This is a genomic window from Chloroflexota bacterium (genome assembly GCA_014360905.1).
GTDB lineage: Bacteria > Chloroflexota > Anaerolineae > UBA2200 > UBA2200 > JACIWX01.
Genome location: JACIWW010000012.1, coordinates 1 through 57671, shown reverse-complemented (window position 1 = coordinate 57671; position 57671 = coordinate 1). Strand labels below are relative to the sequence as shown.

General features: G+C 57.5%; 41 protein-coding genes and 1 riboswitch (1 of these 42 running past the window's edge). Of the genes, 13 read left to right on the top strand and 28 right to left on the bottom strand.

Annotated features, from left to right (window positions below):
• The 6 genes from cas3 to H5T67_06805 all read right to left on the bottom strand — a co-directional run.
• Positions 1-1722, bottom strand: the 5' portion of a protein-coding gene (gene cas3 / locus H5T67_06830; protein MBC7245034.1) for a type I-D CRISPR-associated helicase Cas3'. It extends 300 nt beyond the left edge of the window; only the first 1722 of its 2022 coding nucleotides appear in the window; its start codon is at positions 1720-1722; the stop codon falls past the left edge of the window.
• Positions 1710-2429 carry a type I-D CRISPR-associated protein Cas5/Csc1 gene (cas5d, locus tag H5T67_06825; GenBank protein MBC7245033.1) on the bottom strand — a complete coding sequence of 240 codons (720 nt, stop codon included), beginning with the start codon at positions 2427-2429 and terminating at the stop codon, positions 1710-1712. The genes cas3 and cas5d overlap by 13 nt, the downstream gene beginning before the upstream one ends.
• 13 nt (positions 2430-2442) lie before the next feature.
• Positions 2443-3381, bottom strand: a complete 939-nt coding sequence (gene cas7d / locus H5T67_06820; protein MBC7245032.1) for a type I-D CRISPR-associated protein Cas7/Csc2 — start codon at positions 3379-3381, stop codon at positions 2443-2445.
• Entirely contained in the window at positions 3381-4031 is a 651-nt protein-coding gene (locus H5T67_06815; protein ID MBC7245031.1) for a beta-galactosidase, read from the bottom strand. The genes cas7d and H5T67_06815 overlap by 1 nt, the downstream gene beginning before the upstream one ends.
• 54 nt (positions 4032-4085) lie before the next feature.
• Complete coding sequence (locus tag H5T67_06810) at positions 4086-6767, bottom strand: hypothetical protein (GenBank protein ID MBC7245030.1); 2682 nt, start codon at positions 6765-6767, stop codon at positions 4086-4088.
• Between the two features lie 187 nt (positions 6768-6954).
• Positions 6955-7962, bottom strand: coding sequence for a WYL domain-containing protein (locus tag H5T67_06805; GenBank protein MBC7245029.1), 1008 nt, complete (start codon positions 7960-7962; stop codon positions 6955-6957).
• A gap of 1160 nt (positions 7963-9122) precedes the next feature.
• On the opposite strand from H5T67_06805, the gene H5T67_06800 reads away from it, so the two are divergent.
• Both H5T67_06800 and H5T67_06795 read left to right on the top strand, forming a co-directional pair.
• Positions 9123-10037, top strand: a complete 915-nt coding sequence (locus tag H5T67_06800; protein ID MBC7245028.1) for a lysophospholipase — start codon at positions 9123-9125, stop codon at positions 10035-10037.
• 37 nt (positions 10038-10074) lie between these two features.
• Positions 10075-13287 (top strand): hypothetical protein, encoded by a 3213-nt coding sequence (locus H5T67_06795; GenBank protein ID MBC7245027.1) that lies wholly within the window; start codon positions 10075-10077, stop codon positions 13285-13287.
• Positions 13288-13319: 32 nt separating this feature from the next.
• On the opposite strand, the gene H5T67_06790 is transcribed toward H5T67_06795, so the two are convergent.
• Both H5T67_06790 and H5T67_06785 read right to left on the bottom strand, forming a co-directional pair.
• Positions 13320-14306: a uroporphyrinogen decarboxylase gene (locus H5T67_06790; GenBank protein MBC7245026.1), complete on the bottom strand. Its 987-nt coding sequence runs from the start codon at positions 14304-14306 to the stop codon at positions 13320-13322.
• Positions 14307-14415: 109 nt separating this feature from the next.
• Positions 14416-14982: a flavodoxin family protein gene (locus tag H5T67_06785; GenBank protein MBC7245025.1), complete on the bottom strand. Its 567-nt coding sequence runs from the start codon at positions 14980-14982 to the stop codon at positions 14416-14418.
• 297 nt (positions 14983-15279) lie between these two features.
• Between H5T67_06785 and H5T67_06780 the strand changes: the two genes are divergently transcribed.
• From H5T67_06780 to phoU, 6 genes are read left to right on the top strand one after another with little or no spacing between them, the layout of a single operon-like run.
• Entirely contained in the window at positions 15280-16242 is a 963-nt protein-coding gene (locus H5T67_06780; GenBank protein MBC7245024.1) for a PstS family phosphate ABC transporter substrate-binding protein, read from the top strand.
• A gap of 9 nt (positions 16243-16251) precedes the next feature.
• On the top strand, positions 16252-17145 hold the full coding sequence (gene pstC, locus H5T67_06775) for a phosphate ABC transporter permease subunit PstC (protein ID MBC7245023.1): 894 nt from the start codon (positions 16252-16254) through the stop codon (positions 17143-17145).
• On the top strand, positions 17142-17987 hold the full coding sequence (gene pstA / locus H5T67_06770) for a phosphate ABC transporter permease PstA (protein ID MBC7245022.1): 846 nt from the start codon (positions 17142-17144) through the stop codon (positions 17985-17987). Before pstC ends, pstA begins: the two co-directional genes overlap by 4 nt.
• A gap of 43 nt (positions 17988-18030) precedes the next feature.
• The gene (locus H5T67_06765; protein MBC7245021.1) at positions 18031-18798 is read left to right on the top strand and encodes a phosphate ABC transporter ATP-binding protein; all 768 of its coding nucleotides are present in this window, start codon (positions 18031-18033) and stop codon (positions 18796-18798) included.
• Between the two features lie 2 nt (positions 18799-18800).
• The gene (locus H5T67_06760) at positions 18801-19568 is read left to right on the top strand and encodes a phosphate ABC transporter ATP-binding protein (protein ID MBC7245020.1); all 768 of its coding nucleotides are present in this window, start codon (positions 18801-18803) and stop codon (positions 19566-19568) included.
• A gap of 32 nt (positions 19569-19600) precedes the next feature.
• Positions 19601-20293 (top strand): phosphate signaling complex protein PhoU, encoded by a 693-nt coding sequence (phoU, locus tag H5T67_06755; protein MBC7245019.1) that lies wholly within the window; start codon positions 19601-19603, stop codon positions 20291-20293.
• Between the two features lie 239 nt (positions 20294-20532).
• Here phoU and H5T67_06750 read toward each other — a convergent pair whose 3' ends face one another.
• The 18 genes from H5T67_06750 to H5T67_06665 all read right to left on the bottom strand — a co-directional run bounded on the left by H5T67_06750 (position 20533) and on the right by H5T67_06665 (position 43015).
• The gene (locus tag H5T67_06750) at positions 20533-21306 is read right to left on the bottom strand and encodes an alpha/beta fold hydrolase (protein MBC7245018.1); all 774 of its coding nucleotides are present in this window, start codon (positions 21304-21306) and stop codon (positions 20533-20535) included.
• Positions 21307-21357: 51 nt separating this feature from the next.
• On the bottom strand, positions 21358-22248 hold the full coding sequence (locus tag H5T67_06745; protein MBC7245017.1) for a hypothetical protein: 891 nt from the start codon (positions 22246-22248) through the stop codon (positions 21358-21360).
• 65 nt (positions 22249-22313) lie between these two features.
• The gene (gene tatB / locus H5T67_06740) at positions 22314-22721 is read right to left on the bottom strand and encodes a twin-arginine translocase subunit TatB (GenBank protein ID MBC7245016.1); all 408 of its coding nucleotides are present in this window, start codon (positions 22719-22721) and stop codon (positions 22314-22316) included.
• Entirely contained in the window at positions 22718-22891 is a 174-nt protein-coding gene (gene tatA, locus H5T67_06735) for a twin-arginine translocase TatA/TatE family subunit (GenBank protein ID MBC7245015.1), read from the bottom strand. The genes tatB and tatA overlap by 4 nt, the downstream gene beginning before the upstream one ends.
• A 143-nt stretch (positions 22892-23034) precedes the next feature.
• Positions 23035-25029, bottom strand: a complete 1995-nt coding sequence (locus H5T67_06730; protein MBC7245014.1) for a 4Fe-4S dicluster domain-containing protein — start codon at positions 25027-25029, stop codon at positions 23035-23037.
• Between the two features lie 12 nt (positions 25030-25041).
• Positions 25042-26895 (bottom strand): NADH-quinone oxidoreductase subunit NuoF, encoded by a 1854-nt coding sequence (locus tag H5T67_06725; protein MBC7245013.1) that lies wholly within the window; start codon positions 26893-26895, stop codon positions 25042-25044.
• Positions 26888-27367, bottom strand: a complete 480-nt coding sequence (locus tag H5T67_06720) for an NAD(P)H-dependent oxidoreductase subunit E (GenBank protein ID MBC7245012.1) — start codon at positions 27365-27367, stop codon at positions 26888-26890. Before H5T67_06720 ends, H5T67_06725 begins: the two co-directional genes overlap by 8 nt.
• A 76-nt stretch (positions 27368-27443) precedes the next feature.
• Positions 27444-28892: a reductive dehalogenase gene (locus H5T67_06715; GenBank protein MBC7245011.1), complete on the bottom strand. Its 1449-nt coding sequence runs from the start codon at positions 28890-28892 to the stop codon at positions 27444-27446.
• A 107-nt stretch (positions 28893-28999) separates the two neighbouring features.
• Positions 29000-29503 (bottom strand): hypothetical protein, encoded by a 504-nt coding sequence (locus tag H5T67_06710; protein MBC7245010.1) that lies wholly within the window; start codon positions 29501-29503, stop codon positions 29000-29002.
• A gap of 17 nt (positions 29504-29520) precedes the next feature.
• On the bottom strand, positions 29521-30441 hold the full coding sequence (locus H5T67_06705; protein MBC7245009.1) for a ThiF family adenylyltransferase: 921 nt from the start codon (positions 30439-30441) through the stop codon (positions 29521-29523).
• A gap of 290 nt (positions 30442-30731) precedes the next feature.
• Entirely contained in the window at positions 30732-32771 is a 2040-nt protein-coding gene (locus tag H5T67_06700) for a hypothetical protein (protein ID MBC7245008.1), read from the bottom strand.
• On the bottom strand, positions 32771-33634 hold the full coding sequence (locus tag H5T67_06695) for a hypothetical protein (protein ID MBC7245007.1): 864 nt from the start codon (positions 33632-33634) through the stop codon (positions 32771-32773). The genes H5T67_06700 and H5T67_06695 overlap by 1 nt, the downstream gene beginning before the upstream one ends.
• A gap of 165 nt (positions 33635-33799) precedes the next feature.
• Positions 33800-33910: riboswitch (molybdenum cofactor riboswitch) on the bottom strand.
• A 371-nt stretch (positions 33911-34281) separates the two neighbouring features.
• Positions 34282-36531: a helicase-associated domain-containing protein gene (locus tag H5T67_06690; GenBank protein MBC7245006.1), complete on the bottom strand. Its 2250-nt coding sequence runs from the start codon at positions 36529-36531 to the stop codon at positions 34282-34284.
• Between the two features lie 9 nt (positions 36532-36540).
• Positions 36541-38838, bottom strand: coding sequence for a hypothetical protein (locus H5T67_06685; protein MBC7245005.1), 2298 nt, complete (start codon positions 38836-38838; stop codon positions 36541-36543).
• 34 nt (positions 38839-38872) lie between these two features.
• Positions 38873-40657, bottom strand: a complete 1785-nt coding sequence (locus tag H5T67_06680; protein MBC7245004.1) for a DEAD/DEAH box helicase — start codon at positions 40655-40657, stop codon at positions 38873-38875.
• A 282-nt stretch (positions 40658-40939) separates the two neighbouring features.
• On the bottom strand, positions 40940-41743 hold the full coding sequence (locus H5T67_06675; GenBank protein MBC7245003.1) for an ABC transporter permease subunit: 804 nt from the start codon (positions 41741-41743) through the stop codon (positions 40940-40942).
• Positions 41733-42641 (bottom strand): ABC transporter ATP-binding protein, encoded by a 909-nt coding sequence (locus H5T67_06670; GenBank protein ID MBC7245002.1) that lies wholly within the window; start codon positions 42639-42641, stop codon positions 41733-41735. The genes H5T67_06675 and H5T67_06670 overlap by 11 nt, the downstream gene beginning before the upstream one ends.
• Positions 42638-43015 carry a PAS domain-containing protein gene (locus H5T67_06665; protein MBC7245001.1) on the bottom strand — a complete coding sequence of 126 codons (378 nt, stop codon included), beginning with the start codon at positions 43013-43015 and terminating at the stop codon, positions 42638-42640. Before H5T67_06665 ends, H5T67_06670 begins: the two co-directional genes overlap by 4 nt.
• Positions 43016-43470: 455 nt before the next feature.
• Here H5T67_06665 and H5T67_06660 point away from each other — a divergent pair, with 455 nt between their 5' ends.
• A complete protein-coding gene (locus H5T67_06660; GenBank protein MBC7245000.1) occupies positions 43471-44685 on the top strand; it encodes an MFS transporter in 1215 nt (404 codons plus the stop codon).
• A gap of 224 nt (positions 44686-44909) precedes the next feature.
• Here the strand turns inward: H5T67_06660 and H5T67_06655 are convergent, their stop codons facing one another.
• Positions 44910-45299 carry a hypothetical protein gene (locus tag H5T67_06655; GenBank protein MBC7244999.1) on the bottom strand — a complete coding sequence of 130 codons (390 nt, stop codon included), beginning with the start codon at positions 45297-45299 and terminating at the stop codon, positions 44910-44912.
• Between the two features lie 938 nt (positions 45300-46237).
• On the opposite strand from H5T67_06655, the gene H5T67_06650 reads away from it, so the two are divergent.
• Positions 46238-51460 carry a DNRLRE domain-containing protein gene (locus H5T67_06650; GenBank protein ID MBC7244998.1) on the top strand — a complete coding sequence of 1741 codons (5223 nt, stop codon included), beginning with the start codon at positions 46238-46240 and terminating at the stop codon, positions 51458-51460.
• A 92-nt stretch (positions 51461-51552) separates the two neighbouring features.
• Here the strand turns inward: H5T67_06650 and H5T67_06645 are convergent, their stop codons facing one another.
• Positions 51553-52008, bottom strand: a complete 456-nt coding sequence (locus H5T67_06645) for an Hsp20/alpha crystallin family protein (GenBank protein ID MBC7244997.1) — start codon at positions 52006-52008, stop codon at positions 51553-51555.
• Between the two features lie 922 nt (positions 52009-52930).
• On the opposite strand from H5T67_06645, the gene H5T67_06640 reads away from it, so the two are divergent.
• The 3 genes from H5T67_06640 to H5T67_06630 all read left to right on the top strand — a co-directional run bounded on the left by H5T67_06640 (position 52931) and on the right by H5T67_06630 (position 57655).
• The gene (locus H5T67_06640; protein MBC7244996.1) at positions 52931-53629 is read left to right on the top strand and encodes a zinc metallopeptidase; all 699 of its coding nucleotides are present in this window, start codon (positions 52931-52933) and stop codon (positions 53627-53629) included.
• 508 nt (positions 53630-54137) lie between these two features.
• Complete coding sequence (locus tag H5T67_06635; protein ID MBC7244995.1) at positions 54138-54668, top strand: hypothetical protein; 531 nt, start codon at positions 54138-54140, stop codon at positions 54666-54668.
• Positions 54669-54838: 170 nt separating this feature from the next.
• A complete protein-coding gene (locus H5T67_06630) occupies positions 54839-57655 on the top strand; it encodes a CHAT domain-containing protein (protein ID MBC7244994.1) in 2817 nt (938 codons plus the stop codon).
• Positions 57656-57671: the final 16 nt, after the last annotated feature.

Genomic DNA, 57671 nt, shown 5'->3' with positions numbered 1-57671 from the left:
CCGCCCATATCCCTTCACCGTCAGCATTCCCATTCCACCATCTGGATGTGGGATCTTTTCGTTAAAGCGTAAGCCATCGGCTCGACGTAACAGAGTTGCTATATCTGCTGTATATTTGGCTCTGTCCCAGTTACCCCCACGCCGTTGCAGCTCAGCGAAATCTAATACCCATTCGCTGGGCAACGATGTGCGGAATGTATTGAGGTCACGGTAAACTTGCAACCAACGCTTTTCCTGATCCCCTTGATGCGTCTTCCGTATGTAGGACTTGGCTCTTTTGAAGATTTTTTCGGATGCCCCGATAATAGTCGCATAATTGGCACAGATCTGTTCCATGTGCGCTTCCACGATAGCTACTTGCCCAGGGCTGGCTCGGAAGTCATCACGTACCTTGCTGACGATGTTTTCTGCCAAAGTGAAAGCTGTCAGCAACCCCGAGAATGTCGTGACAAACCATGCCCTGGGTTCGGGGCTAGGATACCAATCATAGACACGTGCCTCCAGGGCGCCACGCTCAACCTGAGGTGGTAGATTTTCAATGCCGGCCAGAACGTTGGCCCTGCAAAGCACATAAGCCGCGCCAGGAGTGTGCCGACCCACTCGGCCAAAACGTTGCATAAAAGAAGCAGCTTCACTTGCCTCAAAGATCAGGTAGTCACACTTAAAGTCAATCCCTACTTCAATGGCTGAGGTGCCAATAGCCAGGAGCTTCCCACTCGTGTCGCGTACCTCTCGTGTCGACAACCCTCGGATAATGGCCAAGGCATCCCGTTCAAAGCCTTCTTCAACTAACCTGTCTTCTAAGCGGATCGCATTCACCACCGAATCAAGCACAATGACGGCCGGAATATAGTCGGTGGCGTTGTTGCTTTGCCTTAGGCTTACGATCTCTTCTCGTAGTTCATTGATGATGGACACCGCCGTCTCCACTACATCAGTCCCCACGAGCTTAGGGATGACTTCAACAGTTTCTACGGCTATGCGCTCACCCACTACGGGATAAGTGCAAGTTGAGGTTTCATCTATGCGGAAGGGGTTAAGAAGTTTCTCCAGATACTCGTCTACCTCTCGTGCAGGGGTGGCGCTGAGCAGCACGACCTTGCGGAATGTCCCCAAGTTGCGGCCGAGGTGCACCATAAATAGGGCATGAGCCAACTCGACACCGGAGTAGAGGTGAAACTCATCAATGATTAAGGCATCATACGCCTGGAGAGCTGCCAAAGGCTCGGCATGGTAACGCAAGGCAAAGATGAGAAACAGGATGTCTGGGTTGGTAAGTATGATCTTGGGCTTGTCTGCCTCTAGCAATTCCCTGAGCGCTTGCCATTTGGCGCTAAAGTGCTTTTTCTTGCGCCAGGCCTCCAACATAGCAGCGTCGATGTGGACAAGGATAATGTCGGCTGCAGCATACTGCGCAGGTGGGGTATCTGGGATTTGAATGCAAACGCTGAGGCCTTCCCGCTTTGCGATTTTGGCAATGTTCCATACCTGGTCGCGGATCAGTTCATTGGTCGGGTAAACGCAGATAGCCCGTTGGCGATGTTTGAGCACGGGCAGGAGTGCACCAATGGTCTTGCCCGTGCCCGTCTTCGTGACCAGCAGAAAAGAGTCATGCTTTTCCCAAGCATCCAACATTACTGCTTGGTGAGGATAGAGAGTGTGTTGAGTCTCTGGATGCTTCACCAGAGACAGAGTTAGCGGTTTGGTCTTTACCCTCGGCATCGGTCCAACACCCTCTTAGGCACATGTACTCGGTGAAAGCCAGCGAAGACGAACCAATCGTCACGAATGGCTGCTGTACGCAGGATCAAGTGGGGTGGGATACGTACTGGATCGTATACCTCAGCGTTCCCACTGATATCCAGCGGGTTCACAGGATGGGTAGGTCGTATTGGCTCGTCCTTGAAAAGTGCCAGCGGGTTATGTATCTCCTCCCAGTGAATGCGCATGGCTGCCCCCTTCTTACCCAGCCGGGTCACGCCCTTAGGCCTGCTTCCATCAAAGGTGAATAGGTAACAACTGAATCCCAGGTTGCTTTTCAGGGCATCACCACCAGCAAACACCGGGTCAATGTAGTGACGCCAGCCCAAGTCGGGACTGTTGATCCCCCGTGGCGCATCATCTGTACGCAGCGACCGAGCGTTAACAGCGTTGTAGGTGATGCGTGTACGACTCCATTGTGTTGCTACAGCTGGGGTCGCGTACAAGGGAATGTGAGCCAAGTTCTCTTCGTACTGGGGCGCCGTCTCGGTGGAGATACCATAAGAGAAATCCCCCAGAGAGTAGGTCAGGGCGTAATTGTGGATGATGGGCCATGCTACCGATAGCTTGCTGATCTCGTACGAGGAAAACCACAGGTAGTCGTGATTGTATAACCGGCAGACAAAGAGCCGGATGCCATGCTCCTGCAAGCGGATGGCTTCAAGCATAGTCGTGGCCTCCTTAGCGAGCCAGTTGCTCGCTGCGATACTTTTCGATATCCTTATAGGCTTCCTCGATAAATGGACGATCTAGCTCAGTGCTGGCGCAGGCTGTGACCAGGGCGTCAACCTCTTCCAGCGTCAGAACCACTACCTTGTCAGGATTACCCGCTAGCGGCACGTACTTTTGCGCGATAATCTCGAGCACTTTGGCTGGAGAGAGGTTTTCCATCTCATCGAACAGTTCAAGGGTCAGCTCAAGTGAGGTGATGACTTCCTCCCAGCCAGCCACCATGCCCCAGATGCTGTTGCGTACGTCTCCACCGATACGGCTTTCCGCCCCATAGCTCTTGCAGGCCAGAAGGGTCTTGATCGTCAGGATCAGCTCCCGTTGGGTTACGCTCTTCAGGGTCACAACTGAGGGGAATAGAGTGGCTGGCAGAACAGCGTGGCGGTCACCGAGTGCCTGTCCAGTGGTGAGGTTGCGATCATTGATAGCGTTGAAGGTGAGTCGGGTGGCAATGTCCTCGAAGGGCATCAGCGAGAAAGCAGTAGAGTATTCAATGCGGTGTTTAATGTTCGCGCGTTCCTCCTGCCCTGGGACGACGCTGGTCCCGCCGAAAAGCCCACAGCGAGGGCACCGCATGCAGAGGTTATCCTTGAGATAGCATTCCTGCTCGGGCAAGCCCACAGCCCTACGTGCTGTGCGCAAGAGATGCTCCAATTCCCGCGACTCAGCTGCTTTTTGCTTTGTGGCCAGAAAAGCCACTCTGCGGACTGGTTCGCTGCTGTTTTTGGCTGAGAGAGGTGTGTGCACAACGTTAAGCTCTCGTGTCTCCTCGGTGCGCAGAACTGTGTAATCAAGGATCTCGCGCATCACGATGAGTTGCACTGTCTCAGCACCGATGAGCGGGCGTGGCCGCTCAACCAGGTATGGTTGTACTTTCGCGAAAGCATCCATTAGAGTTCCTCCTCCTCTTCTTCGACGAGTTCGTAGCCTTTCAGTTTGGCGATTTTTTCAGCAAACTCGGCAATGTCCTTCTTCTTCTGATCCTTGGCTTCCTCAAACAGCCGACGGCTGGGGTAGGGGATTCTCTCAAAATCCTGCCCTATGTTCTCCAGTTTCTCCCCCCACGCCTTTGCCAGTTCCTCAGCAGAGTTGTAGCGCTTCCGCAGGAATTGGACAAATTCTCGACGCACGTCCTCCAGCCATTCCAGCCCTTTGGCCCGGCGGATGAAGTACAGACCGTAGTCAATACGATCCAGGATCTTGTCCTGGGCGGTGGGCGGGACTTCGTGCAGCAGAGTCATTAACTTGCTGACGCCATCCTTTAGAGCCTCCCTGGCTTCCTGACTGATGAACCCTTTGGCCCTCGGGTTGGAGAGGTGGATATTGAGGGCATAGCCAGTTAGGGCTTCGGCGTCCCATTTGCCGGTCTTGGCCTCCTGCAAGAGCTTACCCACTGGCCCCATGAGGCTGTGTTTGCTGCGTGCCGCCCTTACCGGATAGCTGTCTAGGTAGCGCTCGAAGTCGTTCCGGATAGCTTCAATCCGGGGTGCCACACTTTCCAAGTCAAATCGTTCGACCCGCACAAAAATCGGTGTTCTCATGAATAGACCTCCTCTCGTCTAATTGAATCGGTGTCAATATTGGCTGGAATTTCACTAATGCACCATAGGCATCACCTCCCCAAAGGCTTTAAGGTAAGCAATATCTTGGTAGCTAAATTTTCTTTGATCCTTCTCCCTCTGTTGTTCGATCCGTCTCAGAATGTGACCTAGGGTTGGTGCTGTCAGTACCTCGAAAAGGCCAGAGCGCTCAGAGTACTGCCCAGCACTAGCCAGAATGCTAGCCAGCCCAATGGCTCGAAGCCAGCGCTCGGCCTGGTGAATGGGGACCCAGTTGGTACCGATGAGTGCTCTTGCCGCCGCCACCGGGGGCACATAGGCCACGCCTTCCCCACCTTGGAAGTCAATCTCTTCACTGTCTCGGACGATGGCCACTGAAGCATCCAAGGCCAGGCCCAACAAGAGGGCTACAAAGACCCGCCGCAACGCCGCGTTAGTCTCGGAGTCATCACCCAGGACAATGGAATAGGTCATCGGCAGCATAATCATATGTGGTGTTTGGCAAACCAGTTTCATCTGCGGGCGGAGCCCATAAACCTCGGCCCGAATCTGGCGGACCGTGGGATCGTCAACCCGATTAGCAATGACCTCGTCAATAGCCTCTTCCCATGTGGCGAACTCGGTACCCCATTCCAGGTTAGCTCCTTCCAAATCCTCACCGTACGCTTCCTTGATGGCCTTGCTTAGTTCACGCCAGTTCTTGCGGCGGTCTTGCTCTCCTGTGCGATACGAAAGCAGATCGACAAGTTGCTCGGGTGTCAGGCGATAGATGTCACGATCCAGAATGTTGCTGGCGATAATAGGCGTGAATGCTAGCCAAATTCGCTGATCGGGGTCTGTAGTTTCGCCTGTCATGATAGCATAGGCTTTATCGTAGAGGGCTTGAGCCTTGCGAACCAGTAGTTCACCTGCTCCCGGTCCGATGTTCATGCGGGGAAAGATCACGATTAACTCCTTGGCTCTTTCTCCCAAGAGAAGCTGGCGTAGGATGCGCTCGTACTTGCAAGTATCGCAGATCATTACGTAGCCAAAGGGTCCGTGAGAGATGGCGCGGTTGGTGTGGGACTCGGGCTTGTTGATGAAATCTGCCTTCGCTTTGGTGCCCGATTCAAAGGGTGAGTTACAGATAGGACAGAGGAATTGGGCGTTTTTGAGTTCCTTGCCAGCAACGGGCTTGGAGGCAGCATAGAATTCCAATTGATGACGCGCCAGCTCAGCCAGATCTACTTTCTCCACCGGATGCACCAAGTCTTGGACAAAACCTGCCGCCATCTCCCCTGCCAGCGTGGCCCGGGTAGGTGGCTGTTCTATTGCAGCATAGACTTGATTAGCGATGTTCGTAAGGGTATCGATCAACAACTCAGTGCGCTCCTTCGGCTCGAGTTCTTCTACCTTGGTCACTGATAATTCAAATCGCCGGCCTGGAAGCTTCCAAAAAAGATCTACTGTCTTGGCCATATCCTGTGCAGGCATGAGAGTCGAGGTGCTGAGCAGTGCGGCCCATGAACCTGGCCCGAACACCGCTTCGTACTCCTTTCGGGCAATCTCTGCACCTTCATTGCCGACTATCTCCTTTTCCATCATCGCCTTGAAGAACTTGAAGACCATCATTTCCGGATAGGCAGCACTGATCCTTTCCGTTTGCAATGCAAGCTCGGACGGGCTTAGTGCTGTGGCGATCTCATCCCAAAGCGATGAGCCTTTGGCCTGCTTAATCGTTAGTTTGCTAAGTTCATAGCCCTCTTCGGATAAACGTTTGAAGGTCAAGTATGTGGTGACAGTACTTTTTCGCGCATTCTCTTCCTTCTTTGCAAAAGCAACACGCCCGATTTTCTTCGCTGCGTTTTCTAAATATTGCCGTACCTCGCGATAGTCGAATAGCTCGGGCTTGGGCATGATGCTAGCAACGGGGCTGCCGACCATGAATTCTATTACCTCACGCCCTGTAGCTTCTTCGAGGATATTTGACAATTTATACTTGATATTGCTGGCAGAAGGCTCCAGCACGCGTTGTGCAGCCGAGCAAACGTACAAACTGGCATTGCTGAAGTGCAATAGAGGTCGCCAGCCAGCTTCTACGAAGCTTTCCAAAGCAGCCCGATGTAACATCGTCGTGGAGACGCCCCGAATAACCACTTGGTGGTATGCTGGCTCAAGGTGCTTTCGCAGGGGGCTTCGCTCCAGAGCATTCATAGCCTCGAACACCCCTTTGGCCGAGCAGATATTGTCAATATGGTACACGATGTTCGCCAGGGTATACCACCGATTTGTGCCCTGTAATATAGCCTGGACAACATTGGCATCACCCCGCGCACCGCTCATATGCAGGTTCACGCAGTTCTCGATAACCGCTATCACTTGTTCATTGAGCCCCTCAAAGCCAAGTGCTTGGGCAAGATCGGGCACAACCTTTTTGGTCAAGGCAGGGTCAATGTCTGGCACAAAACCTCGCCGCCCCAAAATATATTCTTGCCACTCAGGTCGCTCCTTTCCTACATCATGGGCGACAAGCGACATGATGAGCACCCTTTCTTCTTCCTCGGATAAGTTGAAATGGTTAGGTAACCTGAGGATCGGCAGAATTTGAAGCAAAGCATCTAGTTCTACCAATGCATGTTCAAACAAGCTCTGCTCGAAGTAGCGGCTTTTAGCTGTCAGCTGCTTCCAACCACGATTCAACATCCATTCAATTGCTTTATAGATAACGTTATATTCCATGACTTGCACCCCCATATTTGGATCGGATAGTAGTGATACACGCATGGATTCAGCGTTTATCCAGCCATTTTTGTCACCTCTGGCTTATCTCCTATGCGATCTCCAGCCACAAACTCCCTCACAACAGTGCCTGAATCGCTGTTCACACGTTGAGCCACAGCTCTACTGGCTTGTATCACCGTGTTGGTCAAGCGCCAACTTGGTTCATCTCCGCCGCTCTCTGATGCTCCTCTGCCACGCGCTCCCGCAGCCAGGCCGGCTCCAGAACTTGCACTCGACTGCCGTAGTAGAGCAGCCAGTTGATCATCTCCGGTGTCACGCCGACGTGGAAGGTTACCTGCACGCAGCCGTCGGGCAGCACCTCACATTCCTGGCTTTTGTGCCACGATTCCTCTGCCACCCATCGCCCAGCTTGTGGCTCAAACTGGAGCACCACCCGCTCCGGCTCCCCCGCCGCCCCACGCATCAGTCCCCACGTATCACCCAGATAAGCATCCACGTCAAAATCCCGGGGCACAGTGTAGGTCGTATCCAGTATCTCGGCCTCCTGCACACGGTCCACCTTGAACTGGAGCACCTCCCCACGACAATGGTCGTAGGCAATGAGGTGCCAGGAACGGCCATAAGCCATGATGTGATATGGCTCCACCACTCGTTCGCTCACTTCGCCTGCACGGGAGCCGGTGGCATAAATCATCCTAACCCGTCTCCGTTCGGCCAAGGCTCTGTGCAATAGGGAAAGCATGATCTGACGGTGTGCTTTGATCGCTTGGCGAGGCAGTTTCTCCGTGGCTTCACGCACCAAGCGCCCGAATTCCGGCGGAAAGATGGACTCTAGCCTAGCGATTGCTGCCGCCAGTTCCGCTGAATTGATGCCGGGGATAGCCTGCGCTGCCCGTGCTGCCGCCAGCAGTGCCAAAGCCTCGGGCAAAGAATAGGTTGTAGTTGGCAGATGGGGAAGCCGTTCGAAGTAATAGGTGCCGTTCTCGTGCACCAGAGACAAGCCCAAGCGGTAACGAATGAGTTCTAAATCCTTCTGGATCATCCGCTCGGAGACTTCATGGCGTTCGGCCAGGGCCCGTCGGCTCCAGCGATGCGGTGCTACAGCAATCTGCTGGATGATCTCCAGGACGCGCGCCGTACGACGGATTGTGTTGTCACGTCCTTGACCCGGCAGCCATTGCTCATAGTCCATGCTGCCCCTCCTTTGCTCAATGCTTTCACTACCTCAAGTATAGCATGACCGTGAGAACCAAGCGGTTCCCGCGCTAGGCGCATTTGGTCCAAACGTCGGGAAATAAGAGGTTCCTAGAATCTCGTGTGATCGGGGAGCAAAGCCCAGAGTGCGGGAGTCATATCGGGCGTGCAGGGTCCGCCATTGCTCGCACAACCTGTGCATACATAGCGGGTTGCGCAAAAAGGGAACATGGTTCAAAGCCTTGGCCATGAGCAAGTGCGCACCAATGTTGTATTTAGGCAAGCAACTTCGGCCTCTTGGTTTCACGGCTGTTCTTCGCTTTCAGCAAGCGCTGGGCCAGGTGAATTGGATAGAGGTCCTAAGGCAACTTCCAGATCACCATATCCTATCCGTACTTCCCTAGTTCAGGGGTTAGCTGTCAGCAACCAACATCATTTTACCATGAACCAGTAAAATTGGCAACTATTTACATTACATCTGAGGTTGTTGGAGCATTTTCGGACCCGCTACCAAGCCTTGAATAGGTAGGGCGGCTTTTCTAGCCGCCTTCTTCTGCTCGGCGTGGACAACAGTCCACGCCAAGAGACGGCGACCTGTTGTCCGCCTGGAGCAGGGATGCCGTCAACGAATGGCTGCGCCAAAACGAATGAACGAATCACTACCCATTCGTTTATTCGTTCCCCTATTCGTTGATGGCTGCCACTCAACTGCTCGTGACGGCCTGTGGTCCGCCTGCGGCGGCTCGCGATGACAGAGTGCCCGGACGATGGCGGCATGGGAGCCGCCTCTGCAAAGGCGCAGCAGGCTGGGCTCCCATGCCCAGCATTCCTTGGTCGGGGAGTGAATTCCCCGGCTGAACGTGAGCAAGCCCCTGAAAGGGGCTTGTCATTTTTAGCCAGGGATTTCAATCCCTGGCACCAATAAGCGCTGAAGCGCTCACTACAAACTCACCCAGGGGGAGCCGCCTCTGCAAAGGCGCAGCAGGCTGGGCTCCCATGCCCAGCATTCCTTGGTCGGGGAGTGAATTCCTCGGCTGAACGTGAGCAAGCCCCTGAAAGGGGCTTGTCATTTTTAGCCAGGGATTTCACTCCCTGGCACCAATAAGCGCTGAAGCGCTCACTACGAACTCCACGCCAGGCGATAAAACCTCACGCAACATGCCTCACTCCCCCACTTGCCCTCTGGTTCATTTGACAGTATCATATAACTGCACGACAATCTCACACCAATGGAGGTGCCAAGTGCCAAGCTCTGAACGCACATTCCAGACTTCTGATGGCTTGCAGCTCTTTGCCCGGGATTGGCTTCCAGAGGACACGCCTCGTGCTGTGGTCTGCCTGGTGCATGGCCTGGGAGAACACAGTAGTCGCTACCATCACGTCGCGGCGGCGCTGAACCGTGCTGGCTACGTCTTGCTGGGCTTTGACCTGCGCGGACACGGAAAATCGCAGGGACAGCGCGGGCACGCTCCCTCCTGGGATGCTCTGCTAGATGACATCGGCCAATTCCTACAGGAAGCGAAGCAGCGTTTCCCAGACCATCCGCTCTTCCTGTACGGCCACAGCATGGGCGGCATCCTGGTGCTGAGCTATGCCCTGCGCCGCAAGCCACAACTCTCTGGCACCATCGTCACTTCACCCTTGCTGCGCACAGCCTTCCAGCCGCCCGCATGGAAGCTCTGGCTGGGCAAGACGCTGTACAGCCTGTTGCCCGCCTTCTCTCTGAGCAATGAACTGGACCCACGGGGACTTGCCCACGACCAAAAGGTGGTGGACGCCTATATCCAGGACCCACTCGTGCACAACCGCGTCTCGGCACGCTTGGCTATGGATATGCTCACGGCCGGCGAATGGGCCCTGGAGCACGCAGCGGAATTCCCACTGCCGCTCCTGCTCATGCACGGTGCAGACGACCCTATCTGTTCCGCGCAGGCCAGCCGTGAATTTGCCGCACGTGTCCCGGGCGATTGCACTTTCAGACTGTGGGATGGCCTGTACCACGAGATGCACAACGAACCCGAACAGCAACAGGTCTTTGACATGATGGTGGAGTGGCTGGGAAAGCACGTATAGAAAAACGTAATGTGTAAAAACGGAAGCGGAGGGGAACATGCGTCGCATATGCCTAATTGCAGGTCTGTGCCTGGCCCTGTTATTGACCACTGGCTGCCAACTCATCTTCAGGACGCCCACGCCCACTTCTACCCCCACGGTGCTGGCTAGCCCTACTGCGACGCCTGCTGCCGCTACTGCAACGCCCTATCCATTCGCCACGTACACGCCTTCGCCTTCCCCGTCTCCTACCCCGGAAGCGACCGGTAGCACTGATTTGGGTGTGCCGGCTGGAGATACCTACGACATCCGCGCCACTGCTGTGGATAATGCGCGTGGGCTGCTCTACGTGCTGGCGTCGGGTGGTGATGCCAGCATCGGCCAGGGCGTCTTGACGATGGTGGACCTGAATCGTGCTCAGGTGCGTACCTCTGTGCCAATGCCCGCTGCCTTCATCGAGATTCCGCAGGTAGCGCTGTCCAGCGATGGCACGCGCCTGTACATCGTAGACCGGGGCAGCAACGCAGGCAATAGACTGCTCGTAGTGAGCACGGGCGCTGGCACTGAGCCACTAGGCACCATTCTAGGCAGAGTGGATGATGTGAGTATGATGGCTCTCGATGCAAGTGCAGAGCGGCTGTACGTTGCTGGCGAAGGGGTATTGCGTCGCCTACATGCCCGGACCTTGGCCGAGGAAGCACAGGTCACCCTCCCAGAATCTGGCCCGGGCTTCTCCATTGCCTGGTTGACCGTGAACCACCACGCTGGCCTGCTCTATGCCACCGGGCCGGGCAGTGAAGCCATCGCGGTCTATCATCTGGAGGACCTGCGCCACGAAGCCGGCATCGCCCCTGGTGGGCGCATCGTAACCATCCTCTCTGCCCCGCATCGCGATCAAACCTATGTGCTGACCGAGCCATCCCAGCCTACCATCCCCAAGCGCGTGGTCCTCATACAGGGCACACGCCTGTCCACAAGTTACTGGGAACCTGACCCAGGCTGGGAGATCGGACAAATCGTGCTGGATCGCGATAGCGGCAATCTCCTGCTCCTGGAGGACAGCAAAGCGGAGGAACCTCAATCCAGGATACGTACAGTGGACACAGGGTCCGGGCAAGTGGTGAGAAGCGTGAACACTCCCTATATGAATTGGACCTATGTTGGATACCCCCGCTTAGTTTTCGCTCACCGGGGTGTGCTCTATAGTTGGCGCCAAAGCGGAGTGGCCAGCGAAATGCTGACTGCCATTCGCATGCAAACCGGCGAAGCCGCTGCGCCCATTCATCTGGGCATCCGTCTGGTGAGTGCAGCACTGGATGACACTTCGGGTCGTCTGTTCGTGCTCGATTCCAGCGGCGCTGTGCACGTCTTGGATGCATCCATGCTGAATTTGCTCAGCACATGGTCCAACATTCTGATCCCTGGTTTCGACGCCATGCTCCGCGCCCCCATGGCTGTGGCCAATGGCCGGCTCTATGTGGCGGATTTCGCACAGGATGTCACGCTGGTGCTGGATGCTGCCACCGGCGCGCTCGTGGCATCCATCCCCAAAGCGGGACAGATCGCCGCGGATTTGCCGCGCAACCGCATCTTCATCACCCAGCAAGGCGTTTATGTCGTGGACAGCACCACGTATCAGATAAGTGGAGCGATCCAGGATACGGTGCGCACGGATCCCTTGCTTGTGGTACCTGGGGCCATCGAAGCCCACTACGACCAGGTACATGACTTGTTGTTCGTCATCATGAGCAACAATTCCCCAGGCTCCAGCGCCAGCACCTGGCTGCAGATTTACGATGGAGCGACCCTGCAGAGGATAGAACGCCCCATCAAAGCATACCAGCAATTCGTGCGCGGACTGGCTGTGCATGAGAGACCCGATCGCATCTGGGTGGCAAGCGCTTTTCCGAGCACCGATCTAGCCGCCTACACGAGCAATGGCGACCTGGTGGCACATTTGCAGGGGCTGGGCGGCCCACTGTTCCTCGATGCAGAAAGGGGCTTGCTGTACGTAGTGGATTGGGGTGGGCTGGTCACGGTAGATGCCAGCGCGGCCAACGTGATTGGCTACCAGTCGCTGAACCTTGCCTATGCCCCGTTCGCGCTTTTCAGCGCGGCACGGCACCGTCTGTACACAGCCGCTGCGAATAGCTCTGACGTGCTGACCTTCATTCCCGGGCAACTCTCTGTGCCCGAAATGGAGGAGGTGGATGTGCTGCCTCTCCATCCAGTGCAGCAACTGGCCATCAGCGCCGATGGGACGGTTCTGGCAGTGAGCCAGGCGGATTCCGGCAGCGTGCTTGGCCTGCTGCGGCGGGATGGCAGGGGTTGGCTATTGGTGAAAGGGGCATTACCTACTCCAGGCAAGCCTGCTATCCTGGCGGCGCCAGGTGATAGCAGTATGTTCTTTGCCTTCTCCAGTGAATTCTGGCAACCTTACGGACTGTTCCGTTCGCAAGATGGGGGCCGAAGTTGGCAACCTGCTATGACTGGGCTAACCGACTTGCACGTGCGGGGCATGGCCTTATCCCCCAATTTCCGCCAGGATGGGACTGCGCTGCTCCTCGCCGGCGACAGCGGCATCTTCCACACTCAGGATGCTGGACAGAGCTGGACACGTCTCTCGCCCATTGTGGCCACGCACATCGCCATGGCACTCACCGGCGTCGGGAAGCCTACATTCATTGCCCTGGCCGAGGACAAGCAATATGCCAGGCAAACGCTTCTCTATGCCCCATCGGAGCGAACAGGCAATATCCTGCGCATCGGCGTGCTTCCCATTCCTACCTACCTCATCAAGGGGCTAGCTTTATCGCCACGCTTTGGCCAAGACACAACCGCGTTCATTGCCGCGGAACAGTACGGCTTGCTGCGCTCTACCGATGGCGGACGGAGTTGGAGACAGGTTGGCCCAGCGTTGAACTACACTATCTTGGCCTGTCATTTCCTCTTCCCGCCAGGCACCGCCGAGCAGCAGATGGTTTACGTGCTGGTGGTGCAAGGGCTGTATGGAGGAAGCGAAGCCAGAGTGCTGCTCCGCTCTACCGATAACGGGCAGAACTGGCAAGAGGCCACCAATTTGGATGAGCGCATCTGCATCTTGGCTTTGGCTCCAGATGGGCAGATGTGGGCGGGGGACATTTACGGGCGTGTCGCGCCGTTGGATCCCACCCATCTCATGTGGCAACCTGCACCTGTGCAGACGCCCATAGCCACGCTGCCCCCACCGCCTACTCCCGCACCCACGCCTAGCCTGTTCCCGACGCCATAGGATGAGGAGTGACGAGCAATCAGTGAGGGGCGTCAGATCCCCACGGCCTCGCGTGCGGCGCGGATGTTGCCCACCGGCGTGGTGAGGAGCATGACACAGCCTGTGCCCACGATGAGGCGCTGCCCACCGGTCTCCTCGATGGCAGTGTGGATTTCCGCACGCACCTGCTCTGGCGTGCCGCGCAGCATGGTATCTATGCGGTGCAATCCGCCAATGAGAGCGCGGCGAAAACGCGTCTTGGCCTCGGACAGCGAGGGTGGTGTCTCGCGGTCGTGCCAATTGATAGCCTGCACCGGATAGTCAGCCACTACGTCGAACATGACATGCTCGCCGTGCAGGTGTACGACGTTGAACCACATCCCTTCCGTTGCCCCCAGGATGCGCAGGTCATAGGGACGGCCAAACTCGCGGTATTCCGCCTCGGTGAGCAGATCGTGAGTGGCATGTTGCAACGCGAGGAAGATGCCCGAGACGCCAGTATCGCGCACCTCCTCGATGAAGCGAATGGTGCTCTCGGTGATGGTTTCCAACCCTGCCTTGAGTGCATCGGGGTATTGGCGCATGTGCGCCAGCAGCAGATCGCCTGCCAGGTTCTTGGCCTGGGCCAGGGGATTGAAAATGGTCCAGATGAAGGGCACGTCCCGTCCCAGCCCCTGACCGATGAGTTGCAGGGCACGGTGCATCTCGTGCAGCATGCCCCGAGCGGGATCGAGCAGAGGCAAGCGCGTCCAGTCTTCCGGATGCTGGATCACCCGCCGTCCCCATTCGCGCGTGCCCTCCTCATTGCCCAGCCAGCGCGACTCTGCGCCCCAATCGGCAAGGCAATAGTTGCTGGCGGGCATGCATTTGACGAAATCGAAATCGTACATGCGTTGAAAATCGAGTGTGGCGCGCGCCAGGTTGGCAGCGCGTTGGTCATCGCCAGGCCAATGCCGCCACAGCGCGATCGCCGGCCGATCCACCGGATAGCCAGCCACCGTCGCTTCCAACCGTTCGCGTTTGGTCATCTTATGTTTCATCGTTTTTTCTCCTCGCGAAATCTCTTTTGGGCAAATGCGAGATTCGCCCCTACATGCTGTAATGAATCCCGTTTGGACTATCCCGTAGAGGCAAACCTTGTGTTTGCCCTTATCGGCTTACTGCCTCTTTCCCTGCGCGGTAGGCTGCAGCCAGCACGTCTGGATATTGGCGTACCTCGCCCGGATCGTTCACGCCTGGCGCCAACACGGTGGCAAAAAGCTCCGCCTCGACATAATCCAATGCGTCTGTCATCATGCCCACCACATGGCGGGCCGTTTTCACCTCGCTATCGCCAAAAGGAACAACCAGAACGATGCGCCGCCCCTGGAACATCGCCTTGTCCTCGTCGCGGAAGACCTTGGCATACCAGCGGTCAACGAACGTCTTGAACTGCGCGCTCGGCCCCCACCAGTACACGGGCGTGCCTAGCACCCACACGTCGCTGTCGGACATCTTGCGCAGCAAGCCCTCCATGTCATCCGCGTGGATGCATACGCCGCTATCTTCACAGGCATCACAGCCCTCGCATGGCGCAATGTCCAATGTGCTGAGGATAATCTTTTCCGTTGACGCACCCGCTTCCTCTGCACCACGCAATGCTTCATCCACCAGGGTCTCGGTATTCCCGCCCCGCCTGGGGCTGCCCACAATGCCCAGCACTCGTTTCTGTTTCATCGCAACAAACCCTCCTTTTCTTGGCATGGAGTTACGCACAAGGGCACTCTTTGTATTCACCTGCCAATTGGGTTAATAGTACTGCTAGCGGAGCGATCAGTCAAAAGATGTGACTTTGCCGGCGGACATAGCTGCCAAGTTGCTCCCGCAGAGTGCCTATGCCAAGCTCTATTTCCCCAAGAGCCTGGCTAGTTTCTCCGCCGCGGTGCTGAGATGGTTGTAGAGAGCCTTGTGCCAAAAGAAGAGCAGGCAGCTTTTTGACGCGCACGGAACTACTGGGTACAATTGTCAGTCGAGATGATTGATGCGAGTGGTTCGAGGGAACACGAACTGGGTCAGGGCAATGGCGCAATGAGGGCTGGCAAGTCCCTCTTCGACGTTGCAATGCGCAGCATGGTGTTGCTGGGCTTTTTGGCATTGATGTGGGGGTGCCGTTCCAAGCCATCTCCCGGACAAACCCCGGCAAACATGCCCGTCCAGACTATCGAGAACAAGGGCTCGGACACGATGGTGAACCTGGCTCTGGCCTGGGCCGAAGCATACATGCAATTGCATCCCGAAGTGCGCATCTCCGTCACCGGCGGCGGATCGGGCACGGGCATTGCCGCCATGATCAATGGCATGGTGGACATTGCCAATGCATCACGGGAGATGAAACCCGAGGAGATTGCAGCAGCAAAAGCCAACGGCATCAACCCCGTTGAGTTCACCGTAGCACGCGACGCCATCGCCGTGGTGGTGCACCCCTCCAATCCGGTGCAACAGCTCACGTTACAGCAAATCTCCGACATCTACACGGGGAAGATCACGAACTGGCGCCAGGTCGGTGGCGAAAACCGCCCCATCGTCCTGCTCTCACGCGAGTCGAATTCCGGGACCTACGTGTATTTTCTGGAGAATGTCATCCGCCTGGGAAAGAAGGAAAGCACCTTGCTCTTCTCCCCTGAGACGCTATTGATGCCTTCCTCGGAAGGGATTAGCTGCGAAGTGCGCCAGAATCCCAATGCCATCGGCTACGATGGCTTGGGCTATGTCACGCCAGATCAAAAGGTGATTGCAGTGGCTGAGGACGACGGTGGCCCGTATGTATTGCCCTCGGTAGAGACGGTCAACGACGGCACGTACCCCATCGCACGTCCCTTGTACATGTACACGGCAGGAGAGCCACGCGGACAGATCAAGGCGTATTTGGAATGGATCCTGAGCGATGGGCAGGCGCTGGTCAGTCAATTGGGGTTTGTGCCGTTGAAGATGAGGTGAGACCACAGTATGCATGATAGACGCTCGCGGTGGGCTGAATTCGCCATAGAAGCTCTGGTACAAGTGCTGGGCATCTCGACGATTGGGCTGGTCGTGCTCATTTTCGCCTTTTTGCTGCGCGAGGGCTTGCCCGTCTTTGCCCAGGTGCCGCTGGCAAATTTCCTCGACGTGCGTTGGTACCCCACCTTTGGCATGTTCGGCGTGCTGCCATTGCTTTTGGGCTCAGCGTTCGTCACGATCACTGCCATTGCCATTGCCCTGCCGCTGGGAGTGGCAACGGCTGTATTTGTGCGCGAGGTAGCGCCGAACTGGACACGCGAGATTCTGAAACCGCTCATCGAGGTGCTGGCGGGCATCCCTTCGGTCGTGCTGGGCTTCTTTGGCATGACGTTCGTGGCCCCGCATGTGCGCGAAATCCTGGGGGCACCGACGGGGCTGACCGCTTTCACCGGCGCCCTCATTCTGGCCTACATGGCACTACCCACGATCATCAGCGTGGCAGAAGATGCCCTCGATGCCGTACCCAAGAGTTACCGCGATGCTGGGCTGGCCATCGGTGCCACGCAATGGCAGACTATCTGGCGCGTGGTGGTGCCAGCCGCTCGGTCGGGCATCGTCACGGCAGTGATGCTGGGCATGGGACGTGCTATCGGCGAGACGATGGCGGTGATGATGGTCACGGGCAATGCCGCGCGCATGCCGCTGAGCCTCGATTCCTTCTTCCGCCCGGTGCGCACCATGACCGCCACGATCGCAGCGGAGATGGGCGAGGTGGCGAAAGGGAGCGTGCACTACCGGGCGCTCTTCGCTATTGGCATCATCCTCTTCGTGGTGACCTTTTTCATCAATTTGACTGCCGCTAGAGCCATTTTCACCAAGCGACGACGAGGAGGGCTGCGATGAATCGCCACCAAGTTCAACGCATGGGCTTTGCCCTGCTCGGTCTGGCAGCTATCGTCGTGGTGCTGCCCATTCTGCTGGTCATCGGTAATATCGTCCTGCGCGGACTCGTAGCCATCAACTGGGAATTCCTCACCTCTATGCCTCGGGATGGGATGAAGGCGGGGGGCATTTTCCCCGCACTCGTTGGCACGGTGTTATTGACCCTGGGCACGGCAGTGGTGTGCATCCCAATGGGCGTCGGCGGGGCCATTTACCTGTCCGAGTACGCGCAGGATACCTGGCTTACCCGCGCGATTCGCCTGGCAATCGTCAATCTTGCCGGCATCCCTTCCATTGTGTATGGGCTTTTCGGACTGGGGCTGTTCGTGCTGTTCTTACAGTTCGGCACATCCATCCTGGCCGGCTCGTTGACGTTGGCCATCATGACCCTACCGGTGATCATCAGCACGTCGGAGGAGGCGCTGCGTGCCGTGCCCATGGAGTTCCGCACGGTGAGCTTTAGCCTGGGCGGAACGCGCTGGCAAGGCATTCGTCACATCGTCCTGCCCCAAGCACTGCCCGGCATCATCACCGGCATCATCCTGGGCTTGCTGCGCGCGGCGGGCGAGACGGCACCTATCCTCTTCACAGTGGCTGCCTTCTACCTGCCTCGCCTGCCTCGCTCGCCCTTCGATCAGACCATGGCTTTGCCCTATCACTTGTACGTCATCAGCACCCAGGTTCCTGGCATGCCTGCCCACATCCAATACGGCACAGCGCTCGTCCTGTTGGCAGTGGTGCTTTCGATGAACGTTGTGGCGACGCTTATCCGCAGTTATTTCCGGCGGAGGAGGCAGTGGTAGGATACGGGAGAAGGAAAACGGAAAACGGGAAACGTAAGGGGTAATGGAAGCGAGTTTCAATCCCAAAATTCGCGTTGAGAACGTAAGTTATGCCTATAGCGGCGTGCCGGCGCTGAAGGATATCACCCTGGACGTGCCGGCTTGCGCTATCACGGTCTTCCTGGGTCCAGCCGGGGGTGGCAAGACGACTCTGCTGCGCCTGATCAACCGCCTGAACGACCTAGTGGAAGGCACGCAGATGACGGGCAGGATTCTGCTCGATGGGCAGGACATCTATGCCCCAGGCACGGATGTCCCCGAGTTACGGCGGCGCGTAGGGATGGTCTTTGCTCTGCCGCTGCCTCTGCCCGGCACGGTGCGCGAAAATGTGTTGTATGGCCCCAAGTTGGCTGGCATTAAGGATCGCAACCGTTTGGAGGAAATCCTGGTGCGTAGCCTCAACCAGGCCGCGCTGTGGGATGAGGTCAAAGACCGCCTGGATGACGCGGCTAACCACCTCTCGGGTGGGCAGCAACAGCGGTTGTGCATTGCGCGCAGCCTAGCTCTGCAGCCAGAGGTTTTGCTCCTGGATGAGCCCACTTCGGGGTTAGACCCCATCTCAACGGCCAAAGTGGAGGAATCGCTTAACCAACTGAAGCGCGATTATACCATCGTGCTGGTTCCGCACAGTGTGCAACAAGCAGCGCGGGTTGCGGACTATGCCGCCTTCTTCCTGATGGGCGAACTGATCGAGCATCAGCCTGGGAAGGCGCTGTTCACAACTCCGCGGGATAAGAGGACTGAGGATTACATTACGGGGCGGTTTGGATAAGCATGAGCAAGATCGCAGTAGAAGGACTAGACTTCTACTACGGCAGTTTTCAAGCGCTGTCGAACGTGGATGTCGTCATACAGGAACGGCATATCACCGCACTGATTGGGCCATCGGGCTGCGGCAAATCCACCTTCTTGCGTTGTCTCAACCGCATGAACGATACGATTCCCGGTGTGCGGCTGACGGGACGGGTACTACTGGATGGCAAGGACATCTATGCTCCTGGCACGGATGTAGTGGCGTTACGGCAACGGGTGGGGATGGTGTTTCAGCGTCCCAACCCATTCCCCCAGTCCGTCTTCGACAACGTTGCCTTCGGACCGCGCGTGCTGGGATTGGACAAGGGTAACAATCTGCGCGACATCGTCGAGGAGAGCCTGCGCAGAGCTGACCTTTGGGACGAGGTCAAGGACAACCTGAACCAAGATGCCCTCTCTCTGTCGTTGGGACAGCAGCAACGCCTGTGCATCGCGCGCGTGATTGCGGTCAAGCCCGAGGTGATTCTGATGGACGAGCCCTGTTCGGCGCTGGACCCCATTGCTACTTTGCGCATCGAGGAACTGATGCGCGTCTTGAAGCAGCAATACACCATCGTCATCGTCACGCACAACATGCAGCAAGCAGCACGCGTTTCGGACTATACCGGCTTCTTCTGGATGAACGAGCGCCGCTCGGGCATGCTGGTGGAATATGGCTTGACCACGCAGATTTTCACCAATCCACGGGACCAGCGCACGGAGGACTATATCACGGGACGTTTTGGATGAAGAAAGCCGCGATTTAGAAAGAGAGGAACACTATGGTAAGAGAGACATTCGAGCGCCATCTGCAAAGGGTGCAGGATGAGTTGCTGGTCATGGGCAGCATGGTAGAGGAGGCTCTGGTCAGGGCGGTGGACATCCTGAAGCGACAGGATTTGGAAGCAGCCAAGCAGTTGATCGCACAAGATCGTGCCATCAACGAGAAGCGCTTTGCCATCGAGTCAGATGCCCTCATGTTGATTGCGACGCAGCAGCCTATGGCTGGCGATCTGCGCGTTTTGGCCGCGGTGTTGGAGATCACGACCGAGTTGGAGCGCATGGGGGATTATGCCAAGGGCATTGCCAAAATTGCCTTGATGATTGGGAAAAAGCCACTGATCAAGCCCTTGATTGACTTGCCGCGCATGGCAGAGAAAGCACGCTCCATGCTCCATCGGGCGTTGGAAGCCTTTGTGCAGCGCGATGTGGAACTCGCACGTGCCATTCCTGAAGAAGACGCAGAGGTGGACGCGCTGTACAATCAGGTTTATCGCGAGCTGATTACGCTCATCCTCGCTGACCCACGCATCCTCGATCAAGCCACGTATCTGCTGTGGGTTGGGCACAACCTAGAGCGAACTGCAGACCGTGTGACCAACATCTGCGAGCGTGTGGTCTTTACCGTCACGGGCAAGATGGAAGAGATGGACGGGGAAGGACGCGAGGAGGTGGGGGTAGAAGGATTAGCGTGAGCAGAGAGGCTTGTAGTGAGCGCCTTAGCGCTCACAAGTGCCAGGGATTGAAATCCCTGGCTATGCTTAATGCCTGCTCCGGGCGGACAACAGTCCGCCGTCTCTTGGCGGGTTTGTAGTGAGCGCTTCAGCGCTCGGATTGCCTCACCCCCTGCCCCCTCTCCTACGCTGTAGGAGAGGGGCTTTTTGCATGGGCTGTTGCCCACGCCCAGCAGAAGAAAGTGACTAGAAAAGCTGCCCTATGCGCTGATGCGCTGGCGTGCCGTGATCCACTCGTACACTTTCTGGAAGACGAACTGGCGTTCGCTGTCCACGACCAGGCCGTGCCCGGAGTTGTGCAGCACGAGCAGTTCCTTATCCTCCGAGCCAATGCGCTGGTACGTCAGCGGTCCGCTCTGTGAAGAGATGGACATATCCCTGGTGGAGTAGATGACCAGCGTAGGAACACGGATGTGCCCCAGTTCCGCGCGCACCACTTTCTGCAGACGGTATAACTGGTAACTGGCGGGGATGGGAATAATGTCGTACGACCAGAAGCGCTTGTAGGCTTCAGGGTCGGTCAAATCCGAATGTTTGGGGTCGTTGTCCTTGGGCATTTCTTTGATGAAAAAGCGCAGGAGTGGCACGAATTGCAGCCGCCAGTCCCGCACCTGCAGCGCCGGGGCAAGCAGGATGAGACCGCTCAGTTTGTGTTGCACAGCCAGATGCATGGCCAGGAGCGAACCCAAGGAAAACCCAGCTACGAACACTTGCTGACAATGCTGTTGCAAATGGTCATAATCCGCCTCGACCGAAGCATACCAGTCCTCCCAGGTGGTGCGGGCTAGGTCCTCGTGGGTCGTGCCATGCCCAGCCAGGAGCGGGCCAGAGACGGTCAGGCCCTGTTGGGCCAGGTACTCGCCCATGGGACGCATCTCGGGCGGCGAACCGGTGAAGCCGTGGATGAGCAGGCAACCCACTGAGCCACCGGGGAAATAGAAGGGATTGGGATCGAGCCAAGGGAATTGGGGCATGATGATCGTCCTCCGTCAAATGATTTGACCAATCTGTTCATAGCAAACGCTTCATGGCGTAAAGGGCGCGCTGCTCGCATGCACGAAGCACTGCAGTAGATCGCGCAGTTGTCGTACCTCTATCGGCAACAAGGCAGTCCAGGGGAACATGAAATAACGATCGGTAGTGCTTTCGATTTCCTCGCGCACGGCACGACCGGCGGGAGTTACGCTCAACTCTGCTGCGGAGACATGCACAAAGTCACGCGCCTGCAAGCGCGCCACAACACGGGCATAGTCCTGCCGAGAATAGCCACGCTGCTCGCTGAGCATAGCACTCAGCCCATCCAGATCTGTTGCCTCGCCACGCCACACAAGGGTTAGCACTTCGATGGAGGGGCCATCGAAGCCATGCTCACGCCAAGCAGCAATATGAGCATCGTCGCGAAACCAGAGCAAATCCGTCAAGGATTGGTCAATGTGCATCATCGGTGCTGCATCGGCAGAGGGCGCCAAGCGCTGATTGCCCAGCAAGTGAATTTTATGCGGTGGAGGAGGCGCAGCAAGGGCTGCCTGCACGATGCGCGACAGTAGATGCGCCAGTTGACGCAGGTCTCGCCAAGGGAGAGGAGCCTGGGCAGCGAGTTGTGCCCGTTTTCGCTCAACCCACGTTTCGATTAACTCTACTGCTCTGTCGGTCAGGAGACATTCCTGCTCGTTCAACGCCTGCAGGAAGCCCTTTTCTAGCAAAGCAGTCAGACGCGCCTTACATAATTGCGGTGCAGTATAGGGCAACCATTCTGCCAATAGATCCACAGAAGGTGGGGGCTCGCACAAGTAAGAGCTTACCAGCATGTCCCACTCGGCGGGCAGCAGTCCCGCGTTGTGAAGCATTTCTGCCGTGTCGCTCGGACGGGGCAGAGCAGAAAGAGCGCTCTGCACCAACGCGAACCATTCTTCCATGGCTGTTTTCACCTATGGCGCATTCGTTCTAAGGCGCTCCCTGCGAATAGTGGAAGCCTCGTTCTTCAGCCGAGCAATTCATCGGGTGATTTGTCCTCACCCTGCTCCGACGATGCGGGGGACTCTTCCGGTAGGCTTGTTTCTGCTGCGGACTCCTCTAGGGAAGGTACGGTAGTCTCTGCTGCCTCCCTGCCCTGTTGTGGTGGAGCAGGCGTCTCTTTCGTCGGAGTCGTTCCCTCTAAAGCCGCCTTTGCAGATTCCGCGACTTCTTTCTGGGCTTCTTCCAGCGCGGCCTCGGTGCTCTCTATTTCCTTGCGCAGCTCCGTAGTCAGTTCCTCGGAAGCCTTCCTGAACTCCGCGATGGCCCTGCCAATGTCCCTTGCTATCTGTGGCAAACGGCGTGGACCAAAGATAAGCAAAGCCAAGATCAGAATGAAGAGCAATTCCATGGGACCGATATTAAAAAGATTCACTGCTTATTCCCTCTTGCTTCCTTCTTATCATCCTCTGGCTTCGTTGCCTCGCGGAACTCGCGGATTGCTCTACCCAGGGCAGCGCCGAGTTCTGTCAGCCTGCCCACACCAAAGATTAAGATCACAATCACGAGTATGATCAGCAGTTCTGGTACGCCAAGACGAGGCATCATCCCTCCTTTTCTCAGCCTCACCACCTCATGACATGGGGAATGAGTTGGCTGCGTTACTACTTTATTATACCACCAAATTGCTTTGCTGACAATAGAAAGCAACCTCCCGTAGGTTTCTGACCAGCGGGAGGTTGTACGTATTAGGTACGCGGGACAGTGCCTACAGCCTGCACGCGGATTGCTGATTCGCCTTCTACCGGGCAGACGAACTCGCAAGTGCCGCAGCCAATGCATAGGTCTGGGTTGACGATGGGGTACTTGCCCTTGCGGCCTTCGACTGCGCCCTGTACCAATGCCCCCTCCACGGGACACCTCGTAACACAGAGCAGACAGCGGATGCACTTGTCGAAATCCACCACGGCTGTGCCAATCTTGGCTTTGCGTTTCTCTTCCAGTGGCAGTTTGGGAATGGCTTGGGTCGGGCAGACTTGTCCGCAAGCATTGCAGTCATAGTCACAGTTGCCGATGCGCGGGATAAGCAACGGCGACCAGATGGATTCCAGCCCAGCCTCAAACAAGGCTAGATGCAGAGCATTGTTCGGACAGACCTTGACACACTGGCCACAGCGAATACACTTGGTCAGGAACTCTTCCTCCTTCGCTCCCGGTGGTCGGAGTTGGTAGGGGTTCTTGCTCTTGAGCATATCGGTCTTGAGCAGTGCTGCTCCACCTAAACCAACCACCAGCGAGGCCAGCACCTGCCGGCGTGAGGGATCATAACTGTAGCCGAAACCAGGCTTCGGCTGCGGGCCAAACTTGGTAGCGCCAGACGGACAGACGCCAAGGCAGTCTAGGCACATCAGGCATTCTCCAGGATCGCTGCTCAGATCCTCATAGGCAATGGTATCCATAGGGCAGACTGGGATGCAGCGTCCCCATTCCAGACAGATCTTCTTGTCTATGTAGCGCTTGATCCAGGAGAATTTGGACAGGAAGGCTACCCACGCGCCCAGAGGGCAAAGGTAGCGACACCAGAAACGCTTGGCGAACAAGTTCAGGGCAAGCACGATCACCAAAGGCACTGCCAGCAATGGATGCACCACAGGGCGCAAAGGAATCTCCGCTACGCGCGCAGCAGCCAGTCCCTTGGGAACAGCCACGGGTGCTTGCTTCTGCAGAATGGCCGGAAAGACCGCTCCAGCCAATGGACGGACAAAAATTGTGATGGGATCTAACCACATCAGAGCCAGGCTGCCCAGCAATGCCGCGGCGATGAAGGCAAAGAGCAGGAAATATTTGACCTGGCGCAGTTTGTCAGGGATGCGCGGGTTTTTGTTGGGACCATACAGGTTCAGCACCGTCCCCAGAGGGCAGATCCAACCGCACCAGACCCTGCCGAGCAAAAGCGTGACAACGATGGTGACCAGGCCGGGGATCATATTGGCAATCAAGCGCTTGGAGCCCAGCATGGAGACAAGCGCCATCAGTGGATCGAAGCGGCTGAAGAGGTTGATTGGCAGCGACTCTACTCCCTTTCTGGTGGTGTTCCACACGAGGTACAGGAACAGCGCCAACAGTCCCAACTGCACCACTTGGCGCAGCCGTACCCACAGCCCGCCCACGCCCTTGACCACGATGCCGGGCACATGGGCAATGGCGCCGGTCGGACAATAGGGGATACACTTGCCACAGGTGGCACATTCTGGAGAGGGCTGACCAAAAGGCGTGCTCACTTGGCGCTTTTGGCTGCGATCCACAAGGCCAATCACGTTCTTCTGCGCAACTTCGTCGCACGCACGCACACAGAGCCCACAGAGGATGCAATCTTCCTCCGGATGATCCGTGGGAAAGCTGGCCTTCTCGATGCCATACTGCTTCGCCAGAAGCTGTAATGGCCGCACGTTGGGAGCGCGCGAGAGCAAGAGGTCAATCATCATCTTGCGCGTACGGACAGCTTCGGGGGAATTGGTCTTGACCTCCATCCCCTCTTCCACCGGGTAATCACAGGAAGTGCTGACCACAGAGCGTCCTTTGCGGTTGACCTCAACGACACAAACGCGGCAAGCGCCATACGGCTTGAGGTCGGGATGGCTGCAAAGGGTGGGGATTTCGATGCCCACCTTGCGCGCCGCTTCTAGTATGGTTGTTCCTTCTTCAACCTGTACTTTTTGTCCATCAATAGTGAGTTCTACCATGTGTTGTCTCCTCTATTCTACCTTGATCGCATCGAATCTGCAGACTTCGCGGCAGATGCCACAACGGATGCACTTGCTTGGGTCAATGTGATGGACCTGTTTCTTTTCACCAGTGATGGCGCCTTGCGGGCAATTGCGTAGGCAAACGCCACAGCCGGTGCAGTTCTCGGCGATGATGGAATAGGTGATCAGGTCCTTGCAGACCGCCGCTGGGCAGCGCTTGTCGCGGATATGGGCCTCGTATTCCTCCCGGAAATAGCGGATGGTGCTCAGAACCGGGTTCGGAGCCATGCGGCCTAACGCACAGAGTGAGCCATTGATCATCGTGGTGCCAATTTCTTGCAACCGTTCAATGTCTCCTTCCTGACCCTTTCCATGCACGATGCGTTCCAGGATTTCGTACATGCGTCGGCTTCCTTCGCGGCAGGCAGTACACTTGCCACAGGATTCCTCCATGGTAAAGTGCAGGAAGTAGCGCGCTACGTCCACCATGCAAGTGTCCTCATCCATGACGATGAGGCCACCGGAACCCATGATGGAACCGGCTTCGGTCAGCGCTTCATAGTCCACGGGCAGGTCGAGCAAGCGCTCCGGGATGCAACCGCCTGATGGCCCGCCAGTCTGTACAGCTTTACATCTCTTGCCGCTGGAAATGCCACCGCCAATGTCGTACACGAGATGGCGCAGAGTCGCGCCCATGGGCACCTCCACCAGGCCGGTGTTGTTGACCTTGCCCACTAGCGAAAAGACCATCGTCCCTTTGCTCGTCTCCGTGCCCATTTGAGCGAACCAATCCGCGCCATTGTTGATGATGTGGGGTACCGAAGCCCACGTCTTGACGTTGTTCAGCACGGTGGGGCGCTCCCATAGCCCTTTTTCGGTGGCATGAATGCGCTTCGCGCGCGGCTCGCCAGCATAGCCTTCGATGGAGCGCATCAGAGCACTGGACTCGCCACAAACGAAGGCGCCTGCCCCGCGATGCACCTTGAAGGTGAAATCGAAACCTGAGCCAAGGATATTCTTCCCCAGCAGCCCGTACTCTTCAGCCTGCTCTGCGGCACGGGTGATGTGTTCGACCGCCAGAGGGTATTCATGACGGATATAGATAAAGCCTTCGTGAGCGCCAACAGCGTACGCGCCGATGATGATGCCCTCCAGGATGCTGTGCGGGTTGCCTTCGACCAAGCTACGGTCTTGATAGGCACCTGGGTCGCCCTCGTCGGCATTGCAGATGACATACTTGATATCTCCATCAGCGCGGCGGCATTCTTCCCACTTGCGACCCGTGGGAAAGCCAGCGCCACCGCGGCCACGCAGACCAGAGCGCTTGATTTCCTCAATCACCTGCTCTGGGCTCATCTCGAAAAGAGCTTTGCACAACGCCTGATACCCACCGATGGCAATATAGTCCTGAATCCTGGTAGGGATAATCAGGCCATTGTACTTCATCAAAATGCGGTGTTGTTCGCGGTAGAAAGGGACATCCGGTTCATAGACGATTGGCTCTCCGGTCACCAGATCTTTGTACAGCTTGCGCTCGAGGGGGTTTCCTTTGATGAGCGTCTCAGAGACGATGTCGGGGACATCATCCGCCGTCACGCTCTGGTAAAAGATATGCTGGGGGTAGACGACGACCAAAGGCCCTCGTTCACAGAAGCCATGGCAGCCAGTCATCTTGAGATCTACCTTGTCCTGTAAGCCTTGCTTTTTCAGTTCACGCCCCAGAGCGGCAGTGACTTCTTTCGCACCCAAGGCGCTACAGCCTGTTCCTCCGCATACGGTAATACAGGGTTTGCTTGGATCCCAGCTCGCAAGTATGGACTGGCGCCACGCTTCGAACTCGGCTCGTGATGTTAGCCTAGGCATTGGTAGCAACCTCCTCTCCCGAGTATTTAGCGAGCACGCGCTCCACCTTGCTGGCAGCCATCTTGCCATAGTACTGGCCATCCACAACCATCACGGGGCCCAGGGCGCAGCAGCCCAGGCAATTGACGGTGTCAAAGGAGAAGCGCCTGTCCTTGGTCGTTTCCCCCGGCTTTATGCCGAGCAAGCGCCCCACCTGGTCTGCGACAGCAACGCCGCCACGTACGTGGCAGGCAGTACCCAAGCAGACCGTGATGGAATGCTTGCCGCGCGGCTCCAGGCTGAAAGCTCTGTAGAACCTGGCGACTTGATACACCTGTATCAGAGGTAACTTCATCTTCTGCGCTAGATGCTCCAAAGCTTCACGAGGCAAATAGTTGTACTCGCCCTGGATGTCCTGCAGCATAGCAGTCAGAGCACGCTGTTCCGCTCCATGCTTCTCGATGATGGCATCCACTTTGTTCACATCGAACATGCTCTTTGTTCCTCCTTGTCAATGTAAATAGTCGTGTTCAAGATATTGACTTGTAGCAAAGCAGTTGGGGTACAGACTAGAGCCAGGGACGATTCTGCTGGCCCCATGGGCATGCTGCGACGCAGTTCGAGCAATCTGTGCCGCCATTGGCACGCCAGAACAGGTAGCAGTTGCCCACGTTCACCGTCCAGCGCAAAATGCCTGGCCGGTTGGAGATGGAAGTCCGCTCCAGCGAACGCTCGCCAAAGGGGATGGCCTTCGCGGGGCAGGCATGGGCACAGAAAAGACACATCTCGCAAAAGCGCTGCATGCCAAAGTCAATGGGTTTGTCTGTTGCCAGCGGCAAGTTTGTCAGCACCTTGCAGAGGCGTTGCCGTGGTCCGAATTCGGGCGTGAGTAGCAAGCCTAGCCGGCCGATTTCGCCCAAGCCGGCATCAATGGCTAGTGGAATATTCTGCATCGTGTCATTTCCAGAGGGCACCGCTTCGTAACCCAAAGCACGGATGTACTTGGCTAGCTTGGCCGTTACTTCCGCCATCTTCGAATAAATCAGCGCCGTTGCCGCACTGGCTTCAAAGCCAGGGGACTGATTGATGCAGGCAAAGTCCATCTCCAGCCCCATCACAATGGCATATTTGTACGGGATTTCCAGTTCTCCATATTCGCCGGTTTCGCGGTCATAGTAATGCGAGTATACCCATAGCGGGTTGATTGCGCAAATCCCCACCAGGTCGGCGCCGTAAAAGCGTGCCACGGTCTTGATATGCTCCGACATCTCTGCTTTGTCGGTCACGGGTAGGCGTTCCGCACTCACTGGGTCGTCCCACCCATACAGCCCGCCATATCCGTGCACATGGCCACTGTAGCCGCGGTAATTGGGCGCCAGGCTGCCGGCGACGTCGTCCGCATAAATGGCACCAGCGACTAGCGCTCTGCCCTTGATCATTTCCTCCACTGTCTCGCGCCTTGGCCGCAACGTTACTTTGCTAATCTGTTCCTGGTAATCCTTATCCCACATCACACGCGAGAAGACGGTATTGCGCTGGTCAAAGCGCGCCACCTGGTCAGTCAGGAAACGGGCATAGGTGGGTTGGTCCACGCGCCGGGCTCCGGGAATCTTGCGTGCATGCTTCGCCAGGATGTGCTTGACGAGCTCCTCCTGCGTGGAGAAGCGCTCTGTACAAGAAGGGCAAGCCCACATGGCTGGTTCCCACATCACCGGCGTGGGAGTTGGCTTGGGCCAGGTAATGGTCGGCGTAGGCGTCATGGGCGGTAGGGGTGTTGGCACCCATTCGGGGGTTGGCACCTCGGCGTCTTCACCGGCGATCTGACTAGGTATGAATGTGGCTGTAGGTGTAGGGACAGGAGTAGGGGCCGCTGTAGGCGTTGGAGAAGGTGCGCAAGCAGCCAGTGCTTCGGCTGCTCCCAAAGACAAGCCCAAAAGCGTAGCGTAGCGGATAAAGCTACGTCGGCTGAGCCGGCCCTGCCGCCATTCAGCCAACAATTGGTTGATCTCATGAAGCATAATCTATCCTGTTATCTCCGATATGTCGTTTTGAGTTGCACCACAGCGCTCCCATTGGCTTTGCGCCGACCACACTCCGCCCAGGGCTGGTAGCCTCAAACCCATCTTCACTTCCGGCGCGGTTGCATGATACTGTGCAGCAAGCTGGCTAGCAAGGCTACTATACCACCCGCTCTTGTCAGGTACAGCCCTGTGCGCAGCCGAGTGCTCACTTCCACTTTGGCAAAACCACCATAGTCACCAATGCCATGGCCCTGGATGGGCACATTGAACCCCTCCGCGACCTCAGCAATTCTGCCCAGGAAGCGCGAGACCCCCAGCAGGATAGCAATGCCTCCGAGGGCAATCAGGATCCGTCCAGGCCAGCCGCGCAATACACTGCCCAATGCAACCAGAACCACGGCGCCAATCAATACCCTGGTCAGAAGGAGCATCTGCGGACTGCGTTTGTAGCCCAAGAGTTCACGGAGCGGGCCCACGATCTGATAAACATAAATATCGCTTTCATTGCCAAACAAGGTCAGGCTCCACCAAGGGCGGGTAATGCCCATGACCATGAGAACCACTGCCACGAGAGCCAGAAGATTGGGGAAGGAGAGCCATCGTTTCATCCGTCACTCCTTGCGATCTAGTCAATCAGACGTGTGAAAAAGCGTACAAATGCTTTCGAGCGCGCCAAGCGGATCATCTGTTCCCTCAGCGCCTTGTGCCGCGATAGCCGCGAAGCCAATTTGCGCCTCAGCCCGAACTTTCGGATACGCGCTCGCGACGGCGTAATATACCAATAATAGGGAGAAATAACAGGTTTCCATTTACCACTAACCAGTTTGATGATTTCCAGCGCCGCCAATGTCCCGGTAATCCAGACAATGGGACAAATCTGGGCATGCGGGAGCTTGCCCTCCACCCATTGCGCGAACCAGTCCTCCCTCCACTGACCTTCTGTAACATAATACAAGAGAAGCCACCGCGCGTCCGGGCGCGTAGTATACTCCTGCAATTCATGATAGCCAAATCCATAGGGCATCACCAAGCATTCGGCCACGGTGGGGCTGTCCGCAGTGAAGACGGAGACGCGTCCCAATGCGCCCACGGGATAAGCCATCACGGCGGGCTTGGATTTGCGAATGATTTCCAGCGCCATCAAGCTTAGTGGCCATTCATCCATCGCCGGGGCGATGACATCGCCCAGTTTGGCAATCTCTTCGATTTCATCGTATACCAAGGCGCGCTCATAGACCGTAACATCAGCCTCTGGATTAATGCAACGTATCTGCTCTTCGATACAACGCGCCTTGTTCTTGCCAATGTTCTCGCAAAAACAGGCAATCTGCCGGTTCATGTTCGAAGGTTCGTAGCTTTCAGGGTCCATAAGCACCAAGTGGCTGATACCCATGCGTGCCAGAGCGACCGCAAGTACCCCGCCGATACCGCCACAGCCAGCAACTACTACTCTGGCATCCCTGATGCGGCGCTGTTCCTCTTCCGTGAAGATGCCATAATTGCGGTAGAAGAATTCATTATAATTCCACGTCCTTTGTTCTTGCATTATCACACCTGCAGTTTCATATTAAAGTTATGGACTGTCGCCCACGCCGGCCTGCGATTTTTCCTCGCGAGTTATGTGAGACCGTTTGGCTGCGTCAGATGCTTCAGCTGGCCTCAGCATGACAAATGGGCCATCAACGAATCAGGCAACAGACGGATCTAACTACAACATGCTATTCGTTTATTCGTGTCCCCATTCGTTGACGGCGCACAACCACATACGCAAAGGGCCCCAACCCGATGGAGTACACAGGTTGGGGCCCTCATGTGCTTCCTCGGGACTAGCCAGACCTAGCGCAGTTTGGCGGCGTACGGTTCGGCGATGTCGTCAATGCCAAGGGCTTTGAGCGTGTCGGCGAGAGGCACGCCCTTGTCCTCGCTCCAGCCTCTGGTCTTCCAGTAAGCGGGCAGGGCTTCATTGAATAACACCTCTGGCTTGCCCTCGTACGCCACACGCCCCTTGCCGATGCCAGTGGGCAGTGGATCGTAGAACCAGCGAGGCGGGAAGAGGTTAAGGTTATCCCATTCTTTCTTCGGGTCCTTGATCCCTTGCGTCGTGAGGTTAAAGATCCTGGCCAGGGCATAGGCGCGGGCGCCGACCTTGGGTACGTCGTCCTCAGTAAAGTCGGTCCAGCCGGTGGCTGCCTGCACCATGGCCGCGATCTTGCCCGCCCAGTTGCCAGCAGCGAAAGAGCATATGACCAAGGAGTTGTGCGTGGCCTGGGTATTCTGCCCGGCAATGGCGGCGGGATAGTCCTTCTTCATGAACCCGGCGCCGCCGCCTCCGGTGTGTTCGCAGGGCCGCTCCACCGTCACGTACTCCAGAGCGTCCTTGTCAAAGCCGCGGACGTCGTGCGCGGGCTGGGTATAGCGATGGCCAGTCATGGAGTAATTCATGATCTCCGGCTTGCCCTTCTTTTCGGCAAAGTACTTGGCCGTCTCGTAGGTGCCCTTGGCCAGCACAGCGCCGATGCCTTCCTTGTGCGCGATCTTCTTGATAATGGCATCCACGGCATGGACATCGCCCCATTTGAGGTTGATGCCATCCAGATCGGCTGGGGTGATGAGGTTGCGCTGGATGAGCTCCATCAGCATAGCCAGCAGCGCGCCACCCTCGATGTAGTCGAGTCCATTGTTGTCATGGAGGAAGGTGGTATACTGGGTCTTGGCGAGGGCTTCCATCAAATCCCAGTGGTCACCCTTCCACTGATCGCTGGGCGTGGTGCCTTCCAGTTCGCAGTAACCCAGGTTGCCGCCAACCATGCCCATGGCCTCCCAGTCGGGCATGTCGGTGATGACGCCGTCCATGAGCGGGTCCTTGCTGGTGATTTCAGTGAGGTACATGCAGTGCAAGGTGCAGCCAGGGCAGGCCATCTGCTTGACAAAGCTAGCGGCATCCATCCACGGCCCTTCCAGTGCTTTGACAACCATCGGATCCGCCCAGGCGCCCCACTGCCAGTTGCGGATGGGGAAGGCATCCTCAGCGTTCGCGCAGCGGGCGCCGATGCCGGCTGTGCCGAAGGAGCGCCAGAAGTAGTTGGTGGCTTCGGAAGCCTGAATCTCTTTGGCCAGTTGCAGGAACTTGCCTTTGTCAGCCAGCATGTGTCCCTTGGTGCCGCGGATGACGATGCCCTTCAGATTCTTGGAGCCAACAATCGCCCCAGCGCCGTAGCGGCCATGGGCGCGCGCACCCTCGGTGATGACGTTGGCGTACCAGACGCCGTTTTCGCCGCCGGGGCCGATGACCCAGGCCGCCGCCAGCCGTTTGGCGCCGATGCCCTTGCGCTTGACCGGGCGCAGCGCTGCCCACTCTGGAGTTAGATCCCGGTCGGTGAGGATACTCTCACGCCACTCGTTGGGCGCTAGCACCGACTTGAGCAGTTCCAATTCCGCCTCTTCGGTGCCCATGCCCCAGATATGGCTGGCATCGCGGATCTCGATGTTGTCGTCTACCACCGCGATGTAGACGGGCTTGTCCGACTTACCCACAACCTGGATGCCGTCCCAGCCAGCAAACTTGAGTTCTGCCGCTGCGCGGCCACCCGACGTCGTGACGGTCATAAAGTTGTACGCGCTCTTGGTGACGATCACGGACCGAGCATTGGGCCCTATGCCGGTCACCGGCCCGATCATGAACTGCACCATGTTCTGTGGGCTGAACGGCTCCACCTTGGGGTCAATAAGGCCTTCCGCGACCATAAAGTAGAGCCCGAGCGCCTCGCCGCCGAGGAATTTCTTGTATACATCAACTGGCGGCTCGACGACTGTTACTTTCTTTGTGGTCAGATCCACACGTGCGATCTTTCCTGTAGCACCCTTTAACTCGGCCATTATACGTCCCTCCTCTCCGCGAACAACTTGGCATAGGTAAGTTCAAAGTACTCTTCTGGCGTTTGTGCCCAATAGCGGCCGTTGGTCTGCAACGGTACGAACAGCAGCGCGCCAGGCTCTGGGCAGACCTCGACGCAGGTGGGCAACCCGCCGCAACGCGTGCAGATTTGCGCCTTCTTCTCGATGGGGTCAAAGGAGATGCCGCTGCCGAACTGGTCCTCGCAGACCTCCAGACAGCGCCCGCAGAGATCAAGGCCAAGGCACAGGTCGCGGTCTACGTTCAGGTAGCCCATGCCGGTGTAGCCGGGCTTGCCCTGCCCTTCGGGCACCACTGAAATCGCTCCCTGTGGGCAAACCTGCTCGCACGGCGCTTTAGTTGAGCCTTCCGCCCACTCAATCAGGCGGCAGTCCTGGCAGACGTTGATGATATCCACGTACTGCGAGCGCATGGGGCGAATGCGGGAGAATTCCAGGTTGACACCCTTGGCGGCTTCCTCCGGGAAGTACTCCGTGGCCCACTTGTCAGCGCAGGCTACCGCGCAGATGAGGCAGCCGGTGCAGATGGCGGGGTTAAAGCGCAGCATGTGCCCAGCCAAAGCTTGCTTCTCGGCTGCGGGCGGTGGAGCCGTGGGGGCAACTGTGGGCGGTGGTGGTGCCGTTGTAGGCGGTGGTGCCGTTGGTGGTGCCACTGTAGGCGGCGCCACGGTCGGTGTGGGCTTGGGCGCGCAGGCAGCCAAAGCCTCCGCCGCTCCCAGCGACACACCCAGCAACGTCACATAGCGCAAGAATTCACGTCGGCTGATCACGCCCTGCCGCAATTGCTCCTGCAGTTCCGAAATTCTGTCCTGCATCTTTTGTGACATTTCTTTCCTCTCCTCCTCCAAATTGATCAAGAAATGTAGCGTCTACGTACGGACGTCCAAAGGGTTCTACTGCCTGCACACCACCTCCTCTCTGAGTGTGAATCTGCAAACGCTGCCCAATTCCCTCCATAAAATTCAAGAAGGAGGCAAATAGCCAATCGCTAACTCGATTGGAATTCGCCTCCTTCGCAAACACGGCAGGCACAGGAATTGCTCCCCGTACCCTAACGCCCGTTCCTCCCAGGGGGAGGAGACAGGTCGGAGGCTGTGACCCCTACGACACAGCACTTCTCTTAAGCCATCTCCCAGGTACACTGTCAGGAGAATGCCTCAGGCGCGCTCAGCGCGAACTCGGTTGCACTATGATTTTTGAATTTGCAAGATAATTATAGCACATTTCGATTGATTTGTCAAGAGGCCGCTGCGCTTGCTAGGGGATGACAAGCCCCTTTCAGGGGCTTTGTTCGTAGTGAGCGCTTTAGCGCGCACTACGAACCCAACAGGAAAGGCGGCTAGAAAAGCCGTCCTAACTCTTCATGCTCCAGGCGGACAACAATCCGCCGTCATCCCTGGTTCAGCGCAGAGCACGCTGAGGATGCAGAGACGCATAAGTTTTTCTCCGCGTGCTCTGCGGTGAAAATCGGGGTTTATGCTACCTCTATCCCGCGCTCGCGCAGCAGACGGTGCAAGTGCTCCAGATTTTCGGTGCGCACTTCCAACAGGCATCCACGTGTGTCGGCGGCAAAGCGCGACAAAAGCGGCGCCAGTTCCTCATCGGCGAGCAGTTCTTCCGCTGTAGCGGCATCCTTCACCTCTAATAGCACTGTCTTTTGCAACGCCGCTTTGCCATAGTAGCGACCCCAAGCCTTGATGCGCCGTTGCAATTGTGCCGGCAGTGGCCCATGCTGCAGAGCGGCCAAGCGCTTCAGATACTCGTGCACGCTCATGCCAGAAGCCAGCGCCCGCGTCACTGATGACTCGGTCACGTAGAAACGTCCATCCCGCTGCTCCGCCAAATCCTGCAACAACTTCTCCAGCAGCAAGTCAGGGCCGGCATGGACAGGGCGCAACTCCCCTTCGGGAGTGGCCTGCACGCGCCCAAGACAGGAATCCTGCTCTGTGCTCAAAGCGGGCAGCATTCCGCGCTGAAGGAGCAGTTCGCGCAAGGCTACCGCACGTCCCCTTTTCACCAATGCTACGGTAGGCGTCAGGCGCCGCTCCAGATGCGTCTGCACGGCAGAGTCGTTCCACAGTGCATCGAGCGCTTCCGGGTTGGCCGTTTGGCAGAGCGCGACCGTGTGGTGAAAGATAATGCGTTCGTGTTGCTCGCTCCATTCCTGCAGCGTGCGCAGGACGTTCTGCGGCAATGGGGCATGCGTTTGCTCCTCGAGGAAGGCGATAATCTGCGGCACGGACAGGCCATACCTTTGCCCGCGATAGACCGTCTCGCGCGAGAGCACATAGGCAAAGGCGCTGCGATCCACCTTCACGCGGTCGGCAAACATCTCCAATCTGGCCAGAATCACCTCCGGGACTGGCCCCAAGGCAAAGACCTCGAAATTGGGCTGCACGATCACCTTGGTCTCAGCTGGTGGAGCCTCTGCTGCCTTTTTGGGGGCAATGCCCAATACGCGTGCGCCACTGGCATTCACGCGAAAAGCCAGCAGGCGGTTTCCGTCCGCTGAGATGTCCACCAATCCCAGCCAGTGCAATGGCCCGCTCAATGCCCCACCGACAAACGCCGCTTCGACCTTGGCAAACCAGCGATCCTGCTCCATCTCGTGATTGACATCCTGGTAGTAACGTCCTCTGGCAGGCAACTCCCGCGACTTGAAGAGCAGCCGCGGCGTAGTGATGGCCAAGCGGCTTAGGAAGCGATCCGCAGAGAGCCAGGTTTCAACCGGCACATGCCGCAGTTGCTCCAGCAAGAGACCGCGTGCGCGTGGCAAGTCAATGTCAAAAGCAGACACTCCCAGATGCGTCAGTTCGCTCCATTGGGTCAAGCGCTGCCATGCCTCAAGACAGGCGCGCACGCGTTCCTCGATGGGCTTTTCCCAGAATTCGGGCACCTGGCTTGGCTCACCGGAGGCACGCACTTGCTCCCGTTCGCAGAGCAACAGCCCCAGTTCCTGCAACAGCATACGCAGAAAGTAGAGGTGGGGCGCTTCGCTCTCGTTATTCGCGCTTTCCAGCGCATGGTTCGGAAAGAGCAACTGCTCGTTGATGCTGCGCAACGCCCGTTTTTGGAGCAATCCAGCCTGGGTCAGAGGCAACGGTTTGGCGCGCACGATGCTCCAATAGAGGAACAACTCCCTTTGTGCGAGCGCTGTGTCGGTCTCTTCTACTGGAGCAGGCAGGCTACCCCGGCCCCACTCCAGCGAAGGCAATTCGGGACGGGGCAAATACTGGCGCAGGGGTTTCGGCACGATCAGGCGTTGCCCTGGAGCAAAGCCCAGTTTGGCGTTCAGCGGCCACAGCAACTCAGCGTTGCTGCTGAACACTAGCCCGCGTAAGGTCAAACGAGCGATGACATCCTCAAAATAATCCCCGTTGCATGCATAGGGATCGTTGATGTTGCTCTTTTGCCACCCTTTGGAAAGGGGCTGCGCTTGCACAATGCCCTCGCGCTGCAGTTCTTCGCGCAAGGACACTGTGTCCGCTTCGCCACCGTGCAGCAGCAAACGATCCAGGACAGCCCGTTCCAGAGGGCGAAGGGCAGCCAGCACCTGCGCGATGCGCTCCGGCGTGAAAAGCCACTTGCAAAGTGCCTCAATCAACTCGCGCTTGCGCAATTTATGCCCTTGCGCATCCACCGTGTCAATGTGGTTGAACTCGGCGATGCGTGCCAATGCCTCGTAGTGATAGCCATCCAAGATTTCGTGGAGCATGTGAGCCATGCGTTGCTCTCACCTCATCTCTTTCGGCGTATACCCTTTGGTGGTGAATGCCTGCAGCAGTTCATCCACAGCATCCTCCGCCACGAGCACCAGGCGCGGTGACAGCTTGGCCACGATGTATTCCCGCAACGGAGTGCTTGCCTCCAGTTCCAGCAGGGCGATATCGTCGCCCAGTTCCAGCAGTGCAAATCCTTCGTAGAGCCGCACCTGGCCATACCGCGCCCACCATTCAGCCAGTGCCTCGCGCAAGGAAGCAGGGAAAGGCACGGGCATGACTTTTTCCCAGGTACCAAGCAGGTCATCCAGCAACTCACCACGCTCGAAAGTGGCGTATGCTGTGCGCATATCCAACCGATAGACAAAGCGGGTCGGCGTTGCCTCTTCCAAACGCGCGATGCGCCCCAACAATGTGTGCGCCTGTGGCGGTACAGTTCCAGGATGCACCACGATGGCCAGGTTTGCCTCGTCTATCGTGACTGGCTCGCCCAAGGGCAATTCCTCTGGGGCGGGGCTGGGACGGTTCCACATCCAATCCGCCAGTCCGTGCATGCGCACCGCGACCAACTCGCCGTCTTTTCTGCTCAGTTCGACAAAGCCCAGCCAGAATAGCGGGCCTGTCAGTAGGGCGCGCAAGAAGCCGCCTTGGGCTGCGCGCCAATCCTGCTCATTCTCCGTCTTCAGTTCGCGTTTGTCCCCACGCCAGGACAGTCCCCACAGGTTCTGAAGCCAGGTCTGCCTCTGTATGTCCAGAATGGCTGAGAAATGGGGCCACAACAAGCGCAATGCCGCTTCCATATCCGCCAGCAAGCACCAGCCTTCTTCTCCTGCCGTCGCCAGAAAGCGTAGCAATATATGGCGCATGCGGAGCAGTTGGAAGCGAAACTGCTCGTAGGTGAAGAATGGGATAGGCCTGCGCCATAACGTCAGACGGCGGTCAGCGCGCAGCAGCATGTCCAGTTCGCTCCATCTCTGCATGGACAGATAGGTCTGCAGGATCCATGCATATTGTCGGTGCTTGGGGTTGGATAGAAAATCGTTCATCAATGCAGGACGAGCAAGCAGGTATCCCTTTTCCCCGCTGACCAGTTCCAAATCGCATAGCAAGTGGCACAAAAACTCCACTTCCTCGACATCGCCACCCGTCAGGGGTGCGAGTTCCGACAGAACTGCATCGTCTAACAAGCGAACTGAGGCAGGCACGGACATTCCATACTGCAGGGAGTTCATCCACTCGCGGTTTTTCCCCAGCCTGATCTCCGCTTCCTCTGGTTCGTAGGGCCAATTCCCCAAAGCCGGCGTGTGATGCTTGCGGGATGGGGGTTTAGGAGGGGAAGGCAAAGTAAGTGGCTGCTGAGCGATGCGCTCCCACACTGCGTACAGGAGATGCACGATGTCATCGCGCTTTTGAGACTGTATCTGATCGGTTGGCGCTTGCGCTATCTGCGCACACCAACCCAACAAGGGTGGTACATGCCGTTGCACTTCCCATGGAAATAGGTAACGCAGCGAGCCATCAGGTGAGTTGTGCCAGCGGAGCAATAGCCCCCAGCGCGCCAGATCGGACAGCAGCCCTGCCGCCTCCACAGGCTTGAGCACTGGACCTGCTGCGCCGCGCAGCGCGGTGATGGCTTGTGCCAGGGTCGTGGGGGCAATGCCGTTGCCCTCTTCCACCACAAAAGCCGCACGCAACGCCTCGCGCAGCGCATCCGGCAAGGAAGTCACGGCGCGAGCGATCTCGGTGGGGTTGACAAGCAAGGGAGCCAGTGCCGTGCGGTAGTCCGCCTTGGTGCTGCCCTTGATCCGCCACTCCCGCAGGCGAGCGATCTCGCGCAGTTCGTTGAGCGAGAGCTGCTCGATCAGGTCTGACAGGATGGACTTGGTTTCTCGGGCAGCACCGCCTTCGTCAGCCTGCCACCAAGGCTGTTCGCTCAAGGGTGAAGCTTCCTGAGGTGGAGCGGGCGCTACAGCAGGCTGGGACACGGTTGTCTCCTCTTCTTCTACCACTTGGAAAGACTCTGGTCGGTGGACCCACTGCAGCAAGACCGCACCGATGTGCTTGCAGACGGCGGTTTCGGCAAAGGGGCAGGTGCAAGACGCCAAAATCATGCCCTCGCGCGCCTCAACGCGCACGGAGTACAGTTCCGTACCCTGTACTTCTGCCTCCAACACAGCACCGATGCGCCGGGGATTCAGCACGCGGTGATCGCGATAATACGCGTAGGCACGCTCGTAAATCTTGCCAAAGAGCATGTCTGCGATCCGAACTTCATCTAGGGCATACAGATTATCCAAATCAGAGGTCTTCATCTGGCTGTTTCTTCTCTATCTAAACCTGACAGGTCTAGTTCCCTCCCGGGCCTGCCATCAGAGCTTTGGGACGTGCCGGACGGGGCTGGAGTGCGAGCACGGTTGGTTGCCATTGCGGTATTTCGTCCTCGTAGAGGATCTCATAGCGATAGCCCTGCTCGGTCAAGAACAGTTGCCGTTTGGCGGCATAGTCCTGATCGCGCGTATCGCGCGTGACCAAGGCGTAGAAGTGAGCCAGCAGGCCATGGCGCTTGGGACGCAGGATGCGCCCCAGACGCTGTGCTTCCTCCTGCCGCGAGCCAAAGGTGCCGGAAATCTGAATGGCGACGTTGGCATCGGGCAGGTCTATGGCAAAGTTGCCCACCTTGGAGACAATCAGGCATTTGATCTCGCCCCGCCGGAAGGCGTCGTACAGTTTCTCTCGCTCGCGCACAGTGGTCTTGCCTGTGATCAACGGATAGCCGTAGCGATCGGCTACCTCCTGCAGTTGCTCCAGGTACATGCCGATGATGAGTACGCTGTCATCCTTATGTTTGGATAGCAACTGGTCGAGAACGAGCAATTTGCGCGGATTCTCTGCCGCCACGCGGTACTTGTCACGGTCATCGGCCAGCGCGTAGAGCAGGCGCTGGTCATCTGGGAGCGGGATGCGCACTTCGTGGCACTCGGCGGTGGCGATCCAGCCCTGGCGCTCCAGGTCTTTCCACGGGGCGTCGTACTTCTTTGGGCCAATGAGCGAAAAGACGTCCGTCTCGCGTCCATCCTCGCGCACAAGCGTCGCGGTCAGTCCTAGGCGCCGCCGTGCCTGGATTTCGGCTGTGATGCGAAACACCGGTGCGGGCAGCAGGTGCACCTCGTCGTAGATGATCAGACCCCAATCTTCCTCGTTGAACAGGGCAAAGTGCGGGAACTCGTCCTCTGTTTTCTTGCCCTTGACTCGCTGCCGGGGGTGGTAGGTCATGATTTGGTAGGTGCTGATGGTCACCGGGCGCACCTGCTTGCGCAGTCCTGTGTACTCCCCTATGGCATCTTCGGGCAGGTCTGTTTTGTCCAGCAGTTCGCTGATCCACTGCCGCGCGGCAACGGTGTTGGTGGTAAGGATGAGGGTTGCGCACTGCAGTTTCTCCATTACCGCCATGCCAACCATGGTCTTGCCTGCTCCACAGGGTAGCACAATGACCCCGCTGCCGCCTTGTGGCCCCCCTCCAGCGTAGAAGGCGCCTGCGGCGTCCAGTTGATAAGGGCGAAGGACAAAAGGCTCTCCGCTGCGCGTAACCTGGCGCAGGGAGAAATGCAATGGCGCACCCTCCACATAGCCAGCCAGGTCCTCGGCAGGGTAGCCAATCCAGACCAGTGCCTGCTTAATGTGACCCCGACGGAGAGGATCCACCATGAGGCGGAAGGGGTTGACCTGCTTCAGGATATAAGGCTGGAGGCGCTTGTGGCGAGCCAACTCCGTCATCAAAGCAGCATCGTGCGATTCCAGGAACAACTTCGTATCCTCGCGGATGAGCCGCACACGGCCATAGCGCGAGATATAGTCCACGATGTCCACGCGCACATTGTCGGGCACGGGGTACTTGCTGTACGCATTCAATGCGTCGAGGATGGTGTCGGCGGTCATGCCCGCCGCGGCTGCGTTCCACAGTGACAATGGGGTGATGCGATAGGTATGGACGTATTCAGGACTTTTCTCCAGCTCGGCAAAGCGCGCCAAGTGATCGCGTGCTTCCTCGTAGAGGGGGTTGTCCACCTCCAACAGCACGGTTTTGTCGCTCTGCACGATGATGGGTTTGCCCGAAGTGCTGCTCGTGCTCAATCTTGCCTCTGCTCTTTCCTCATGCTTGATATACGGGATGGGTCAGAATATTATAGTGAAATGTTTTGTTCAAGTCAAATTTTCTGAGGATGTTGTCCGCCTGGAGCGTGAAGGGGTAGGGCGGCTTTTCTAGCCGCCTCTTTCTGCTCGACGTGGGCAACAGCCCACGCCAGGGAACGGCGGGCTGTTGTCCGCCTGGAGCGTGAAGGGGTAGAGACGGCTTTTCTAGCCGCCCCTTTCCTGTTGGGTTCGTAGTGTGCGCTTCAGCGCGCTCGCTTGGCTTTACACGCCCACATCCCGCCAATGGAAGGCGACCAGAGCCACCACGGCCAGCATGACCGTCACCCCGACTAGAACCGCGGCGTGACCGACGTCGAGTCCGTTGCTCAGCGGGTCAGCGCCGATGTAGTAGTAGAAGAGGGACAGCTTGCGATATGGCTTGAGCGTGTCCGTGAGGGGCGCCAGCGAATTGAGGAAGTAAGCTGCCACTGCCAATGCGCTGGTCACGCCTGCGCTCAGCCCACGCCTACCACGAATGCTGCCCAGAGCCAGGGCCAACGTGCCGAAAGTCAGGCTCAGGAGCCATAGGCTCACAAAGGCCTGTGCCAGGTATGCAAAGTTGATCTCCAGCTCGACAAACTGCACGCTCGCCAACACCCCAAGCCAGACGACCCCTACCAAAGCGCCGCTCAGGACAAGCAACGCAGCCCATTTTTCCAGCACCACGCGCCAGCGCGGGATGGGGTTGGCCAGCAGCAAATCCAAAGTGCCCCGCTCCTCTTCCCCGGCAATGGCCGCACTGCCAAAGCCAATGGTGAAGATGAGGAGCAACATGGGCATCGTGAAAAAGAACATTTCTGTGTTGAGATAGCCCTCTGGTGAGGTAAAGTCGGTTAGCTCACCCATGAAAGTGGCTCTCAGCGCCGGAGGCAACTGTTGGATGTACTCGTTCACGAAAGCGCCTCGATCGCGGAAGCCAGGGTAGAACCAGATAAGATACATGACCAGGATCAGTAGACCCAGCACCCACCAAAACATGGCCTTACGCTGATCGCGCAGATTCTTCACGAACACGTTACGCAACATCGCGCCCCTCCCCAGTGTTGTAGTACGCCAGGAAGATCTCCTCCAGGCTTGGCTCCTGGCTGATAACGTTGATGACCTCGAACTGTGCCGCGGCTTTGATGAGCGCATCCACGCTCCCTTTAATGGTACAACGCACTACATTGTCCGTCACGTGCAGATCGTGAACCCCACTCAATTGGGAGAAATGATAGGACGCAACTGGTTCGGCAAAGTGAATCTCCAATCGGCGCAGAGCGCGTGTTTTCAATGTGGCAATTTCCTCCACTGCGATGAGCTTCCCCCTGCGGATGATGCCCACGCGGTCGCAGATGCGTTCCACTTCAGGCAAGATATGCGAGGAAAGGAACACCGTTCGCCCTTCCTTTCTGGCTTCCGCTACTAGGCGGTAGAATTCCTGTTGCACCAGCGGGTCCAATCCCAGCGTTGGCTCGTCCAGGATGAGCAACTCTGGTTTGTGCATGAATGCCTGGATAAGACCGAGCTTTTGCTTATTGCCGTGCGAGAGGATGCGGATGGGCTGTGACAGGTCTGACCCTAGCCGCTCGGACAACTCCTCCACAAAGCGCCATTTCACACCGCCACGCAGGTATCCCATATAGCGGAGGAATTCGGCGCCGGTCAAGTTATTGTACAGCGCCAGTTCGCCGGGCAGGTAGCCCACAAGGCGGCGGATCTCACGACTACCCCGTCGTGTGTCCAGTCCGAAGATGGTAGCATGACCGCGCGTCGGGCGGATGAAATCCAGCAGAGTGCGGATGGTGGTCGTTTTGCCCGCCCCATTGGGGCCAAGGTAGCCAAACACTTCTCCTTGCTGAATCTCAAAACTGAGATCAATGATGCCACGTCGCCGCCCATAGAACTTGGTCAGGTTTTCCGTGTGTATGACGATGTCGTTCATGAAACCTCCTTTGCCTGTGACCTCTGTGCTGAAACGTCGCGGATGAAATGGGGTACTTGAGCAGGAATCTCAAAGGACAATTCCACAAGTCCGCGGTACCGTCCGTTTTCATACCAGGGGGACTGGTAGATGAGCTTGTGCACGCCGCCTTTCTCGATGGTATAGATGTTCGTGGATTGCGTTTCCATCAAGCGCTTGAGTTTGGTGCGCGCTGGCTCCGGATGGCAATCGAGCAAATTGGTCCCGATCAATTTCCGGCCGCCTTCTTTGGCAAAAACCTGTGCAGCGCGATCGTTCATCTCCAGGATGATGCCTTGGTCATCGCAAACGGTGATGGCAGCTGGGAATTCCTCGATCCAGCGATGGCTTGTCATGTTGCACCTCCAGGGGGATTATAAAGCGCTGATTCAAAACAAGCAAAGCAGTCCGTAGGGCGGCTTTGCTAGCCATCCTTGCTCGGCATGGGCAACAGCCCACGCCACGAGAAGCCCCTGAAGGGGCTTGTCATTTTTAGCCAGGGATTTCAATCCCTGGCGCCGATGAGCGCTGTAGGGGCGCAATTGAATTACGCCCCCCTACTCGGCGTGGGCAACAGCCCACGCAAAAAGCCCCTCTCCTACAGCGTAGGAGAGGGGCTGGGGGTGAGGCAATCCAAGCGCTGAAGCGCTCACTACAAACCCGCCAGGGGACGGCGGACTGTTGTCCGCCTAGAGCAAACCCTGCCGTTTGTGGTGGCTCGCAATGATGGTTAGATTCGTGGTTTGGAAAGTGCACTATTTTGCCCTAGAATAGCCTCGTTATCACGCTGGCACAAGGACGAAGAAAAAACATGGCAGAAGAGTCATCGCAGCTCAATTGGCGACGCAACTTGTACGTGGTGTGGTTGGCCGAAGTACTGGCACTCATGGGCTTTGATGCGGCACTACCCTTTTTACCCTATTATGTGCAAGAGTTGGGCATCACAGGGCCTGGGCAGGTGGAACTGTGGACTGGCTTGCTCTATTCGGCGAATGCCATCTCCATGGGCATCATGGGGCCCATCTGGGGTTCGCTGTCCGACCGCCTGGGGCGGAAACTGATGCTGCAGCGCGCCATGTTCGGCGGTGCTTTGGTCCTTGGGGCGATGGCTTTTGTGCGCAATGTCCACCAGCTTCTCGTGCTGCGCGTCTTGCAGGGTGCGGTAACAGGCACGGTGGCGGCATCCTTCACCTTGGTGGCTGCCGGCACGCCAGGTGCCATGCGCGCGTTCGCTTTGGGCATGCTGCAGATGGGCGTTTACTTGGGAGAATCGCTCGGCCCAGCGGTGGGCGGATTTGTAGCAGATATCTGGGGCTACCGGGCATGTTTCCTCATCACGGGGGTCTTACTGGGGGCAGGTGGACTGCTGGTAGCGGTGATGGTGCGCGAAGTACGAGCGAGCCTGAAGAAGGAGGGGGATTCGTTCCTGGAAGGGCTGCGTCAAGTGTTATGCTCGCCTGGGGTGCTCTCTGTGTTTGGCATGCGTCTATTGATTTCTTCCTCTTTACGTGCGGTGAGCCCCATGCTGCCCTTGTTCGTGCAATCCTTGGTGCCCGCAGAGGCAAAGATCGCCTCGACGGTGGGAGTGATCAACAGCATCTACATGGCAACTACAGCGGTCGGTTCCGTTATTGCGGGGCGCTATGGCACACGCATTGGGACGCGGAGGCTATTGCTGGTTTGCCTGGTCACGAATGCCCTTTGTTGTGCCCTGCAGGGCTTTTCCAACAGCCCAATGCAGTTGCTGCTGCTGAGAGCTGTGGAAGGTTTTGCCGTTGGAGCCATCCTGGTAGCGCTGAGCACCGCTTTGGCTGATGCTGCGCCGGATGGACGCCATGGTGCGGTCTTTGGGCTACAATCCAGCGTCGTATCGCTGGCTAGTGCCATTGGCCCAACTCTGGGCGCAGCCGCTGCGGCTTCCTGGGGATTGCGCATGCCGTTCGGGGTAGCGACGCTTGGCTTCCTACTAGCCATCGCTACTATGATGGCAGTAGGAAGGCACGGCAGAGCAAAGGAAGGCGGCTAGCAAAGCCGCCCGTAATACCTGCTTCAGGCGGACAACAGTCCGCCGTCCCCTGGCGCGGGTTTGTAGTGAGCGCTTCAGCGCTTGGATTGCCTCACCCCCGGCCCCCTCTCCTACGCTGTAGGAGAGGGGCTTTTTGCGTGGGCTATTGCCCACGCCGAGCCATCTGTCATTGCGCACTGCCGCAGCAAGGGAAGGCTACTATACTCTCTTCGGCTTGGCCACGCTCAGCTTTCTCGTGCGGGCACGTTCCCTGAGCCAGGCTCGGAGAAGTCACAGTATCCATTGTTATTGCTATCCCGATAGCGCGCGCATCGCCCGGGGTAGGGATCGTTGACCCTCCCGACTGGGCATGCCACAAAGACTATCTGCTCCGTTGTTGGAGTGGCCGTGGGCATAGCACCCTGGCTTGCGCCGGCGCTCTGCTGTACTGCGGGCGTGGCCGTGGCCAATGTGAACTGTGTATCGGCTGGAACTTTAGCGTCAGAGGGCGTTTCGTTGTTCGTCACTGGACGACATCCGGTCAGCAGCACGCCAACTGCCGCTATGGTCAAACCACCTAGACGCAGGAATTCCCTGCGTGTAATTGTTTTGTTCTTCATATCATTGCTTGTCATGTCAAATCTCCCTTGATGAGTAATCGTTGAGCATTGCATGGGACAGCATACACCAGAGCATTTCGATTAAGACGCCAAGAGGCAGCCGAGCTAAGGTGCCGCTCGACCGCCCCTTAGAGCTGAGGACTCCCCAGCTCAGTAAGGAGGAGGGTCTGTAGGGTAGCTGGTCAGACTCCCTTACAGACTGGTGCATATAGTTCCCAGCGACACTGTTTGCTGCTCGCCACTGGGAGCGCTGGTGAAGGCATACTGGGTTTTCCTTCCCTTTCTGCTCTTTTCATTTGATGGCGGGGGCTACACTCTAGCGACAAGCTCCCAGTTTCATCTTTGGAAACCTGTCCCCCTGTTTTCGCATATAGGATACCGCCAAGATGTGGAGTCGCGATGGAGATAATGTAGAAAAATTGTGCAGTTTTGGTCCGAATTCGTAGCGAGCGCTTCAGCGCTAGGTTCGCGGTAAGCGCTGAAGCGCTCAATGACAAGTCCCATGCAGGGGCTTCTCATCTTCAGCCAGGGAATTCATTCCCCGGCCGTGCCCTGCAATCCCTGCTTCAGGCGGACAACACAGTCCGCCGTCCCCTGGGCGGGTTTGTAGTGAGCGCTTCAGCGCTTGGATTGCCTCACCCCCGGCCACCCTCTCCTACGCTGTAGGAGAGGGGCTTTTTGCGTGGGCTGTTGCCCACGCTGAGCAGCAATACCAGGTATTGGAAATCCCTGGTTGCTTCTCGCCATTCATTGCGAACCTGACAGTTCTCCCAGGCCTGTCAGATTTAGATTGTTGCATTCTTTTCATCTAATTGGTATGTATTTTTCATGCACTTTTCATCTTGGTATGCTATAGATATGGATAGGAAAGTGGCTGAATGGGGGGATAAGAAGCAGGCACAGTTGCTATAGATATTGCCTGTGCTGCTCAATTGCTGAAGGAGGCAAGTTCCATGAAAAGGCTAATAGTGCTCTTCATTATCTTCGCTCTGCTGCTCGTCGCCTCTTTGCTGGTGGGTATCCCGGTCATGGCCCAGGGACCGACCATCCTCGAGGTCAGCGCACCAAAGCAACTCACTATGGACGCACACTACGAGCGCAACCCTAGCGTCTTCAGAGCCTATGATGGCACTTTCTGGCTCTTCTTTGTACGGGCGAATTCCGCCACCCCGCACGTGCGGCCAGGGTACGATCCTGACAGCGATAGTTACGATATTTACTACATGACTTCGACCGATCAGGGCAATACCTGGTCCACTCCCACCAAGATACCACGGGCCTCAACCAACCAGCGTAGTGTGGCCGCCTTTCAGGATGGCATAGGCAATATCTGGGTGTTCGTCAGCGGCTTTGGGGGTTCGGACAAAAAGATCCGCTATTACAAATATTCCGCTGGCACCTGGAGTGGCCCAACCTTGGTTTCCAATACCATGCTCGCCAACCATATTGACGCGCTCGTGGCCCGTGATGGCAAAATCTGGATATTCTTCGAGGCAACAGATTCTTCCTGTGACGCCATCTACTCTGCTAACGGCGGTCTGACCTGGTCTTCGCGCATCCACGTGGCAGGGCCTTACGGTGGAGTGCCTAGAGCAATACAGGCAAGCAATGGCATGTTCAACGTGGTGTATACCAACGCCGACAAGATTTGGCTCACTACTTCTTCCACCGGCATGGCCGGCACATGGTCCACGCCCGTGCAGATAGTAGATGGCGGGGCTAGCCCCAATTTCGACTACGATCCTGTCCTCTATCAGGTGGGCGGAAGTTACGGGTTGTTCTGGGCACCGTGGAGCGATCCAGGGGCTGGAGGAACAGATCGCCAACAAATCAGGGTCATCACTTCTCTCGATGGCAGCGTTTGGTCAGTTCCGCGCCGCATTACCAGTGGGGGCTACAAGTCCACGGTCTGGTGGGACATGTGGCCGGATGCCCTGGTAGATGGCTCCACCGTGTACCTTTTCTATGGCTCGGAGAAGAATGGCAGTGCCAGAGGCGATGGCAATATCTTCATGTTCAAGGTTACTTGGGATCTCAGCCGCGACCACTTCGAGGCTATCCAACCAGCCATAGATGCCGCCGCTAGCCCGGACATCGTCAACGTAGCGCCAGGCATGTATGCCGAGAACCTCCTGGTGAACAAAGCGGTGATCTTGAACGGGCCGAACGCCGGCATCAACCCCAACACGAGCAGCCGTGGGCCTGAAGCCGTGCTTGTCCCGGAGGTCAACAACACCGCCAATGGCATTATCGTAGATGTGGTGAGCAGCACGGTCACCATAGACGGATTCACCATTGACGGCGACAACCCCAACCTCAGCGGGGGCATTTCCCTGAATGGCATAGATGCCAATGCCCGTTCCGGCATCGAGAACAACTCCACACTCGTGAGCAATATCACCATACGCAACAATATCCTCAAGAACCTCATCCGTGGCATTTGTCTCAGTGGCTTGGATGTCGGGTCATCCGGCAACTATATCCAGAACAACCTATTGGACAACATGCCCTCTTCCTCGCCCTTGGGACGCGCCATCCTCATGCCAGACAGTTTCTACGCTGAGGTCTCCGGCAATGTGCTGACCCGCGTTTACGTGGGCATTCAGGTGGATGATGTGAGCGTGGCCGGCTCACCAGCGCTCATCCGCAACAACCGCATCCAGTCCTATCGCCTTGGCATCTGGCTCCATGACCACTATGGCAGCGCTTCGCCCTTCACCGTGCGCGATAACGAGCTGACCACCGTCCTTGGCGCCGCGAACAACACCGGTTTGTGGCTGACTTCCATCCGCGACACAGCCAGCATAACTGCGCTCGACAACAACATCAGCGGTGCCTATGCCGGCATCGAAGCTTGGTACATCGCCACTACGGGCGGAGTGACGATCACCGGTGGCACGCTGGAGGGCAACAACTTTGGGGTATGGTTGCACAACTACAGTGTCCAGAGCGAAGTCTCCGGAGATGCACCGGCAGCCAGTCAGCTCCTGGTGAGCGGTACGACCATCCGCAATTCGGGCACTGCGGGAGTGCGGGTGCACGATCATGCCTCGGGTACGAAAAACGTTACGCTGAACCTGCGAGGTGGGGCAGTTGTTCAAGGCAGCCCCTATGGTGCCTTGGTGCAGGGCTCGCAGGCCTCGCTCGACGCCCGCGAATGCACCTTCGCAGGCAATACCACAGGAATTGACATAACTAACGGATCGGCCACCATCAGGAACAGTTTTGTCACGGGCAACAATGCCGGCGTGCTCCTGCATTCGGGCACAGCCCACGTGAATTTGAACAACCTGGCAGGCAACAGCGGGCTGGCAGTGAACCATCTCCTGGGCACGCTGACGGATGCCTCCGGCAACTGGTGGGGCAGTAACGAACAGATGGATGTGGCAAACAAGGCAGGCACCAGCGTGGATTATACACCCTGGCTGGATTCGGGCACGGATATAGACCCTGCGCCTGGCTTTCAGGGAGATTTCTCCGTGCTGTACGTGGATGACAACAGTCCGCAAACCGGTGGCACTGGACGTATCACAGAGGGCGTGAATCTAGTCTCGGGCAGTATCGTGTATGTGTTGCCCGGAACGTATGGCGAAACGCTCACTTTCGCCGCTGGGTTCGACAAGAACAACGTAACCGTCCTCGGCGATGCAACAAGCCGTCCCATTGTCACCGGCGGAGTGCGCATGGCGATGAACAGCTCCATCAGTGGCCTCACGTTGCAAAATCTCTATCTCAAAGGCGATGGCGGCTCCAATAAGGTCATCAACTGCACCAACACTGGCGCCAACAACAACTTTACTCTGGACAATTGCGTCATTGATGGGGAGAATGTGGCCGATCGGCATGGCCTGGCCGGGAGGCGCTTTGGAGACAACCTGACCATCACCAACAACGAGTTCAAGAATCTCCTGGGTTGGGCTGTGCTGGACGTGAACTTTGGCTTTGGCGCAAGCGAAGAGGGGGATTTGCCTCTGAACATCGTTACCTTTGGCGATAACTATGTGCACAATTGCGATGGTCTCGTCGCACTGCGCGGACGTGCTGCAGCCAAGACCAGAGCGGTAAGCATCTACGGCAATCGCTTTGCCTACATCCGCAACAACAATGTCCCATTTGGCACCTGGGCAGCGTTGATTGTGAACTATGCGCTCGACCTGAATGTGTACAACAACAGGATTCAGCACGTTTCCCGCCGTGACGCCATCGGAGGACGAGCGGATGCCATGAAGCTCTGGAAGAACGACAGCGTGGATATCTACGGCAACATCATCACCGGCAACTACGCAGGGATCTATTTCCCAGGAGGGACTTATGCTGGCAGCCTGGCTGGGGTCGAAATCCACGGCAATGTGCTCTGCGGAAACAGCCAATTTGAACTGCGTGCCGAGTCCGATAACGTTGGTACTGCTGATGCCGAAGGCAACTGGTGGGGCACGAACAGCCCAGGATCTGGGGAAGTGCAGGGCCCCGTGGACTATACCCCCTATATTACCTGGAGCATCAGTGCTGATCCCCCGGAGGTAGTGCCTACTACCGGCACTTCCAATATTGTGCTCACCTACAATTATGCCGCCGGCTACACCGTTCCCGATGGCCATGTGATAGATTGGAGCACCTCGCTCGGCAGCGTCAGCCCCATCACTTCGACCACTCTCAATGGTGTGGCGAGCACGGTGCTCACCGGCAGTGGGAGCACGGGCTTGGCGACGGTCACCGCCAACGATTCGTGCCATTCCATCCAGACACAGGTCCAGTTCCGCAATCCAACGCGCACGCCAACCGCTACGGCCACTACGACGGCAACCAACACGCCCACGCCAACCCATACCGGTACTCCGACAGACACGCCTACGCCAACGCAAACGCCTACGCAGACGCCCACGCCAACGCAAACGTTCACGCCTGCCCCCATCACGACCGTCGTCATTCAGAGGGGCACGCTGGGCAACAGCGAGGACACGACCATAGAACAGTACAACCCGAACAACAACTATTGTCTGGATGGTGTTGTGCGCATTGGCTACGGGCAGCAGTTCTCCATCCTGATGCGCTTCGACCTCGCTCCCCATGTTCCGCCGGGTGCCAATATCATCTCAGCCAGGTTGGAAGTCTTTACTGTGGGCTGGAGTGGCAGTGGTTCGACCTTGGTGATAGGGCCCTATGCCGTGCTGCGTGGGGTGAACATGTGTCAGGCCACTTGGAACCAAGCCCAGACGGGTGTGCCTTGGGGACAGCCAGGTTGCAACGACACCGTTACCGACCGCCGTCCCAATCCTGAGACTACCTTGGTTGTGGATGGCTTCAACCGTTGGTACAGTTTTGACATCACCAGTTTGGTGCAGCAGTGGGTCAATGGTGCGTTGGTGAACAATGGCGTGTTGCTGCGCGCTTCGGATGGGAGGTATTCCTTCTATTTCGCCAGCGCTGAGCACGGCACAACTAGCATACGACCCAGGCTTGTGGTGGTGTACGGGGATATTGGCGCACCATCCACGGCCACGCCCACTCCCACGCAAACTCCTATACCTACTCAGACGCTCACGCCTACTCCGACGCCCACGGGCATAGTCATCACTCCGACGCCCACGGCCACGCCAACCATTACCGCTACGCCTGGTGGAGTAACCCAGATCACGATCCAGAAGGGCACCTTTGGGGATAGCGAAGATACCTATATCTACATGTATGCGCCGGACACCAACTACTACAACGCTATTGATCTCAAGGTGGGTTGGAAGCAATTGTACGCGGCGGTTCTGCGCTTTGATCTGTCGCCCATTCCCGGGGGCGCCACTATTGACTCTGCCAGGCTCGAACTCTATGCCAGTGCGTGGAGTGGCGCGGACGCAACCATTGGCGTGTACGCTATCTTGCGCAATGTGACTCTGAGCCAACTCACCTGGAACGTGGCACAGGCAGGCAATCCGTGGGCACTGCCTGGCTGCAATAACACGCTCACCGATCGGCGTCCGAATCCGGAGAGCACCGTCACTACCAGTGGTCCGCACAAATGGTATTCCTTCGACGTGACCAGTCTCGTGCAGCAGTGGGTGAATGGCAGCCTACCCAACAATGGCGTGCTGTTGCGCGCGGATTACGCCACTAGTTCGTTCCACTTTGCCAGCAACGAAAACACCCTCTACGGCCATCCTAGGTTGGTCGTCAACTACCACTGAGCGTGTTGGACAGCGCACACTGCCCAAAAACAAGAGCCCATCCGCCACTCAGCGGATGGGCTCTTTGCTGTTTTGCAATCCAGTTGCGGGGGTTACTTGGCCACCTTGACCTTGATCATCTTTGGCTTGGCTTCCTCAGCCTTGGGGATGGTCAGATGCAGGACACCGTTCTTGAATGTAGCATCGGCCTTGTCAGACTTCACCAAGGTGGGCAGAGTGATCGTGCGCTCAAAAGGCCCATACCACAGTTCGTTGGCGTACCAGCACCAATCCTTGCTTTCCTCGCGCTCCGCATCGCTGGCAAATCGCCCGCGGATGGTGAGCGTATCACCGGTGACGGAAATATCCAGGTCGTCAGGCTCCAGACCAGGGACGCGCGCCACTACGTGCACGGCATCCTTATCTTCCCAGACATTGACCGGCAGTTCTACGCTTTCGCCGTAACGAGCGAAACGCCAGGGATGGACAAAGCTCTCCTCAAACAGGCGATCCATAGCCTCGCGCAAACTGAGCATATCCTCAAATGGTCGCCATCTTACGACAGACATAACACACCTCCTTTTCGGAATAGTTCCCAATTCTGCCTTCAGTCTAGCACGTCTGTGTTAGACGAATACTAGCAGTACATTAGAACTCTATTAGAACTGCTGCGTCTTCTGCCATATCTGCTCAGGCGGGTTTGTAGTGAGCGCTTCAGCGCTTGGATTGCCTCACCCCCGGCCCCCTCTCCTACGCTGTAGGAGAGGGGCTTTTTGCGCGGGCTGTTGCCCACGCCGCGCAGGGGATGACAAGCCCCTGTAAGGGGCTTCTCACATTTAGCCGGGGAATTCCTTCCCCGGCCATGTCCTGCAATCCCTGCTTCAGGCGGACAACAATCCGCCGTCCCCTGGCGGGTTTGTAGTGAGCGCTTCAGCGCTTGGATTGCCTCACCCCCGGCCCCCTCTCCTACGCTGTAGGAGAGGGGCTTTTTGCGCGGGCTGTTGCCCACGCCGCGCAGGGATGCGCTGCACTTATCACTCATCAGAGCACCCTCGCAATGACGATCTATTACATCAAACCCGACAGTCTCCCAGACCTATCGGGTTTGTGCGCTGTTTTCTAACGAAAATCTAACACTCCTCATGCATCTTTCTAATGAAAATGTGCTATAATATACACGATTAGATAGAACGTAAGCAGAAGTCACGACCTATGAACCCGATTTGTGCGAATTGTGGCATCGAAATCACTTGGCAACCAACTATCGTGGATGGTCGCGCCTATTGTTGCGCAGGCTGTGCTCTTGGCGGACCCTGCACCTGCGATTATTCCAACTTGCCTCGAATTGGCGAGTGTCGTGCTATCATGCGCTGCACATCAGTGATCATCTTGCCTCCTCATGTTGAAGATGGGGATCGTGGCGAGACGGGACAGAGGTGCGAATCCACTAGTACTGATTGAATGGGTAAATGATGAAAGAAGGAGTAGAACATGTTTTTCTGGGATCCAATGTATCTGGTCTTTGCGTTGCCGGCGCTTCTGCTGGGCATGTGGGCGCAGATGCGCGTGCAGAGCGCTTATAACCGCTACCTGCGCGTGGCCAATGCGCGTGGACTGACCGGCTTGCAAGCTGCCGAGTACCTGCTGCGTGCGCAGGGTCTGGGGCATGTGTCCGTCGAGGGCACGCCCGGGCAATTGACCGACCACTATGATCCACGTAGCAAGACGCTGCGCCTGTCGCGGGAGGTGGCTTACGGGCGCTCCCTAGCCGGGCTGAGCATCGTCGCCCATGAAGTGGGTCATGCCGTGCAGGACCATACCAACTATGGTCCGCTCAAACTGCGTTCGGGCATCGTGCCCATGGTTCAAGTCAGCGCCTATCTCGGTCCCATCCTCTTTGTCATTGGCTTGGTGATGCAGTCCATGGGACTGGCCTGGCTGGGTGTGCTTCTCTTCTCGGCCAGCGCAGTCTTTGCCGTGTTGACCCTGCCGGTGGAGAAGAATGCTAGCCAACGTGCCCTGCAGATGCTGACCACTAACGGACTGATTGTGCGTGGGGAAGAAGAAACAGGCGCCCGAGCGGTTCTGGATGCAGCCGCGCTGACCTACGTCGCAGCGCTGGCGCAGGTCATATCCACGCTCCTCTACTACGTCTTCCTGCTCGGCGGCATGTCCCGTCGCCGCGATTAGCGCATAACAGAGCCATCAACGAATACAGAACGAATAAACGAATGACCACGCTTAGCGCATTCGTTTATTCGTGTTTTCATTCGTTGATGGCTTTTTCTCCAGTACCGTAGGGCGGCTTTTCTAGACGCCTTTCCTGTTGGGTTCGTAGTGCGCGCTTCAGCGCGCTAGCGTGGTCAGGGAATGACGCCTTTCCTGTTGGGTTCGTAGTGCGCGCTTCAGCGCGCTAGCGTGGCCAGGAAAGACCTGTAAGGTATGGACCTTTTCATACCTCACCCCAACCCCACTCCTGCAGCGTAGGAAAAGGGCTTTTGGTGCTTGTCGTGAGCATTTTGCCATCTTTCATCATTCGCGCAATTCCCTTGCCCCTCATCTTTTGCACTTTGAGCGTCTTGCGCTATAATACGCTATAATCTCGCTCATGGGCAGCCCATCCTTGACCAATACTGTGCTCATCCAGCCCAGTTAGTGCATCCTGGCTATCCCATAGGCCAATGATAGAAAGAGCGCAATGCAAGAGCCTTCCGCACTAGATGAACGACACTGGTATGCCGTGCATACCAAGCCACACAAAGAACATGCTGTACAGGAGTTCCTCCTGAGCCGTGGGATCGACACTTACCTGCCCTTGCTCAAAGGGGGCAGCCCGTACAATAGGCGCAACCAACGGGGAAAGCCCTTTTTCTCTTGCTATCTCTTTGCCTGCGTGAACCTGAACGAGATCTCCCTCTCCTCCTTGAACTGGGCGCCTGGCGTCAACCGCGTGGTCAGTTTCGGCGGACAGCCGGCGGTGGTGCCAGATGTGGTGGTGGGCTGGCTGAGGCAGCGTCTAGCGCAGATAGACGCCCGTGACTACTACCAGGGCTTGCCCTTGCAACCCGGCGATCGCCTGCGCGTCACCAAAGGTCCGCTCAAGGATTTGGAGGCGATCTTCGATCGGCGCCTGTCATCTGGAGAGCGGGCACGCGTGTTCATCGAATTACTGGGACGGCTCACCGTCTGCGAGATGGAATTGAATCACCTACAACGGGTGGACAAGTAGTTACTGGCGCATTCGGTCTGGCCACTTATCTATATCGGACACATCCCGTCGCCCGTGGAGCGACCGCGCGGCAATGGCGGAGCCTGCCTGAGTGACGGTGGAGAGCGGGTGGCGGGGTTGTCGCGAGTGTACTCTCGCGGAACAGCGAGCAAGGGAAGGAGAACGGGACGATGGATGAGCCTATCGCAACCGAGCTAGCGAGCCTGGAGTTGACCCTCGAACAGCAGCCAGACGGTCGTTTCGCCGTGACCGCCAATGGCATAACTTCTCATTCTCTGGATTTGGCGGAGTTAGTCCTCCAGCCTGATCAGTTCGACCAGTTCTGGCGCGATCCTCGCTGCTATGGCAGGCGCCTTTTTGCTGCCCTATTTCCGGCCGACTCCCCTGCCGGCAATGCTCTGGCGCATCTGCCCAAGGCTTCCGATACAGGAGGCTCCCTGATCTTGGTCAGCCAGAATCTGCAGGCGCAGGCCATCCTTTGGGAGTACCTGCACGATGGGGATGACTTCCTGGCTGTGAAGTACCACTTGGTGCGAGGCATTCCACCGCAGTGCAGGCATGGCTGCGGCAGCGAAATGTCCGCCGAAGCCCTCTATTTGGTGGTGGTCCCCGCTGATCCCCTCCTCTACGAAGGACGTCCGGTGGTGGGATTGAACGTGCGGCGCGAACTGGAGCACTTGGAAGAGGCGCTGCGCAAGGCTGCTGCCCCCTACCATGCTACGATCCTCGCCCCGCCAACGCTGGATGCCCTGCACAAAGCCCTGGCGCCCCGCGAACGACAGACCATCGTCCACTTCATCGGACATGGCGAGTCCACCAAGGAAGGCGCGCTGCTCCTCTTCGAAGATGAAACTGGTGCCGGACGGGTAGTCACGGCCAAGGAAATGATAGGTCCCGTAAGGGGGCGAGTTTTTCTGGTCTTCCTCAACGCTTGTCAATCGGCCATGACTGTGGAGACGCCGCTGTCCAACCTGGCCTACAGCCTGGTCATGGAGGGGGTGCCTTATGCGTTGGGCATGCAATGCAACATGTTCGATGTGGCGGCAGTGCGCCTATCCGAATTTTTCTACGCCTATCTTGCCCAGGGTCACCCGGTGGAAGAGGCGCTGCGTCACGCCCGGTTAGCGCTGCAGCGGGATGACCAATTGGCCAATGTGCGCTGGAGCGAGGGCACTTCCATAGACCTGCGCCCGGTCGCTCTGGGCATCGCCGTGCTCTACACCAGCCTGCAGCGCGGGCTGAGCCGCTTTCGTCTCAGCCCAGGCGAGGCACGCATCGAGAAGGTCCAGCCAACGATGCACTTCGATGCTCCGCTGACTGAAGCACCCTTCTTCCGGGGACGCCAGCAGGAATTGGTTGTGCTGGGGCAGCGCCTGAGGGATGGCGCAACGGTCATCACCTTGGCTGGCACCGCCGGCATTGGCAAATCTGTCCTCGCCTGCCGCGCTGCGCAGCGCTTCGCCTGGCGCTTCCCACACGGTGCACTGGGACTCTCTCTGGAAACCCTGCCGCCCAGAGAGCAAGTGCTGTCCCGCCTGGGACGCTGGCTGCTGGGTCAGGCTTTCGATCAAATCCCGCCCGAGGAGCAGGAGCACCGCGTGGCGGACGCGTTCAAAGGCGAAGCGCGGCTCCTGTTGCTGGACAATTACGAGACCCTGCTGGATGGGCTTGAATCCAAGGAGGAAGAAAGGCGGAGAACGGCTCGTGGATTGGCGCAGTTCTTCCAGAAGTTGGTGGGAGGGAAGGGCGTATTGCTGATCACCACCCGCGGCGAGCGTCCCACAGGTTTGCCCGGCGAGAGGCAGCCGCTGGAAGTGCCGGGGCTCGACCTGGTCGCTGCACTGCGCCTTTTCCGCGACTATGCCGGCGCACGGTGGCAGGATGCGCACGAGCAAGTCCTGATTATGCTTCAGGAAATGCAAAAGAAGGGATGCTCCCTCGACCACCTGCCTCCGCTCCTGGAAAACGAGCCCTTGGTGCAACTCATGCGCCAGTTGGAGGGCCATCCCCTGGCCATCGAACTCTTTGCCCGCGATTATGCCACCAGGATGGACAGCCTAACGGAGGCAGTGCGGGAATGGCGCCAACGCCTGCGCGAGGCACGGCACCGTTCCCGCGGCGAGGACGAGCGCCATGTCACCTTGGCTGCTTGTTTCGAGCACTCCTTCCGCGGATTGGCCCAAGAAGAGACGCGGAAGAGTCAGGAACTCTTGCCCCAATTGACCGTTTTCAGCGCACCGTTCCTGCCCCAATGGGTCGAGGCAGTCCTTTCCGTCCCCGAGGTCGAGGAGCCTCTGCACCTGCTCTACCGCAAGGGCTTTCTGCGCTGTCACGAGGTGGGCGATGCGCTGCGCTTCTATTCCTTCCACCCCATGGCGCGTTGGTTCGCCGAGGAAAAAGCAGGAGGCATAGACCTTGTCGCCTTGCAGCAGAACCTGGGGCAGGCCTATCGGAACTTTGCTCGTCAGGCATACGAAAGATTTGACCCGACGTACTCTAGGATAACACGTGTAATCCTGCCAGACCTGCAGCGCGCAGTGGGTTTTCTCCCCGCGCCAGAGCGCAGCAATATGGCTTTCCATTTGGGCTGGCTGCTGCGTACCTTCGGCGACCTGGATGGGGCGATGCGCCTGTACCAGGAGTCGCTGGCCATCGACGAGCAACTGGGCGACCAACGGGGCAAGAGCGCCACGCTGCATGGGATGGCCTATATTTACCGTGTGCGCGGCGACCTGGATGGGGCGATGCGCCTGTACCAGGAGGCCAAGGAGATATGCGAGCAACTGGGCGACCAGCGGGGCAAGAGCGCCACGCTGCATGATATGGCCTATATTTACGGTGTGCGCGGCGACCTGGATGGGGCGATGCGCCTGTACCAGGAGTCGCTGGCCATCAAGGAGCAACTGGGCGACCAGCGGGGCAAGAGCGCCACGCTGCATGAGATGGCCTATATTTACTGTGTGCGCGGACTCATGGAAGTGAAGTAGCGCCTGTAACAGGAGT

Coding starts and splice junctions, on each gene's coding strand:
- cas5d (MBC7245033.1), bottom strand. CDS start 2,429: ATGCTTGAAGCCATCCGCTTGCAGGAGCATGGCATCCGGCTCTTTGTC.
- cas7d (MBC7245032.1), bottom strand. CDS start 3,381: ATGGATGCTTTCGCGAAAGTACAACCATACCTGGTTGAGCGGCCACGC.
- H5T67_06815 (MBC7245031.1), bottom strand. CDS start 4,031: ATGAGAACACCGATTTTTGTGCGGGTCGAACGATTTGACTTGGAAAGT.
- H5T67_06810 (MBC7245030.1), bottom strand. CDS start 6,767: ATGGAATATAACGTTATCTATAAAGCAATTGAATGGATGTTGAATCGT.
- H5T67_06805 (MBC7245029.1), bottom strand. CDS start 7,962: ATGGACTATGAGCAATGGCTGCCGGGTCAAGGACGTGACAACACAATC.
- H5T67_06800 (MBC7245028.1), top strand. CDS start 9,123: ATGCCTCACTCCCCCACTTGCCCTCTGGTTCATTTGACAGTATCATAT.
- H5T67_06795 (MBC7245027.1), top strand. CDS start 10,075: ATGCGTCGCATATGCCTAATTGCAGGTCTGTGCCTGGCCCTGTTATTG.
- H5T67_06790 (MBC7245026.1), bottom strand. CDS start 14,306: ATGAAACATAAGATGACCAAACGCGAACGGTTGGAAGCGACGGTGGCT.
- H5T67_06785 (MBC7245025.1), bottom strand. CDS start 14,982: ATGAAACAGAAACGAGTGCTGGGCATTGTGGGCAGCCCCAGGCGGGGC.
- H5T67_06780 (MBC7245024.1), top strand. CDS start 15,280: ATGATTGATGCGAGTGGTTCGAGGGAACACGAACTGGGTCAGGGCAAT.
- pstC (MBC7245023.1), top strand. CDS start 16,252: ATGCATGATAGACGCTCGCGGTGGGCTGAATTCGCCATAGAAGCTCTG.
- pstA (MBC7245022.1), top strand. CDS start 17,142: ATGAATCGCCACCAAGTTCAACGCATGGGCTTTGCCCTGCTCGGTCTG.
- H5T67_06765 (MBC7245021.1), top strand. CDS start 18,031: ATGGAAGCGAGTTTCAATCCCAAAATTCGCGTTGAGAACGTAAGTTAT.
- H5T67_06760 (MBC7245020.1), top strand. CDS start 18,801: ATGAGCAAGATCGCAGTAGAAGGACTAGACTTCTACTACGGCAGTTTT.
- phoU (MBC7245019.1), top strand. CDS start 19,601: ATGGTAAGAGAGACATTCGAGCGCCATCTGCAAAGGGTGCAGGATGAG.
- H5T67_06750 (MBC7245018.1), bottom strand. CDS start 21,306: ATGCCCCAATTCCCTTGGCTCGATCCCAATCCCTTCTATTTCCCCGGT.
- H5T67_06745 (MBC7245017.1), bottom strand. CDS start 22,248: ATGGAAGAATGGTTCGCGTTGGTGCAGAGCGCTCTTTCTGCTCTGCCC.
- tatA (MBC7245015.1), bottom strand. CDS start 22,891: ATGCCTCGTCTTGGCGTACCAGAACTGCTGATCATACTCGTGATTGTG.
- H5T67_06730 (MBC7245014.1), bottom strand. CDS start 25,029: ATGGTAGAACTCACTATTGATGGACAAAAAGTACAGGTTGAAGAAGGA.
- H5T67_06725 (MBC7245013.1), bottom strand. CDS start 26,895: ATGCCTAGGCTAACATCACGAGCCGAGTTCGAAGCGTGGCGCCAGTCC.
- H5T67_06720 (MBC7245012.1), bottom strand. CDS start 27,367: ATGTTCGATGTGAACAAAGTGGATGCCATCATCGAGAAGCATGGAGCG.
- H5T67_06715 (MBC7245011.1), bottom strand. CDS start 28,892: ATGCTTCATGAGATCAACCAATTGTTGGCTGAATGGCGGCAGGGCCGG.
- H5T67_06710 (MBC7245010.1), bottom strand. CDS start 29,503: ATGAAACGATGGCTCTCCTTCCCCAATCTTCTGGCTCTCGTGGCAGTG.
- H5T67_06705 (MBC7245009.1), bottom strand. CDS start 30,441: ATGCAAGAACAAAGGACGTGGAATTATAATGAATTCTTCTACCGCAAT.
- H5T67_06700 (MBC7245008.1), bottom strand. CDS start 32,771: ATGGCCGAGTTAAAGGGTGCTACAGGAAAGATCGCACGTGTGGATCTG.
- H5T67_06695 (MBC7245007.1), bottom strand. CDS start 33,634: ATGTCACAAAAGATGCAGGACAGAATTTCGGAACTGCAGGAGCAATTG.
- H5T67_06690 (MBC7245006.1), bottom strand. CDS start 36,531: ATGGCTCACATGCTCCACGAAATCTTGGATGGCTATCACTACGAGGCA.
- H5T67_06685 (MBC7245005.1), bottom strand. CDS start 38,838: ATGAAGACCTCTGATTTGGATAATCTGTATGCCCTAGATGAAGTTCGG.
- H5T67_06675 (MBC7245003.1), bottom strand. CDS start 41,743: ATGTTGCGTAACGTGTTCGTGAAGAATCTGCGCGATCAGCGTAAGGCC.
- H5T67_06670 (MBC7245002.1), bottom strand. CDS start 42,641: ATGAACGACATCGTCATACACACGGAAAACCTGACCAAGTTCTATGGG.
- H5T67_06665 (MBC7245001.1), bottom strand. CDS start 43,015: ATGACAAGCCATCGCTGGATCGAGGAATTCCCAGCTGCCATCACCGTT.
- H5T67_06660 (MBC7245000.1), top strand. CDS start 43,471: ATGGCAGAAGAGTCATCGCAGCTCAATTGGCGACGCAACTTGTACGTG.
- H5T67_06655 (MBC7244999.1), bottom strand. CDS start 45,299: ATGACAAGCAATGATATGAAGAACAAAACAATTACACGCAGGGAATTC.
- H5T67_06650 (MBC7244998.1), top strand. CDS start 46,238: ATGAAAAGGCTAATAGTGCTCTTCATTATCTTCGCTCTGCTGCTCGTC.
- H5T67_06645 (MBC7244997.1), bottom strand. CDS start 52,008: ATGTCTGTCGTAAGATGGCGACCATTTGAGGATATGCTCAGTTTGCGC.
- H5T67_06640 (MBC7244996.1), top strand. CDS start 52,931: ATGTTTTTCTGGGATCCAATGTATCTGGTCTTTGCGTTGCCGGCGCTT.
- H5T67_06635 (MBC7244995.1), top strand. CDS start 54,138: ATGCAAGAGCCTTCCGCACTAGATGAACGACACTGGTATGCCGTGCAT.
- H5T67_06630 (MBC7244994.1), top strand. CDS start 54,839: ATGGATGAGCCTATCGCAACCGAGCTAGCGAGCCTGGAGTTGACCCTC.